Raw genomic sequence first — 55,536 nt, forward strand, 5'->3', positions numbered from 1 at the left:
AAAGCCGGCGGGCGAGCCGAGTTCCTGCTGGCCGTAGTGGTAGGCAGGCGGCAACGCGCTGGCGCCTGCCAGTGCCTGCAGCGCCAGCTCGGCTTCACGCATGCCCGAGGTGCTGGTGCCCAGCACCACCGCCACGCGGGCGGGGCCGACGCGGGCGATGGCAGCGTCCACGGCCGGGCGCACCTGGGCCAGCGCGTCAAGCAGCAGGGCGTTGTTGCGGCTGCGATGGCGCGGATCGGCATGCGCGGGCACGGCATCGTCGGCAAGGTCGCTGACCGTGCCGAGCAGCAGCGGACGGCCCGGGCTGTAGCGGTCGGTGACTTCGCCGGCCGCCGGTGCGCCGGCTTGCCACATGGCTGCGCGCACCGCGTCCTGGCCGCGCCCGAGCGCGCAGCGGATGCCGACGGTATTCAGGTATGCCGTCATCCCGCACCGCCTGCGTTCACGTTCGCCTCGGCGGGCAAGTTGCGGATGGTCAGCCGGTAGCCGTCGCGGTGCTGCACGAACAGCGTGGTGGCGGCATCCGGGAAGCGGATCTCCGCCACGGTTTCGCTGCCCTGGCGCAACTGGCGCAGCGTGGGCGTCGCGTCGAAGCTCCAGCCCGCGGGCAGGGCGGCGCGGATCGCCGCGGCCGGCCACAGCGCCAGCTGCAGGTCGCTCAGGATGCGTTCGGGCTGCAGCTCGGCCGGCGCCCAGGGCGCGCGCGATACCTGCAGCGTGGTGCCGTCCCAGTCCAGCCGCGCCAGCACCTGCCCGCCGCCGACGGCTGCCAGGCGCGTGTGCGCGGCATCGGCTTCGAGCAGCGCCAGCAGTTCGTGGCGCTCGGTGCGGCCCAGCACGGTGAACTCGACAGTGAGGTGCTGCTGCAGCTTCAGCTCGCGCTGCAGCGATGCCGGCGGCAGGCGCAGCAGCGCGGTGGCGCCGGCGCCCGGCACCGTGCGTTCGGGAACGGAGCCGGGCGAGGCACAGCCCGCTGCCAGGGCAGCAGCCAATGCCAGTGCGGACAAGGTGGCGCGGGTCATCTGACGTTGCAGAATTCTTCCAGCACCGCCAGCCGGTGGCGCGGTTCGGCGACGAAGGGATTGTCGCGGTCCCACGCGTAGCCGGCCAGGATCGCCGAGATCATGTTGCGGATTTCCGGCGTGGCGTTGGGATGGAAGATCAGCTGCTGGAAGCGGCCTTCATACCAGGCTTCGACAAAGACGCGGAAGCAGTCCACGCCGGCCTTGAGCGGCCGCGCGAAGTCCTGCTCCCAGTCCACGGCCTCGCCGGCGAGCTGGCGCACCAGGCATTGCGCGGCCAGGCTGGCGGACTTGAAGGCGATGGTCACGCCGGACGAGAACACCGGGTCCAGGAATTCGCCGGCGTTGCCGAGCAGCGCGTAGCCGTTGCCCCACAGCGATTTCACGTTGGCCGAATAGCCCGCGATCTGGCGCGCGGGGGTGTCCCACTGCGCGTTGGCCAGCAGCTTCGCCAGGCCAGGCTCTTCGGCCACCAGCGCCTGCAGCCGCTCGGTCTCTGTGCCGGTGTAGCGGTCCAGGAACGCCTTCTCTGCCACTACGCCCTGCGAGCAACGGCCGTCGGAGAACGGGATGGTCCAGTACCAGACATCCTGGTGCTGCGGATGCACGCTGATCAGGATCTTGTTGCGGTCGAAGGTGCCGGTGGGGATGCGGTCTTCCACGTGCGTGAAGATCGCGCTGCGCACCGGAAAGCCCGACGGCGTTTCCAGCTGCAGCAGGCGCGGCAGGATGCGGCCGAAGCCTGAGGCATCGAGCAGGAACCTGGCGCGCACCTTGTACTGGCTGCCGTCGGGCGCGCGCACGGTGACTTCCGGCTTCGCACCGCTGACGTCGACGTCTTCCACCAGGTGCGAGAAGCGCACCTCGGCACCCTGGCGCGCGGCCTCGCGGATCAGCACGTCGTCAAAGCGCGCGCGTTGCACCTGGTAGGTGGTGCCCCAACCGGGCGAGAACTTCTCGCGGAAGTCGAAGGCGGTCTGCTGCGTGCCGCGCGAGAAGGCGGCGCCGTTCTTGTACTGGAAGCCCGCTTCCACCACCGCGCGCAGCATGCCAGCTTCTTCGATATAGGCCATGCTCTGCGGCAATAGGCTTTCCCCGATCGAGAAGCGCGGGAAGGTCTCTTTTTCGATCACCAGCACCGGAATCCCGTGCTTGCGCAGCAAGCCGGCAGCGACCGAGCCCGCTGGCCCTGCGCCGATGATGACGACGTCCGTGATTTCCGTTTTCATATGATTCAAGCTCCGATTCTTGGGATTGCAGGTTTGGGGCGCGAATCCTTGCGGTCAGTGCCTGTCGTGCGCATCGCCCGCCGGTGCCGGCGGGCGGAACCACGGCGACAGCATCCAGACCGCGCCGACGCCAGCCAGCATGGTGACGCCGAACGCATGCAGCGCCGGCGTGGACGACAGCGCCAGCAGGCCGAATGCCAGCAGGGTGCTGGCCGCGCCCAGCACGATCGCGGTCCACGATACGCCATCGCCGGGGTGTTCCAGAAGGAAGATGCCATAGTCGACGCCGACGCCCAGCAGCAGCGCCAGGGCCAGCACCGGGAACAACTGCAGCGGCACCTGCATCCAGCCCAGCAGCGCCACGCTGAACAGCGCCGCGAGCAAGGTCGGCACCAGCGCGCGCCACGCGGCGCGGCCATAGCGCCACGCCAGCAGCACGCTGACGGCGCCGGCGCCGGCCAGCAGCAGCCACGTCATCAGCACGCGGTAATGGTGCAGCAAGCCCGACAGGTCCGCCACCCGGTCGACCCATTCGACTCCCGCCACGCCGGCCACGGCCGCCTGCACCTTCGGCATGGTCTTCGGGGCGTCCAGGCCGCGCAGCAGCATCACGCTGGCGTAGTTGCCGTCCTTGCCGCCCTTGTCCTGGCCCAGCCAGAGGTGGCGCAAGGCATCCGAGACAGGATGCGCGAGCCACGCCTGTAGGGTCAGTACATCTTGCGCCCCTGCCATGCCGGGCGTTGCAGGGGTGCCAGATGACCCCGTCATCTGCGCGATGCGCTCACGCACCTGTGCCTCCAGAGGCGCAGCCAGTGCCGCATCGGCCCGCTGGCGTGCCGCCGAGGGCACCCAGTCCGACAGCGCGACAAAGCCACCCAGTTTACCCTGCGCCACGATGCCCGCCAGTGCCGCCTTGGCGGCTTCCTCGCGCTGCAGCACCTGGTCGGCGGAGGCGCCGCGCACCAGCAGGAACTGCGCGGGGCTGGGGCTGCCGAGCAGGCGGCCGGCGGTGCGTTGCGCCTCGATCAGCGCGGGCGGCGAGCTTTGCAGCTGGCGCACGTCGTCGACCACCTTCACCTGCAACAGGCCAGGCACGATAAAGGCTGCCAGCACCGCCGCCAGCAGCACCGTGCGGCGGTCGGCGCGCACGCGCGGCCAGCGTGCCAGGCTGTCGGCCAGCCACGCCGACAGCCGCGTGGGCCGCAGGCTGCCGCGGTCGAGCAGCGGAAACCACAGCACCACGGTCAGGAATGCGGCCAGCAGGCCCACGGCGGAGAACAGCGCCATCTGCCGCAGACCCGGGAACGGCGCGATGCCAAGCGCCAGGTAGGCGACTACGCTGGTGGAAAGCGCCAGCGTCATGCCGGGCAGCAGCAGGCGCATCACGCCTGCCGGCGTGCGCCGGCCATCGGCCTGGCGGGTCACGAAGTAGTGGATGCCGTAGTCCTCGGCCACGCCTACCAGGCTGGCACCGAATACCAGTGTGATCAGGTGCACGCGCTCGAACACGACGCCGGTCACGGAGATCGCCGCGGCGGTGCCGATCAGGAGCGACAGCGCCACCAGCACGATCGGGCGCAGCGAGCGGAAGGCCAGCCATACCAGCAGCAGCACCGCGGCCAGCGAGCCCAGGCCAATCACGTTCATCTCGAAGCTGGCCTGCGCCGCGGCGGCTTCCGCATGCAGCGGGATGCCTGCCATCACCACGCGAACCGCGTCCTGCGCGGCGCGCGCGCTGGTGTCTGCGCGCGCCAGCAGGTCGCCATAATCGGTATCGCCGCTGACCGAGAAGGCGGGCTTGTTGATGCGGTAGGTCAGCAGCACCCAGTGCAGGCCTTCGGCGGAGAAGGCCGGCAAGCCGTCGCGCTCGCGCACGCGGGTCAGGTCGGCGCGCGACAGCCACCAGTCCTGCCACAGCCCGAGCGGGTCGGCGGACCAGCCCGACAGGCTGGTGCCGGCAGTGAACTGGTAGAGCCGCGCCAGCGCCTGCTGCGCCAGCGTATCCGCATCAGCCTGGCCAAGCAGGGCGCGCTGGCTGTCGGTCAGCAGGTGGTCGCGCCACGGCCGGTAGAACGCCAGCGCGGCATCGAAGTCGAACGCGGCGATCCTGTCGACCGGGCGCAGCAGCTCGGGATGCGCGCCGGTGGCGTGGCCGAAGCGCTGCGCGGCCGTCTTGGCCTGCTGCCAGTCGGGCGCGCCGACCAGCACGATGATCTCGCGTGAGACCCCGTCGGCCAGCTGGCGCAGCACGCGGTCGGCGGTGGCGGTTCGCTCGCTGCCGGGCAACAGCGCCATCACATCGGTATCGATGCGCGCGCTGCGCCAGAAGCTGGTCTGGTGCAGCGCCAGCCCGACAACGATCACCAGCCAGGCAAACGCCAGCACGCGCGCAAGCGGCGCCATGCCCGCGGCGGCGCGGGCCCCGTTGGCTGCGCGGTTGGCCGAATCACTCAAAGCGCTGGGCCTCCGCCGCGGAAAGGCGCGGCGCTGCCGCCGGCTCGATCAGGCGGATCCGGGTAGCATCGCCGCCGGCCTCTTCCAGCCGGATGCTGCGCACATAGCGGTCGCCGGCGAGTTCGATGCGCGCAAAGGCGCGGCGGATGCTGCTGTCGGTCGGCGTCAGCGTCAGCGCCCAGCCGTCCTTGCCCGCCAGCCGCGCGTCGATCGCAAAGCGCGCCGACAGCGCCGACAGGTCGCCCCGCAGCACCGCGATCATCGATTCGCCGACCACGCGCATGGCCGGCTGCGCGTCGGCCGCTAGGCGCTGCTGCACCTGGCCATCGGCGCCGCGCACCACCAGCTGCGTGGGCGTGACCAGCAGGCTGGACACGATCGGCTCGCGCGTGGTCCAGGCGAGGCCGCCTTCGCGCGCCAGCACGAAGTCGCCGCGCGACACCAGTGGATTGGTAAAGCCGGCCAGCTGGCGCTGCTGTTCGAAGCGGCCGCGGATCACCGGCGCATCAGCCAGCCGCGCCGCGATTGCGCCCAGCGTATCGGCGCCTTGTGCCGGCAGCGCCGGCAGGCAGGCGACCACCGCAATGGCGCCCAGCAAGGTGCGGCGCTTCACGGCTGCACCCCCAGCCGCTCCCACAGCACTGGCGGACACTCGTAGCACATCTCGCCGTTGCGCATGTCCACTGCCACCTGCACCGAATAGCCCTTGGACAGGCGCTCGCCGGTCGCAGCATCGCGCAGCATGTAGTCGATCTTGAGCCGGTTCTCCCACTCGACGATGGTCGCGCGCACGGTCACGGCCTGGCCGTAGATCAGCGGGCGCACATAGCGCAGGCGCAGGTCGACCACCGGCCAGGCATAGCCGGAATCGCGCATGGCGGGATAGTCGTAGCCAAAGCGCGCCAGCAGCGCGCAGCGCGCCTGCTCCAGGTAGCGCACATAGTTGCCGTGCCACACCACGTCCATCGGGTCGAGGTCGTGGAAGGCGGGGCTCAGGGTGATCTCGTGGCTGAGGTCTGGGGTCATGGCATGGTGGATTGCAGTCGATGGCACGGCACTACGCGGCTCAAGGCGCGCGCCCGGCGGTGGCGTCGGGGTCGGCCCAGAAATCGTAGAAGTTGAACCAGTCATAGGGCGATAGCACCAGCAGTTCGGCCAGCCAGTCAGCATAGGCGCAGGCGTAGCCGGCCAGCGCCTCGGCGCGGCCGGCGCGCGGCAGGCGCACGGTGCGCGCCAGTTCGGTAAAGCGCAGCAGGTGGCCGTCGCCGTGGCGGATGCAGCCCATCGCGAACAGCGGGCAGTCCATCAGCGCGGCCAGCACGTACGGGCCTACAGGGAAGCGCGCCGGCGCGCCCAGGAACGGGATGCTGACGGCGCGTCCGCCATGGGCGGGGGCGCGGTCGCCGGCAATGGCGACAAACTCGCCGGCGCGGACCTTGTCGGCCAGCTCCTGCGCAGTGGCCGGCGAGATCTCGTCGACCTGGTACAGCTGCAGCGTGGCGCCGGGATCGATGCGGGACAGGATGCGGTTGAAGCGCTGCGCATGCGCGGTATGCACCAGCACCGTCAGGCGCAGGCCGCTGCGATGGCGCGCCAGCACGCGGCACAGCTCCAGGCAGCCCATATGGGCGGTGACGATGATGCCGCCCTGGCCGCTTTCGATCTGGCGCAGCATCACCTCCGCGCCTTCGCGCGTGACGTTGCCGAAGGCATAGCGCCCGCCGATCGCCAGCAGCTTGTCGAGCAGCGTGTCGGCGAACGCATACAGGTGGCGTAGCGTATTGCGCGCGCCGGGCCCGGCGCCAGCCGCTCCGGTCACGCGGTATACGCGGCGCAGGTAGTCGAGCGAGGCCCGGCGTGCGGCGCTGTGCGTCAGCCAGTAGTAGGTGACCACGGGGTACAGCACTGCGCGGAACGCCAGGCGGCCGAACAGGCGATGGATCGCGTACAGGCACCAGACCCCCCACACGCAGGTGGCTTCGCCGATGCGGCTCCAGTGGCGCGCGGCAGTGGTGGTGGCCGGCGCCGCGCCGGGTGCGGTCATGCTCATGCCAGCTTGCGTCCTATCAGCGCCGGCAGGCGGCGCAGCATGCCGAAGAACAGGCGCGTGTGCATCCAGGAAATGCGCAGGTTGTCGCGCCAGACCCGGAAGTGCGAGACGCCATCGCTAGGGTAGGTCACGGGCGTGGGGATATTGATGATGCGTACCCCGCGCCAGACCAGCCGCACCAGGATCTCGATATCGAATTCCATGCGCGGGCCGATCCGCGCCGCGCGCGTCAGCGGCACCACGTCGGCCAGCGGGTAGACCCGCAGCCCGCACATCGAATCGCGCACCGCGAACGACAGCGTGTGGACCCAGACCCATACATGGGTCAGATAGCGCCCGATCAGGCGCCCGCGCGGCACCGAGGCGTCATAGACCGGGTTGCCGCACACCATGGCCGCCGGGTGCCGTTGCGCCATGTCGAGAAAGGCGGGGATGCAGCCGGCATCATGCTGGCCGTCCGCGTCGATCTGCAGCGCGTGGGTGTAGCCGGCGCGCCAGGCGGCCTCGAAACCGGCGGTCACGGCCGCGCCTTTGCCCTGGTTGTGTTCGAGCCTGACCAGCGTGACGCGGCCCTCGGTGCGGCCATCGTGGCGCGCGGCGAGCTCGCGCAGCACGGCGGCGCATGCGGCGTTGCTGCCGTCGTCGACGAGCAGGCACGGCACCGGATGGGTCAGGATCGCATCGACCATGGCGCCGATGGCGCGCTCGTGATTGTAGACCGGCACCAACACCACGGGCCGGAAGGCGTCAACCATGCTCGCTCCTGAAGACGATGCGGCCGCTGGCGTGCGGGCCCGATGCCGAGGTCAGGCGGAATGCCAGCGCCAGTCTGGCCGGCTGCCATTCCAGGTCCAGCCGCACCTGGCTCCCGGGCCGGATGATGCCCTGGAACTTGAGCACGTCCAGGCGCAGGAAACGCTCGCGCGGCGGCACCGGCAGTCGTTGCGGCGCCAGCGCCATGGCCCAGTCGACCTGCGCCACGCCGGGCACGATCGGCGTGCCGGGAAAATGTCCGTCGAAGACAGCCAGGTGCTCGCCGATATCGAGCATGGCCGCGGCGGCGTGCTCGCTGCTTTCGATCCACTTCGCGCGCGGCAGGGTCTGGCGGAACAGGTCGCGCAACAGGACCTCGGTGGTCTTGCCCTGCGCGTTGCACGGCAGCGCCTCGGTCGCCAGGTGCCAGCGCCGCGGGAGGGCCAGCGGATCCACGGAATCGGCCAGCATGGCGGCGCCGCCCTCGTTCAGCACCACGGCAGCGGCCACGCGCGTGCCGACATCCAGGTCCACCAGCACCACGCGCGCGTCCTGCACCAGTGGTGATACTGCCAGCGCCTGCTCGATGCGGGTCAGCGAGACGCGCTTTTCTTCAATCTTGGCCACGCGGTCGGCGCGGCTGGCCAGCACGAAGCCGTCATCACCGTCGGCCAGCGCCCGGTCCGCGCAGAGATGCCAGCCATCGTCGGGCAGGTGCGCGGAACGTACCGCCAAGAAGCCGTCCTGCAGGCGCACGGCCACGCCGGGCAGGGGCGTCCAGCGCTCCTGCTGGTGCGCGCGCTGGCGCCAGGCGATGCCGCCGGTTTCGGAGCTGCCGAATACCTCGATGGGCGATTGCCCGAGGTGGCGCAACGCGTCCTCGGCCGCAGCCTGCGGCAACGGCCCACCCGAAGAGAACAGCGCGCACACTGCGGCCCGCGCCGCAGACCAGTCCACTGATTCAGGCATGCGGCGCAGGTGTGCCGGGCTGCTGACCAGTACTATGGGAGTATCGCCGCAGGCCGCAACGACTTCCTCATGGAAGGCAAGCCGCGCGTGCGGCAGGGCGCGGCCGGCTGTCAGCGGCCAAAGCACGCAGAACAGCAGGCCGTAGATGTGCTGGTGCGAGACCGTGGTCAGCAGCCGGACATGGCGCGGCAGCTGCGCGCCGAATGCCGCCTGCAACGCGCGGGTTTCGGCATCGAGCTGTGCCAGCCGCTTGTGGATGGCCTCGGGCGTGCCGGTCGAGCCAGACGTGAACAGCGTGATGGCGGTGGCGGGTGGCAGCAGCGGCCAGTCGCCGTCGCCGGCCTCGCCTGCGTCGCCGTCTTGCCGCGGCTGCAATCCTTGCGGCAATGCGCCGGCCCAGCCGTCGGTATGCGCGCGTAGCGCCTGTAGCGTGTCGGGCCGCATGTCGCCGGGCAGCACCACGTGCTTGCCCGCATGCCAGGCGCCGAGCAGCGCGGCAGCAAAGTCCCGGGTCGATTCGAGGTAGATTGCCCAGCGCTCGCCGGGTGCCGCGGCAAAGGCCGCGCGCCATGCGGCCGCGCGCGCCAACAGGCGCGCTGCGTCGGCATCGGCCTTACCGCCCGCGTTGCCGCGGGCGAGCGCGGCCATCGCGCCACGGATTCCCGGCCACTCAGTCATGCCGGCCTCCCGCCATGACCTGCCGGCGCACCAGCCACTCGCCGGCGAACATGGCGCCGGTCAGCACGTAGGCAATGGCGCCGTTGTACAGCGCCCAGACCCGGTCACTGGCAAACAGTGCCGTGCCGATGGCCAGGGTGCCGTTGACGCTGAAGAACAGGCACCATGCGGCGGTGACCTTGCGCGTGTAGGCCACGCCCGACGGCGGCAGCGCGGGCTCGCGCAGCCGCGCGATGCGCTCCACCACGCTGGGCGGACGCCAAAGGCTCCAGCCGAACACGGCCAGCAGCACCGCGTTGACCAGCGCCGGGTACAGCTTGAGCGGCATCGCCTCGCCGGAGGCGAACACCACCAGCGCGAGCGCGGCCGCGGCCAGCACCAGTGGCCGCCAGCCCGCGTGCCGCACGGCGGCCAGGCGCAGTGCCAGCAGCGCGACCAGCAGCAACGCCACCATGCGCGGCGGCCAGTACTGCAGGCCGACGTAGACCGCGACCGGGTAGCACAGCGTCAGCGCGCCCAAGGTCCAGGTGCGCCACGCCATCAGGCAGTCGCAGCGGAATCGGAGTCGATCAGCAGCGCCAGTGCCTGTACCACATCCTGGATGGTGCGCACGGACTTGAACTGCTCGGGCTTGAGGGGTTTGTCCAGCATCGGCTTGAGCTTGACCAGCAGGTCCACCGCGTCGATGCTGTCGATGTCCAGGTCCTCGTAAAGCCGGGCTTCCGGCCGGATGCGGTCCGCTTCGATTTCAAAGGAGTCCTGCAGGACTGCCGAAACGCGCGCAAAAATTTCATCGTGGGTCATGGCCATGCCTACTAGCTTGAAGGGGTCAGGGTACTTGGGGGGCGCCTCAGGCCGCGGCCTGTTCGGCGCGATGCGCGGTCACGAATGCCGCCAGCGCCGCAACGCTGGCAAAGCGTCCGCGCACCACTTCCTTGTCGCCGCTCATGGAGACGCCGAAGCGCTTCTGCAGTGCCAGGCCGAGCTCGAGCGCATCGATCGAATCCAGGCCCAGGCCCTCGACGAACAACGGCGCATCGGTTTCGATATCGTCGGGCGCCACTTCCTCAAGCGACAGCGACGAGACGATCAGTTCTTTGATTTCTTGTTCAAGCGCCTTCACGGCGTATCTCCCTGGAAAAATAGTTGGTCAACGCCAGCGTGACTGCGCGTACAGCCATGGCGTCGTTGGTACCAGCCATGCTGGATCCAGCCAGCTGCCGGGTGTCGAGGTCTTCGCGCACCTCGATGACGTAGCGCGTCCGGCGTACCGGCACGCGGTACCACTTGTCGCCCTTGCGCAGCATGGGCGGCTCGCAGCGGATGATCACCGGTGTCAACGCAAAGCCGCCGCGCACCGCGATGTTGGCGGCGCCGCGCTGCAGCCGCAAGCTGCCATCGGCTGGCGTGCGCGTGCCCTCCGGAAAAATCACCAGGTTGTTGCCCGCGCGCAGCGAAGTGATGCAGCCCTGCACCATCGCCGCGCCGGAATCGTTCTGCACATAGCCGGTGGCCAGCACCGGCCCGCGCGTGAACGGGTTACGCGCCAGGCTGGCCTTGACCACGCAGTCGGCGCGGCGCGTCAGCGCGATCAGGAAGATCACGTCGATCAGCGACGGATGGTTGGCGACGATCAGCAGCCCCTGGCGCCGCAGCCGCTGCGCGTCCCGCACCTCGTAGCGGATCACGCCCACGGTACACATCAGCCACAGGAAAAGCCGGAACGCGTAGTGAATCACATCCTTGCAGACGCGCTGGCGCCGCACCGCACTCCAGGGCGCCAGCGTCAGCACCGGAAACACCAGCACGCGCAACACCAGCCCGCCCAGCCCGAACCCGGAAAAGCACAGGCCGGTGGCGCAGACGCGCCAGGCGCGATCGAGGCGCTCAACCATGGCGCTGCCACTGCCAGGTTGCGCTCTCGCCCCGATGGCGCAGCTGGGCGTCGCCAGCCAGCACGAAGCGCAGCACTTCGAGGCCGTGGGGCAACTGTGGCGTCGGTGCAGCGGCGGGCTCGTCCGCCAGTGTAAGCGTGTACCAGGGTTCGCCCGCGCGGGGGGCGCCGATGCGCCAGCACCAGCTGTACAGGGAGGTGGGCTCGTCCTCGAACGCGGCATAGGGCGTTGCCACCGGCGCGTCGTAGTTGACCAGCATGACTTCGGGCGCACCGTCGGCCAGCAAGCTGCACGCTTCCAGCACGGCCGTCTCCACGGTGTCCCGTCCGGCGGACAGCGCCTGCAGGTTGCCCGTATCGGCCAGGTCTATCGAGCGCACTGCGCCAATAGCGTTGTGCACGGCCAAACCGAACGCGGTCGGCGACAGCGGCTCGCCGGCTGCCAGTTCCGTGAGCATCGTCACCAGCCGGCCGGTATCTCCGTGGCGCGAGGCAAAGACCGCGGGTACCCTGGTATCCCCGGCATAGCCTGGCGCGCAGGCATAGGCCGACGCCAACGCCACGCGACCGAGCAGGGGCAGGCGGCGGCGCAGCATCGCGGCCATTTCCGGCAAGGCCGGGGCCTCCGCCTGTGGCGCTGGCAGGTGCGGGGTGGCGCTCCACGTGCGCCAGTCAGCCTGCGTCTGCAGGCCGTCGGCCCAGGCCGACCAGGCACGAATGCCAAAGGCCAGCGCCGCGCTGCCGTTGTCCCCGGCGATGCCCGCCTTCACGCGCGCCCGCCTTTGGCGCAAACCGGGCGCCCGAGCGCCGCCGACGCGCCGCGCTGGCGGTCGGGGGCGGAAAGGCAGGTATGGCGATTCATGATTCTGGCGGGAAAAATCAATGGTGAAAGGGTGGGATTTTTGCGGGCGTCATTTTACTCAGTTCGCTGCCGGCGGAATGTCAAAAATATTGCTGTTGTGGCGAAAATGCTTATTTTCCCTTCCCTGTCCCTCAAATGGGCGACTCGCCTTGGCACATCTGAAATGTCTTAGTCATTTTGGTAAAAATTCCTTGCTATGCTTGCCCAGTACCGGTCCCAGGCACTGCAGCGAACGGAATAAGGACAGGTGTTCGAAATTCCCCTGTCCGCATATATCCCAATCCCTTCTGCCGATTCTTAATGCAGCTGGCCGGCAATAAAGCGGGGAGTATCGGCGATTTCCCCCGGCTGTTCTCTGGCGGCGCCAGCATGCCGGACCCGGAAGCGGCAGAATGTGGGATTGTGATCACAGCTGGCCAGTCCGTTCAGTCCGGCCTGGCCACCCCGACGCCATCCCACCCCATCCAAAGGAGCCACCATGCCTGCCACCACCATGCCCTACCGCCGCCTCGGCGCCAGCAACCTGCGCGTTTCGGCACTTTGCCTGGGTACCATGATGTTCGCCGACCAGACCGATGAGGCCGAAGCCGCCCGCATCGTCGCCAGCGCGCGCGACCACGGCGTGAACTTCATCGACACCGCCGACGTGTACACCAAGGGCGCGTCGGAGCAGATGGTCGGGCGCCTGCTGACCGCCAACCGCCACGACTGGGTGCTTGCCACCAAGCTGGGCAACGCGATGCAGGCGGCGCCCAACCACGGGCACTATTCGCGGGTCTGGATCCTGCGCGCGGTGGAGGACAGCCTGCACCGGCTGGCGACGGACTACATCGACATTCTCTACCTGCACCGCGACTATCCCGGCACGAACCTGGAAGAAGCGGTGCGGGCAATGGGCGACCTGGTGCGCAGCGGCAAGATCCGCTACTGGGCGGTGTCGAACTTCCGCGGCTGGCGCATTGCGGAAATCGCGCGCCTGTGCGGCGAGCTGGGCGTGCCGCGCCCGGTGGCGTGCCAGCCCTACTACAACCTGCTGAACCGGATGCCGGAGGTGGAGATCCTGCCGGCATGCGAGCACTACGGGCTGGGCGTGGTGCCCTACAGCCCGGTGGCGCGCGGCGTGCTGACCGGCAAATACGCGCCCGGGCAGGCACCGGGCGAGGGTACGCGCGCCGGCCGCGCCGACCGCCGCATGATGGAAACCGAGTTCCGTGAAGAATCGCTGGTGATTGCACAGCAGCTCAGGGTCCATGCCGAAGGGCGCGGGCTGACGCCGGGCCAGTTCGCCACGGCGTGGGTGCTGGCCAACCCGATCATCTCGTCGGTCATTGCCGGCCCGCGCACGCTGGCGCAATTCGAGGACTATCTGGGCGCGCCCGGTGCCGTCATCACGCCCGAGGAAGAATCGATGGTCGATGCGCTGGTGTCGCCGGGCCATGCCTCGACGCACGGCTACAACGACCCGGGCTATCCGTTCGGGGGGCGGCCCGTGACTCGCGTGCAGCCAGCCTGATGACCCTTTCGGGCAGGGGCGCAATGTGGCGCAGGCGCTGCCTGGAGTGGCGCCTGTGTGCAACGGCACGATGCCCGTACGTGCGTTTGCTGCAGGCTGCCCTTACTCCTAGTAATATCAAGACAGGCGGCGCGCGGAGTGCGCGCGCCGCGAGAACATTGCGCTTCGAGCCGGTGCACGACAGCCCCTGCGCGCTGCATCGGCCCAATAGGGAAGCCCAAACGTGTCGCGTCGTGGCTGGATCTTCGCTGGCTTGGCGGTCGCCCTCACGGGGGGCGCCTATGTCGTGTACAGCTTTGTCGCAAGCGAAGTGCGCAACTCGCACTGGCAGGCGCGGCTGATCGGCAGCCTGGGGCAGCGGCTGACGTTCGAGATCCAGCCGGGCGCCAGCGACAGCATCCGTTTCCCGCATTCCGGACCCTACGACGCCCGCATGGGCTACGGGCAGCTGCCGCGCTTCGCGCAGCGGTTGGAGCAGCGCGGCTACGTGCCCGCCGAACAGGCGCGCATGTCGCCCGACATGGTGCGGCTGATCGACGAAGGCTTGTTCACGCCCTACCGGGAAAAGAACCAGGCAGGCCTGCTGCTGCGCGACTGCAACGGTCTGACGCTGGCGTTCGAGCGCTATCCGCAGCGCCAGTACCCGGACTTCGGCGCGGTGCCGCCGCTGCTGGTGAGCGCCTTGCTCTATGTCGAGAACCAGGGCCTGCTCAACCCGGAATACCCCAATATGAACCCGGCGCTGGACTGGCGCCGGCTGTCGCGCGCGGTGCTTGACCAGGTGATCCGGCTTGCCGACAAGTCGCATGACGCGCCTGGCGGCAGCACGCTGGCCACGCAGATCGAGAAATACCGGCACTCGCCCGAAGGCCGCACCGCATCGATCCCCGAAAAATTACGCCAGATGGCGTCGGCGTCGCTGCGTGCCTACCTGGACGGCCCCGACACCCAGCGCGCGCGCGAGCGCATCGTGGTCGACTACCTGAACACGGTGCCGCTGTCGGCGCGCGCCGGCTTCGGCGAGATCAACGGCATCGGCGATGGGCTCTGGGTCTGGTATGGCGAGGACTTCGGCGAGGTCAACCGGCTGCTCAAGGAACTGGACCAGCGCGCGCCCGAGCCGCGCCAGGCGCAGGCCTTCAAGCGCGCGCTGTCGCTGATCATCTCGCAGCGCCGCCCGTCCTACCACCTGCGCCGCGACGACACCAACCTGGATGCGCTGACCGGCAGCTACCTGCGCCTGCTGGCGGCCAACAACGTCATCACCGCCGAGCTGCGCGACGCGGCGCTGGCGCAGCCGCTGGACAAGGCCGCGCCACCCGAGCGCCCGCCGCAGGAGCCCTTTGTCACGCGCAAGGCCGTCAACCGGGCGCGCGCCGATATCACCCGGCTGACCGGGGTGGAGAGCCGCTACGACATGGATCGGCTCGACCTGACCGTGGACAGCACCGTCAACCGCGAGGCACAGCGCATCGTCACCGAGACGCTGCAGCGCGTGAACAACAAGGCCGATGCGCGCGCCATGGGCCTGTACGGCCACAACCTGCTGCGCGACCACGACGATCCGTCGAAACTGATGACCAGCTTCACGTTGTACGAGCGCGTGGGCAATGCCAGCGTGGTGCGCGTGCAGGCCGACAATATCGACCAGCCCTTCGATATCAACAGCGGCGCGCGCCTGAACCTGGGCTCCACGGCCAAGCTGCGCACGCTGGTGACCTACCTGGAGATCATCAGCGAACTGCACGCGCGCTACGCCGGCATGAGCCGCGACGAGCTGGCCGCCGTGCGCCTGGCGCGCCAGGATGCGCTCAGCCGCTGGGCGGTGGACTACCTGATGAAGGCGCGCAAGCCGGACGAGCGCGAGCTGATGCCGATGCTGGAGGCGGCGATGGAGCGCAAGTACTCCGGCAGTGCCGGCGAAGGCTTCTACACCGGCGGGGGCCTGCAGAGCTTCACCAACTTCGAGCGCTGGGAGGGTGAGCGCATCATGACCGTGCGCGTGGGCTTCCAGCACTCGGTCAACCTGGTGTTCATCCGCATGATGCGCGACATCGTGCGCTACGAGATGTTCCATGCCAAGCCTGACATGGGCGATCTGTTCGAGGACCGCTACGCGCCCGGCCGGCGCGAGTACCTGGAGCGCTTCGCCGACCAGGAAGGCAGCGCCTACATGGCCGGCTTCTACCAGCGCTACCGCGGCAAGGATTCGGCGCAGCGCCTGGACACGCTGCTGGGCCGAGTGCGCATGACCATACCGCACCTGAATGCGGTGCGCATGTCGGTGACGCTGCTGAGTGCGCGGCCGTACCTGGATGAGGAAAGCTATGTCCGCATCATGCGCGCGCGCCTGGGCGACAAGCAGCTGGCCAAGGAAGACCTGCCGGCGCTGTACCGCAAGTACGGCAAGGACAAGTTCAACCTGAACGACCGCGGCTACCTTTCGCGGGTACATCCGCTGGAACTGTGGATGGTGGAGTACCTGGACCAGCACCCCGGCGCCACACTGTCGGAGATCCTGCGCGCCAGTACCGCCGAGCGCCAGGAGGTGTACAAGTGGCTGTTCCGCACGCGCAGCAAGGCGGGCCAGGACAACCGCATCCGCACGCTGCTGGAGCAGGACGCCTTCGCGCGCATTGCCCGGCGCTGGCAGCGGCTGGGCTATCCGTTCGACTCGCTGACGCCGTCCTATGCCAGCGCCATCGGCGCCGCGGGCGACCGCCCGGCCGCACTGGCTGAGTTGGCGGGCATCCTGCTGTCAGGCGGGATGGCCACGCAGAACACCGCGGTGCACAGCCTGGCCTTTGCCGATGGCACGCCCTACGCCACGCGCTACGTGCTGCAGCCGGCGCCGGGCAAGCGCCTGCTGCCGGAAGAAGTGACCGCGGTGGTGCGGCGCTCGATGATCGATGTGGTGGAAGGCGGCACCGCCAGGTCGATCCGGGGTGCCTTCACCATGCCGGGCCGCGATGGCGCCACGCTGACGGTGGCGGGCAAGACCGGCACCGGCGACCAGCGCTTCCAGGTCTACGGGCCGGGCGGGCGGCTGATTTCATCGCGCTCGGTCAACCGCTCGGCGACCTTCGTGTTTACGCTCGGCGACCGCTTCTTCGGCACCGTGGTGGTCAATGCCAGGGAACCCTACGCGGCGCGCTACAGCTATACCAGCGCGCTGGCGGTCAGGGTGCTGCGCGCGATCGCGCCGCAGATCTCGGCGATGGCGCCAGGCGGCGACCGCGCACTGCTGCGTTGCCGCGATACGTCGCCAGGGCTGCGCGCCCCGCGCACGCCGACACTGGCCGAGGCCGTACCCGGCGCGCCGCTGGCCCAGGCACAGGTTGCGCCCAAGGTGTCGCCCGCGCCGGCCAACCCTGTCGGCCCCGCGCGCGCGCCGGACACGCCGGCGCTGGCCGACGCGCAGGACGCCGCCGGCGTGCGCCGCGCCAGTCAGCCCTTGCGCCGGACCATGCCGTAGATCACCAGCAGCACGATCGCGCCAATCACCGCCGCAATCCAGCCGGCCGGCTGGCCCGGCAGGTACCAGCCCATGGCGCGGCCGACGTAGCCGGCAGCCAGTGAGCCCAGCACGCCCAGCACGATGGTCATGATCCAGCCCATCTTGTCGTCGCCGGGTTTGACCGCCCTGGCGATCAGGCCGACGATAAGGCCAACGAACACGGTGCCAATGAATGCCATCATGATGCGCTCTCCCGGTAGTGGTCTGAGTCCATGCCGGCCGCATGGAGCGGCCGGCTGCGCTTCATGATACACGCAGCAGTCTGGTGCGTATGACGCTCAAGTGACAAACGGCGGCGCTGCCGTCAGGCCTGCGCCAGCTGGAACTGCCCGACCGCGTGATGCAGCGCATCCGCCTGATCTTCCAGCGAGGCGGCGGCGGCCGCGGCTTCTTCCACCAGTGCGGCGTTCTGCTGCGCCATCTGGTCCATCTGCGACACCGCCTGGTTGACCTGCTCGATGCCGCCGGTCTGCTCCTCGGTGGCCGCGCGCATCTCGGCCATCAGGTCGGTCACGCGCTTGACCGCGCCGACGATCTCGTCCATCGCCTTGCCCGCGCTTTCAACCAGCACCGCGCCGTCGTCCACGCGCTGCGCCGAGTTGCCGATCAGCGCCTTGATCTCCTTCGCCGCGGTGGCGCTGCGCTGCGCCAGCGTGCGCACCTCGCCGGCCACTACCGCGAAGCCGCGGCCCTGGTCGCCGGCACGCGCCGCTTCCACGGCCGCATTGAGCGCGAGGATGTTGGTCTGGAAGGCAATGCCCTCGATCACGCCGATGATGTCGACCACCTTGGCCGAGGCGTTCTTGATCTCGCCCATGGTGTCCACCACCTGGCTGACGATGGTGCCGCCGCGCACCGCAATGTCCGACGCGCCTTCGGCCAGATGGCTGGCCTGGCGCGCGTTCTCGGCGCTCTGGCGCACGGTGCTGGTGAGCTGCTCCATGCTGGCGGCGGTTTCCTGCAGCGACGCGGCCTGTTCTTCGCTGCGGCGCGACAGGTCGGCGTTGCCCGCGGCGATCTGCTTGGCCGCGCCCGCGATCGAATCGGCCGAGCCGCGGATGCTGCCGATCGCGCCGGTCAGGCGCGCCTGCATGCGCTGCATCGCATAGAGGACGCTGTGCTCGTCGCCGGGGCGCACCTCGACCTGGCTGCCGAGGTCGCCTTCGGCAATGCGCCCGGCGATGTGCGCCGTGATGGCGGGCTCGCCGCCCAGCTGGCGCTGCAGGCTGGCCGCCACGCGCACCATCACCAGCGACATCAGCAAGCCAACCCCCAGCAGGATGCCGAACGCCTTCATCAGCTCGGCGCGGAACGCCGCCTCGATGTCGTCCAGGTACAGGCCCGCGATGAAGTTCCAGTCCCACGGGCGGAAGTTGGCCACATAGCTCAGCTTGGGCTGCGGCGCATCGGCGCCGGGCTTGGGCCACAGGTATTCGACAAAGCCCTTGCCAGGCCCTTTGCCGATCTCGGCGATTTCGCGGAAGAGATAGACGCCGTTGGGGTCCTTGGTGCCTTCCATGGCCTTGCCGTTCATCTCCGGCTTGAACGGGTGCATCAGCACCACGGTGTCCGAGCGCATCAGCGTGAAATAGCCATCGCTGCCGAAGCGCATCGCGCGCACGCGCTCGATGGCCTGATTCCTTGCCTCGTCCTGCGTCAGCTTGCCGGCCTTGGCCAGCGCCTCGTACTCGGCCACCACCGAGAATGCGGTGTCGGTGACGTGGGCCAGGTCCAGGCGCCGCTCTTCCATGCGTAGCGTGCGGATCTGCCACGCGTCCCACAGCGTGATGCCGAGCAGGCAGATCCAGCTCAGCACCAGCGGCAATAACAGCTTCTTTTTCAGGCTCAGGTTGTCCAACATTGCGTTTACTCCTCCCTCGTCCGCGCTCTGCGCGTTTTTCATCGGCGACACGCGTGGCGGCGTCATGCATCGGTGACGCCTGTCGCATGCGTGCAGGTCATCGCCTTAACGGCGGAGGAGGCATCTAACTTGATTGGGGTAATTTCACCCCTTCGAGTCATGTGGTTGATTGGTTTACATCGTGCCGTCGTGCTTGTGCATTGCACATCTCTTCCAGCGAATCGGATCGCCGACGACAAGTGATCCGTCCCGCGGCTTTACGTTGTAATGCGCTGTAATCCAGCGCCATCCCCGGATCGTTTGCGATTTCAAATGCGAACGATTATCCTTCTCTCTTCCGCCAGTTATTGTGCAGACAATGGCACACCTGAGCGCCCGTGTGATGCGCACAAGGGGCGCTCCAGCTATCCGTACACAGGACAAGATCGGGCCGCCACTGGGCTGCGCCCGCCGACCAACCGCAATGACCGAAACCCAGCCGGCCTCCGGCCAGCAGCGCCGTGCCTTCTGGCTCAAGCATCTCCACCAGTGGCACTGGATCAGTTCCGCGATCTGCCTGATCGGGATGCTGCTGTTTGCCGTCACCGGCTTCACGCTCAACCACGCCGCCCAGATCGAGGCCAGGCCCGCGGTCGAGACGCGCCACGCCACCATGCCCGCGCGCGTGCTCGACCAGGTGCGGGCCGAAGCGCCGGCAGGCGATGCCCAGGCGCGTGAAAAGAAGGCGCCGGTGCCGGCGGTGCTGGCCGACTGGCTGGCGCAGGCGCTGGACATCGACGCCAGCGGGCGCGATGCCGAATGGTCCGCCGACGAGATTTACGTGGCGCTGCCGCGCCCGGGCGGCGACGCCTGGGTCAGCCTGGAACTCGACAGCGGCGAAGCCCAGTACGAGAAAACCACGCGCGGCGCCATCTCTTACCTGAACGACCTGCACAAGGGCCGCAACACCGGCGCTGCGTGGAGCCTGTTCCTGGATGTGTTCGCGCTGGCGTGCCTGGTCTTCAGCGTGACCGGCCTGTTCCTGCTCAAGCTGCATGCGGCCGGGCGCGTGGCGACGTGGCCGCTGGTGGGGCTGGGGCTGGTGGTCCCGGTGCTGCTGGCGATCCTGTTTATCCATTGAGTCAACCGTTCCAACCGTTTTCCTTCCTGCATCTCACTGACGAGGTTTCTCCGATATGCGCCGAATGCTCTCCGTCACCCTGACCGGCATGGCCGCGGTTCCCCTGGCCGGCCCCGCGCTGGCCGCGGACCTGAACGTCAAGGTCGAAATCCCGCGCCTGACCGTGGCCGAGTACCACCGCCCCTATGTGGCGATGTGGGTCGAGCGCGCCGACCAGAGCCCGGTGCAGACCCTGGCGGTCTGGTACGACGGCAAGCTCAAGGACGGCGAAGGCACCAAGTGGCTCAAGGACATGCGCCAGTGGTGGCGCAAGGCTGGCCGCGACCTGCACATGCCGGCCGACGGCATCTCCGGCGCCACGCGCGCGCCGGGCGAGCACAGCGTGAGCTTCAGCGACGGCAAGGCGCCGCTGGGCAAGCTGCCCGCGGGCAACTACCAGCTGGTGGTGGAAGCCGCGCGTGAAGTGGGCGGGCGCGAGCTGCTGCGCGTGCCGTTCACGTGGCCGCCGCAAGCCGCACAGACCGCCCGCGCCAAGGGCGAACACGAACTCGGCGGCGTGACCGTCGAACTGAAGCCGTAATTCTTCCGGAGCCAGACGATGAAACCTTCCCTAATGTCCGCCGCATCTTCCCGCATGGCCACACGCGTGGCTGTGCTCGCCCTGGCCGCTCTGGCCCCGCTGGCCGCGCACGCGCACCGCCAGTGGCTGCTGCCGTCGGCCACCGTGCTGTCCGGCAGCGATCCGTGGGTGACCGTGGATGCCGCTGTCTCCAACGACCTGTTCTATTTCGAGCACGTGCCGATGCGGCTCGACAACCTGCAGGTGACCGCGCCCGACGGCAGCGCCGTCAAGGCCGAGAACGCGGCCACCGGCAAGTACCGCAGCACCTTCGACCTGCACCTGGCCCAGCCCGGCACGTACCGCGTGGCGGTGGTTAACAACGGCCTGTTCGCCAGCTACAAGGTCGACGGCCAGGCCAAGCGCTGGCGCGGCACCGCCGAGAACTTCGCCAAGGAAGTCCCGGCCAATGCGCAGGACCTGCAGGTCACCCAGGCCGAAGGCCGCATCGAATCCTTCGTCACTGCCGGCAAGCCCAGCGACAAGGGCCTGCGCACCGTCGGCCGCGGCCTGGAACTGGCGCCGATCACGCACCCGAACGACCTGGTCGCGGGCGACACCGCCAGCTTCCGCCTGCTGCTCGACGGCAAGCCCGCCAGCAACCTGAAGGTCTCGGTGGTGCCGGGCGGCATCCGCTACCGCGACCAGCTGCAGGAGTTCAGCGCCACCACCGACGCCGACGGCAAGTTCAGCGTCAAGTGGCCGGCCGCCGGCATGTACTGGATGGAAGCGGAGGTGAAGGACGACAAGACCACCTTCAAGCAGGCCAGGTCGCGCCGCGCCGTCTACGCGGTGACGGTGGAAGTGCTGCCGCAATAAGCGGGTTGCCGGGTTTGAACCGCGTCCTGGTCCCCGTTGCGCTGTCCGCGCCGCCGCAGCCGCCCGCCGCCGACACGCGGCTGCAGCGCTGGGGCGGCGCGACCATGGGCACGACCTGGTCGGTGGCGGCGCTGCTGCCGCCCGCGGCGGATGCCCACGGCATCGCAGCCGGCATCCAGGCCGTACTCGATGGCGTGATCGCGCAGATGAGCAACTGGGAAGCGGATTCTGACCTGAGTCGCTTCAACCGCGCGGCGCCCGGCAACTGGCACGCGCTGCCGAACGATTGCTTCGCGGTGCTGCAATGCGCGCTGCAGGTGGCGCGCGACAGCGGTGGCGCCTATGACCCGAGCGCCGGCCCGCTGGTAGACCTGTGGGGCTTCGGCCCCGCCCCGGCGCGCACCGCGCCGCCGTCGCCAGACGCGGTGCAGGCCACGCGCAGCCGCTGCGGCTGGGCGCGCATCGAAGTCGATGCCGCGGGCCGGCGCGCCCGGCAGCCAGGCGGCGTGTCGCTGGACTTCTGCGCCATCGCCAAGGGCTTTGCCGTCGACGCGGTGGCGCGCTACCTGTGTGAACAGGGCCTTGAGCACCACCTGACCGAGATCGGCGGTGAACTGCGCGGCCATGGCGTCAAGCCCGACGGCATGCCGTGGTGGGTCGCGCTGGAATCACCACCCGGCCTGGGCAGCGATGCCGCGGGGCAGACGCTGGTGGCGCTGCACGGCCTGTCCGTCGCCACCTCCGGCGACTATCGCCGCTATTTCGACAGTGACGGTCGCCGCTACGCCCATACCATCGATCCGCGCACCGGCTATCCGGCGAGCCACGCGCTGGCCTCGGTCACGGTCATCCATGGGCAGTGCATGCTGGCCGATGCGCTGTCCACCGCGCTGACCGTGCTGGGCCCGGAGGCCGGCATGGCGCATGCACGCCGCCACGGCATTGCCGCGCGCTTCCTGGTGCGCACGCCGCACGGCTTCGGCGAACATCTTTCGCCGGCCTTTGCCGCGATGCTGGCATGAGCGCGAAGGCCATACCGTCCGCCATCGCCGGCGCGAGCTGGCTCGCCGTTGCCGGCGGCCTGGCGCTGTCCGTGCTGGGGCCGTCGCGGGTGGCCATGGCGGCCGGCGTGGTGGCAGCCTATGCGGGCTTCTGCAGCGCGATGGTTGCCCACTATCGCCAGCGGCGGGCGCGCGTGGCGGCGCTGGCGGGCACGGAAGCGGGCGCGACGCTGGTTGCCTATGCCTCCCAGACCGGGTTTGCCGAACAGCTGGCGCTGCAGACCGCCACCGCGCTGCAAGGCGCGGGCGTGCCGGTGCAACTGCTCTCGCTGGCCGATGTCGATGCGCGGCGCCTGCAGGCATGCCGCCAGGCGCTGTTCCTGGTCAGCACCACCGGCGAGGGCGACGCCCCCGACAGCGCGTCCGGTTTTGCGCGCCGCTTGCTGGCCGGCGCGAATGGCCTGCAGTCTTTGCGCTACGGCATCCTCGCGCTCGGCGACAGCAGCTACGCGCGCTTCTGCGCTTTCGGCCATACGCTCGACGGCTGGCTGCAGCGCCACCGTGCGCAGCCGCTCTTTGACCTGGTCGAAGTCGACAACGGCGACGCCGGCGCCCTGCGCCACTGGCAGAACCACTTGTCGGCCTTGAGCGGCGGCGCGGAGATTGCCGACTGGGAACGCCCGCGTTATGCCAGCTGGCGGCTCGCGCAACGCCACCATTTGAACCCCGGCAGCCAGGGCGCGCCGGCGTTCCACCTGTCGCTGGGGCCGCAGGGCGATGCGGCAATGGACTGGCAAGCCGGCGACATCGCCGAGATCGGCCCGTGCCACGCGCCGGCCGACGTTGAACGGCTGCTGGCGCGGCTTGGCCTGGACGGCGCCACGCCCTTGCGCTGCGATGGCCGCGACACCACCCTGGTCGAGGCCATGGCCACGCGCATGCCATTGCCCGAACCGCACTTCGCGGCGATGCAGGGCCTGCCGCCGCAGCAACTGGTGGACACGCTGCCGCCGCTGCCGCACCGCGAGTATTCGATCGCCTCGCTGCCGCAGGACGGGCAACTCGAACTGCTGGTGCGGCAGACCCGCTACGACGACGGCCGCCTCGGCCTGGCCTCCGGCTGGCTGACCGAGCACGCGGCCGTGGGCACCCGCATCGCGCTGCGCATCCGTACCAACCGCAGCTTCCACCCGCCGGCCGATGACCGGCCCCTGATCCTGGTCGGCAACGGCACCGGGCTGGCCGGCCTGCGCGCCCAGCTCAAGGCCCGCGCCGCGGCCGGGCAGCGCCGCAACTGGCTGCTGTTCGGCGAGCGCTCGGCGCAGCATGACGCGTTCTTTGCCGGGGAACTGGCCGCATGGCAGGCCGACGGCACGCTGCAGCGCGTTGACCATGCCTGGTCGCGTGATGGCGGCGCGCCGCGCTACGTGCAGGACGCCCTGCGCGCGCACGGCGATACGGTGCGCCAATGGGTGGCGGACGGCGCGGCCGTTTACGTCTGCGGCAGCCTGCAGGGCATGGCCGGCGGCGTCCATGACGCACTGGCCGGGATCCTCGGCGAAGACGCGCTGCGCCGGCTTGCCGACGACGGCCGCTACCGGCGCGACGTCTACTGAGCGAATCCGCAGCGACACGCGCCGTGCGGAGATCGGCCGCACGGCTCGCGCGCTGGCCGGGGATGCACTATCTTCCGTGTGAACTGCAAGACATCTGCAGCCAATCACAACACCGAGGAGACCTGATGTTACGCACCCCCCGCCGCCTGGCCGCTGCGCTGGCCCTGCTCGCCACCACCATCCCGGCCGCCATGGCCGAAGCCCCCGCCCGCAACAACATGCTTGCCGTGCCCGGCCTGGAGAAGCCCGCCAGCGTGCTGGTCGACCGCTGGGGCGTGCCGCATATCTATGCCGGCACGCTCTACGACGCCTTCTTCGTGCAGGGCTTCATGGCCGCGCGCGACCGCCTGTGGCAGATCGACCTGTGGCGCAAGCGCGGACTCGGCGAGATGGCCAGGGACTTTGGCCCGGCCTATGCCGACGGCGACCGCATGGCGCGCGCGGTGCTGTTCCGCGGCGACATGTATCGCGAATGGCTGGCCTATGGCTCCGACGCCAAGCGCGTGGCCGAGGCCTTCGTGGCCGGGGTGAACGCCTATGTGGCGCTGACCGAGCAGAAGCCCGAGCTACTGCCGCCGGAATTCCGCAAGCTCAACTACAAGCCTGCGCGCTGGCGCGCCGACGATATCGTGCGCATCCGCCACCACGGCCTGACGCTCAACTTTACCGGCGAGGTCGAACGCGCCCAGCTCTATTGCCAGGCCAGGCAGGACGCCCCGCGTGCCGACTGGCTGCGCCGCGAACTCGATCCGCAGATCGAGCCCAAGCTCAACCCCGGCGTCGATCCCTGCACGGTGCCAGCAGCGGAACTGCGCCGCGCCTATGAGCTGGCCACTGCCGCCGCGCGCTTCCCGAAGGAGGCGTGGGCCGCGGCGCAGGCCGGCAGCATCCCGCTCGACCAGCTCTACGCACTGGTGGACCCCAACAGCGACACCGGCCGCAGCCTCGGGTCGAACAACTGGGTCATCGGCGGCAAGCGCACCACCACCGGCCGCCCGATCCTGGCCAACGACCCGCACCGCTCGCACGGCGCGCCCAGCCTGCGCTACATCAGCCATTTGAACGCGCCGGGGATGTCGGTGATCGGCGCGGGCGAACCGTTCCTGCCCGGCATCTCGATCGGGCATAACGGCACCATCGCTTTCGGCCTGACGCGCTTCTACATGGACCAGGAAGACCTCTACGGCTACGAGCTGAATCCGGCCAACCCGCACGAGTACAAATACAAGGGCCGCTGGGAACCGATGGAGACCATCACCGAAGAGATCGTGGTCAAGGGCGAGTCCACGCCGCGCAAGGTCACCATCGACTTCACCCGCCACGGCCCGGTGTTGGTCGCCGATGCCGGCCGCGCGCAAGCCTGGGCGCTGCGCGCCGCGTGGCTCGACTACGGCATGGCGCCGTACTTCGGCTCGATGGACTATATGCGCGCGCGCAATTGGGACCAGTTCCGCGCCGCCATGAACCGCTGGGGCGCGCCCGGCGAAAACCAGGTCTATGCCGACACCAGCGGCAATATCGGCTGGATCCCGGGCGGGCTGACCGTCAAGCGGCCCAACTGGGACGGCCTGACGCCGGTGGCGGGCGATGGCCGCTATGAGTGGGCCGGCTACCGCAACATGGACGAGCTGCCGTGGGCCTACAACCCCGCGCCGGGCTATATCGTCACCGCCAACGAGAACAACATCCCGCCCGAGCACCCGGCCGCCAAGCTGGGCGTGGGCTACGAATGGAGCGACAGCTCGCGCGCGCGCCGGCTCAAGGCCTTGGTGGGCGCCAATCCGCGCAGCTCGGTGCAGGATTCGATGGCGTGGCAGAACGACACCGTGTCGCTGCCGGCGCAGCACGTGGTGGCGCTACTGAAGGACGTGCGCAGCGACGACCCGCAACTGGCCCGCGGCCTGGACCTGTTGCGCGGCTGGGACGGCAACGAGCGCGCCGACAGCGCCGCCGCGGCCCTGTTCGAAGTCTGGTTCAGCAAACACCTGCGCCAGGCCGTGGTGCGCGCCGCGCTGCCGCCCGAAGCCGCCCGCCTGGTCGGCGCGGGCGATGCCGCGCGCGTGGTGGCAGTGCTGCAGCAGCCCGGGCCGTGGATGCCGGTGGAGCGGCGCAATGCAGTGATGCTCGAATCGCTGAAGGCCGCCATGGCGGAAGTGGAAGGCAAGCTCGGCCCCGACCCGCGCGCATGGCAATGGGGCAAGCTCCACACCGCCGTGTTCACGCATCCGATGGACCCGATCCTGAGCGACGCGGAACGCCAGCAGTTCAACATCAACGCCGGCCCGATCGGCGGCTCCGCCTTTACGCCGATGAACACCAGCTACCGCAATACCGACTTCCGGCTGACCGCCGGCGCGTCGTTCCGCATGGTGCTGGATGTGGGCAACTGGGATGCCTCGCGCGTGGTCAATACGCCGGGGCAGTCGGGCAATCCCGCCAGCCCGCACTACCGCGACCTGGCGCCGCTGTGGGCGAAGGGGGAGTATTTCCCGCTGGTGTATACGCGCAAGGCGGTGGAGAAGGCTAGTCGGGAGCGGTTGGAGTTGGTGCCGCAATGAGGGTGGGCGACTCGTGCGTTTGAAGTAGCCATGAAGCCTGGCGTACGCTCCCCTCTCCCGCAAGCGGGCGAGGGGAGGCAAACCGGCGGGAATTGAAAGCGGCAGCGGACGAGGCGCTTGCCGCTTCCTCTTACTTCAACATCTTCAACAACGCCTCCGCCGCCGCATCAGACGATGCCGGATTCTGCCCCGTCACCAGTCGCCCCGCCACCACGACATGGCTGGCCCAGTCCTCGCCACGCGTGAACCGTCCGCCGTTGGCCTTGAGCATGTCCTCCACCAGGAACGGCACCACCTTGGTCAGTTGCACGGCTTCTTCCTCGCTGTTGGTGAAGCCGGTCACCTCCTTGCCCTTGACCAGCGGTTCCCCGTCCGCGCCCTTGGTATGGCGGAACACCGCCGGTGCGTGGCATACCGCTCCCACCGGCTTGCCGGCGCGGTCGAACTGCTCGATCAGCGCGACCGAGCGCTTGTCTTCGGCCAGGTCCCACAGCGGGCCGTGGCCGCCCGGATAGAAGATGGCGTCAAAGTCTTCGGCCTTTACCTGGTCCAGCGTCAGCGTGCTGGCCAGCGCGGCCTTGGCGGCCGGGTCACCCTGGAAGCGCCGGGTGGCGTCGGTCTGGGCGCCGGGATCGTCGCTTTTCGGGTCGATCGGCGGTTGGCCGCCCTTGGGCGAGGCCAGGGTGATGTCGGCGCCGGCGTCCTTGAAGACGTAGTAGGGCGCGGCGAACTCCTCCAGCCAGAAGCCGGTCTTGTGGCCGGTATTGCCCAACTGGTCGTGCGATGTCAGCACCATCAGGATTTTCATTGTTCCGCTCCATGTCGGTTCACAGGCAGCCGGGCTGAAATGCCGCGGCACTGGCAACATCCTAGGCAGCGGACTATGATTCGAAAACTTCTATTATTCGATCTCTGCTATCCAAAAAATGAATATCGGCAGCAAGGACCTTAACCTGCTGTACGTGTTTCACGTGCTGTACCAGGAGGGCAATGCCTCGCGCGCGGCCGCGCGCATGGCGCTGAGCCAGCCGGCGCTGAGCCATAAGCTCAACCGCCTGCGCGACGAGCTGGGCGATCCGCTGTTCGTGCGTGCGCCGCGCGGGCTGACGCCGACGCCGCGCGCGCATGCGCTGGCGCCGCAGGTGCAGCGGCTGGTCGGGGACCTCGATGCGTTCTATGACGCCTGTGCCGGGCACGACTACCTGGCGCGCAGCGAGCACCTGCATATCTACACCACCGACTACATGGAGCAGCTGCTGCTGCCCGCCCTGCTGCCGCGGTTGCGCAGCCAGGCGCCGGGCGTGGTGCTGGTCACGCACAACACGCGCGGCGAGTTGCCGCGCGAGGAACTGGAGAAGGGCACCTGCGACCTGGCGATCGCGGGCTTCTATGAGAACCTGCCCGATACCTTCCACCAGCAGCGGCTATGCAGCGAGGACTTCGTGGTGCTGGCTTCGCGCGCCAATCCGCGGATTGCCGATGGCCTGGATCTCGACGCCTTCCTGGCGTGCGAACACCTGCTGACCACGCTGACCGGCGACCTCAACGGTGTGGTCGACCGCGCTCTGGCCCGGCAGGGGCACAAGCGCAGGGTGGTGGCGGGGCTGTCGAGCTTCCTTGCCCCGAGCCGGCTGGTGCGCGGCACGGAACTGCTGCTGACCTGCCTGCGCTCGGTCGCGGAAGAGGCCGTGGCGCGCGACCCTGAACTGGTGCTGCTGCCGGTCCCATTCGCGCTGCCCCAGGTCGACATGATGCAGATCTGGCACGCGCGCACCGATGCCGACCGGCTGCGGCGCTGGCTGCGCCAGCAGATTCAGGAGGTGGCCAGCGCCATCAGCGCAGCCGAACCGGTCGCGCGCAAGCCCCGCGTCAGGCGCGGTTGACCACTGGCAGCAGCGCGCCCTGCACGGCGCGCGCCGCATCCGAGGCCAGGAACAGGATCACGTCGGCCAGCGCATCCAGGCTGACCCAGCGCGTGGCATCGGCGTCAGGCATGGCCTGGCGGTTTTCCGGCGTGTCGAGGACGCTGGGCAGTACCGCGTTGACGCGGATGCCCTGGTCGCGCAGTTCGGCCGACATCGATTCGGTCACGCGCGCCAGCGCGTCCTTCGAGGCGCAATAGGCGCTCATCTGCGCCTGCCCGCGCGCTGCCGAGTTGGCGCCCACGTTGACGATGGCGCCGCCGCCGGCGGCCAGCATGTGCGGCACCACCGCGCGCGCCATGTTAAGTACCGTGCCCACATTCATGTCGAACAGGTGCTGCCAGGCGCCGGCGTCGGTCTCATGCACGGCGGGGCCCATGGCGAAGCCGCCGGCCAGGTTGCACACCACGTCGATGCGGCCGCATGCCTGAACCGCTTGCGCGACGGCCTCGCTCAGCTGGGCGGCATCGAGCAGGTCCGCCTGCAGCGCCAGGTGGCCCGTGCCCACTTCGGGCAGCGGCGCCACATCCCGGTCCAGCAGCACCACGCGCGCGCCTGCCTGTGCAAAGGCCTGCGCCACGGCGCGGCCCAGGTTGCCGCGCGCGCCGGTGATCAATACGTTCTTGCCGTTGAAGTTCATCTGTGTGCTCCTGCGCCATCGTGGCGCGCATGGTCGGGGTCAGCCATCGCCCGGGGCCGGCTTTCACCATCGTGGGCCGGGGCGAAAAACGCAAGCCAGTCTACGCACCGCCCCCCAACATTTGCTTGCGAAATTGCCTCGGGCTAACCCTTGAACGGCACAGGAAGTTGCGCGGCGGGCCGGCGTTATTGCCGATTGCGCCGTGGCTTGCGTGCTGGCGCGGTGTCCGCGGGGGCAGCCGCCGCTTCCGCTGCCGCGGTCTGTTCAAGGGAGGCCACCAACAGCCGCGCCGCCGGCGACAGCAGTCCCAGGTCGCGGAAGCAGATCGCAAAGCGCCGCCGCGCCCAGTCGTTGCGCAGTGGGATCACGCGCAGGCCGAAGGTGGGAGCGATCGGCGCGGCGATCTCGGCCGGGATGATGGTGATGCCCAGGTTGGCACGCACACAGCGCAGCGCGGCGTCGAAGGTCGAGACCACCGCGCGGTAGGCAATGCCGCGCCCGAGGATGGCCGCATAGCGCGTCAGCATGGTCTGCACCGCGGTCTGGGCGGGCATGCCGATATGGTCGTAGTCCAGCGTGTCCTCGAAGCGGCAGTCGGCGGCCTGCGCCAGCGGATGCGAGGTGTGGACCACCGCCGCCAGGTGGTCGGTGCGGTAGGGCCGGGTCTGGAAGCCTTCCAGGTCGGCCGCGTCCCAGCAGATGCCCAGCGGCGCCGAGCCCTCGCGCAGCGCGCGCACCACGTCGCTGCTCAGGCTTTCCTCGATGGTCACGCGCACGTCGCGGTTGGCCGGCTGCTGCAGGAAGGCGGCGATATCGTCCGGCAGCGATTCCGCCATTGAGGACACCGTGGCCAGCAGCCGCACCTGCCCGCGGATGCCGGCGCCGTAGTCGGCCATGTCGCGCGCGACGCGGTCCGCCGCCGCCAGCATGGCGCGCGCATGCGCCAGCACCATTTCACCCGCGGGCGTCGGGATCACGCCGCGGCGGCGCCGCTCCAGCAGGGTTGCGCCGACGGTCTCTTCCAGTTGCGCCAGCCGCTTGCTGATGGCGGATGCCACGATGTGCTCCTGCTCGCCCGCGCGCGCCATGTTGCGGGTTTCGCAGACGGCGACGAACAGGCGCAGGGTGGTGAGGTCGAGGTCTCGCATGGCTGTGAGGGACTGCGGGTTTCCGGAATGGAATGGTAAGCCTCTTTGGTTGCCGGTAATCATGCATCCGGGAATTCCTGGATGTCGCTGTGCGGCGCCAGGCAGACATTCCGGTTCGGAAGGTTATCGTGCGTAAATCACCGCTTCAGCTCTTGCGCAGAAACTCATAGAGTTCTTCCGTCGCCCCCGCCGCGGGGCGCAAACCGGAAGCCCCTGAATCATGTCTGTTCCCTTTCCCCGCCATGCTGTCATCCGCGAAGTCGGATTGCGCGATGGCCTGCAGAGCATCCGCACCATCCTGCCGACGGCCAGCAAGGAAGCGTGGATTCGCGGCGCGTACGCGGCCGGTCTGCGTGAGCTGGAAGTCGGCTCGTTCGTGCCCGCGCACCTGCTGCCGCAACTGGCCGATACCACGCAGCTGGTCGCGTTCGCGCGCACGCTGCCGGGCCTGTTCGTCTCGGTGCTGGTGCCCAACCTGCGTGGCGCGCAGGATGCGCTGGCCAGCGGTGCGGACCTTATGCTCGTGCCACTGTCGGCCAGCCATGCGCACAGCCTGGCCAACCTGCGCAAGACGCCGGACGAGGTGGTGGCGGAAGTGGCCCGCATCCGTGCCGCGCGCGATGCCAGCGGCGCGAAGACGCTGATTGAGGGCGGTGTCGGCACCGCGTTCGGTTGCACGCTGCAGGGCCATGTCGATCCCGATGAAGTGCTGCGCCTGATGCAGGCGCTGCTCGATGCCGGCGCCGACCGCGTCAGCCTGGCCGATACCGTCGGCTATGCCGATCCGCGCATGGTGCGCGAGCTGTTTGCGCGTGCGCTCGATATAGCCGGCGATCGCTTCTGGTGCGGCCATTTCCACGATACCCGCGGGCTTGGCCTGGCCAACGTCCACGCGGCCCTGGAAACCGGCGTGACCCGCTTTGACGCCTGCCTGGCCGGCATCGGCGGCTGCCCGCACGCGCCTGGCGCCAGCGGCAATGTCACCACCGAAGACCTGGCCTACATGCTCGGCAGCATGGGCATCGACACCGGCATCGATATCGGCCGCCTGCTGGCGCTGCGTGAAGACGTGGCCGGCTGGCTCAAGGACGAAACCCTGCACGGCACGCTGTGGCGCGCCGGCCTGCCCAAGACTTTCCCGGCCCAGCCTGCTGGCGCCGCTGCCTGAGACGCAAGATGACCCAAGACAACAGCAACTCCCTGCCGCTGGCCGGCATCCGCGTGGTCGAATTCACGCATATGGTGATGGGCCCCACCTGCGGCATGATCCTGGCCGACCTGGGCGCCGAAGTGATCAAGGTAGAGCCGCCCGGCGGCGACAAGACGCGCAACCTGCCGGGCCTGGGCATCGGCTTCTTCCGCGCCTTCAACCGCAACAAGAAGAGCGTGGTGCTGGACATCACCACCGAGGAAGGGCGTGCCGCCGCCGCCGAGCTGGCGGGGCAGAGCGACGTGCTGCTGGAGAACTTCCGGCCCGGCCTGATGCAGAAGCTGGGTCTGGACTACGCCACGCTGTCGCGCGCCTATCCGCATCTGATCTACGTCTCGCACAAGGGCTTCCTGCCCGGCCCGTACGAGAACCGGCTGGCGCTGGACGAGGTGGTGCAGATGATGGGCGGGCTGTCCTACATGACCGGTCCCAGCGGACGGCCGCTGCGCGCCGGCACCTCGGTCAACGACATCATGGGCGGCATGTTCGGCGCCATCGGCGTGCTGGCCGCGCTGCGCGAGCGCGACCGCACCGGGCGCGGCCAGGAGATCCAGAGCGCGCTGTTCGAGAACTGCGTATTCCTGGCCTCGCAGCATATGCAGCAGTTCGCCATGACCGGCGAGGCACCGCCGCCGATGCCGTCGCGCGTGTCGGCATGGAGCGTGTATGACGTCTTTACGCTGGCCGGCGACGAGCAGCTGTTTATCGGCGCGGTCAGCGACAAGCAGTTCGTGACGTTGTGCCAGGTGCTGGAGCATCCGGAGCTTCTCGACAAGCCCGAGTACGCCAGCAATGCCTCGCGCGTGGCGGTGCGTCCGCAACTGCTCGATGAGTTGGGCGCGATCCTGCGCCACCACCGCAGCGCCGAACTGGCGCCCAAACTCGAAGCCGCCGGCATCCCCTATGCGCCGATCGTGCGCCCTGACCAGTTGCTCGACGATCCGCACCTGCTTGCCAGCGGCGGGCTGGTGCCGATGCAGGCCGACGACGGCTCGACCACGCCCACGGTGCTGCTGCCGCTACTGATGGGCGGGCGCCGCCCGGGCGTGCGCCGGCCGCTGCCCAGGGCCGGCGAGCACAACGAAGAGATCCTGTCGCAGCTCGGCCAGGGCCGCACCGGCTGACCGGTACCACGACGGGCATGCCGCGGCACAGCGGCAGCCCGCAAAGATCCTACGATAACGATACGGAGACAACCCCATGCACCCCCGTCGCATCCTTCTCAAGTCAGGGCTGGCGCTGGCTGCCACCATGGCCGCCGCGCTGGCCGCGCCCGGCATCGGCGCGCTCGCGCAGGGCAGCACCGGCAAGCCGGTGCGCCTGATCCTGCCGATCAGCGCCGGTTCCGGCGTGGATACCATCGCGCGCGCGGCCGGCCCGGCGCTGGGCAAGGCCTTTGGCCAGCCGGTGGTGATCGAGAACCTGCCCGGCGCCGGCGGCATCACCGGTGCCGCGGCCGTGGTCAAGGCGCAGCCGGACGGCAGCACGCTCGGGCTGGTCTCGAACAACCATGTCATCAACCCGAGCGTGTTCCGCACAATGCCGTTCGATGCCATCAAGGACATCACCCCGATCAGCGTGATCGGCACCACGCCGCTGGTGCTTGTGGTGAATCCCAAGGTGCCGGCGAAGAACGTGAAGGAACTGGTGGCGCTGCTCAAGGCCAAGCCCGACGGCTACAACTACGGGTCGTCCGGCAATGGCACCATCATCCACCTGGCCGGGGAGATGTTCCTGGACGAGGCCGGCGTGAGCGCGCGCCACGTGCCGTACAAGGGCACCGGGCCGATGATGAACGACCTGATCGCCGGACAGGTGGAGCTGGGCGTGGTCGCGCTCAACGCGGTGGCGCCGCACCTGAAGGCCGGCACACTGCGCGCGATCGGCGTGTGCGGCGACAAGCGCTCGGCCGCCGCGCCGGATATTCCCACCATCGCCGAACAAGGCTTGCCCCACTACAACGTTGCCGGCTGGTTTGCCGTGGTCGGCCCCGCCGGCATGCCGCCGGCAGAGGTAAAGCGCGTGCATGACGCATTTGCCAGGGCCTTCACCTCGCCCGAAGTGCTGGAAGCCATGAAGAAGCAGGCCACCGTGATCGCACCCGGCACACCCGAGGCGGCCGCCAGCTTCTTCCGCAGCGAGGCCACGCGCTATGCCGCACTGGTGAAGAAGGCCAACGTCAAGGTCGAATAGCGGCCAGCAGGGCTGAATCGTCGGGCACGGCCTGCAGGCCGCGCAGCGAAGGCCTAGAATGCAGCATCGCCCCCGTGACGATGCCCTGCAGGAGGACGCGCCATGACCGACAAGCCAGTCAGGATCCCCGGCCCCGACCACCCGATCACCATCACGCCGACGGCCGGCAGGGTCGTGGTCAGGGTGGCGGGCATTGCCATTGCAGACAGCGACGCGGCGCTGACCCTGCAAGAGGCGACCTACCCGCCGGTGCAGTACATCCCGCGCGAGCATGTCGACATGACGCAGCTGGAGCGTACCGCGCACACGACGTACTGCCCATACAAGGGCGATTGCAGCTACTTCTCCGTCTCCGCCGGCGGCGAGCGCGCGCGCAATGCGGTGTGGAGCTATGAGGCGCCTTACGCCGCGGTCGCGGCGATCGCCTCGCACCTGGCCTTCTATCCGGACCGCGTCGACAGCATCGAGATCCTCGGCGCCTGAGCGCGCGCCGCCCGGCATGGCGGCATATCCATCTGCGAAACCATTCGTTCCCTGCCGGGGCGCGCACCGCTATCGTCTGCCCATCCAGACTTCAGTGAGCGCTTCCATGTCCTTCCGTTCCTTCCTGCTGCGCGGCGCCATCGTCGCCGGCGTTGCAGTCATGGCCTCTGGTACCGCGCTGGCGGATCGCCTCGACGATATCCGCAAGGCCGGCGTGCTGCGCGTGGGCGTGTTCGATGCCAACCCGCCGTTCGGCTTTGTCGATCCGAAGACGCATGCGCCGGCTGGCCTGGATGTCGACTATGCCAATGAGATTGCCAGCCGCCTTGGCGTCAAGGCGGAGTTCCGCGCCACCAACCCTGCCAACCGCATTCCGCTGCTGGCCTCACAGAAGGTGGATATCGTCGCGGCCAACTTCACCATCACCGATGAACGGCGCCAGCAGATCGGCTTCTCCACGCCCTACTTTGCCAGCGGGCTGCAGTTCATCGCAAAGAAGGGGGCGCTGCGCCAGCCCGATGACCTGAAGGCCTGGCGCCTGGGCGTGGACAAGGGCACCACGCAGGAAACCACGCTGCGCCAGCGCTACCCCGAAGCGCGCGTGATCGCCTATGACGATTCGCCGCTGGCGCTGCAGGCGCTGCGCACCGGCGCGATCCAGGCCTTTGCGCAGGACGGCGCCAAGCTCGGCGCGCTGCTGGCCACGCTGCCCAACCGCGACCAGTTCGAGATCTCGCCCTTCACGCTGACGCGCGAGTACATGGGCGTGGGCGTGCCCAAGGGCGAGGAGCGCCTGCAGGCCGCCATCGACCAGATCCTGCTGGACCTGGAAAAGAACGGCACGGCCGCGCGCATCTACGACAAGTACTTCGGGCCGAGGAGCCAGGCGCCGCTGGCGCGCGACTTCACCATCGGCAGCACGGTCAAGTAAGCACGCCACAGCCTGATCGCCCCTGACGCATGGTTTCCATACTCTGGCAGTTGTTGCCGGCCAAATACCTGCACTGGCTGCTCGGCGGCTTTGCCATGACGGTGGCGCTGTCGCTGGCGGTGTTCGTGCTCGGCTGCGCGCTGGCCGCGGCTGCGAGCGGTGCCGGTGCTGATGCTGATGCTGATCTTCTGGACTTACTTCCTGCTGCCCATGCTGGCCGGCGTGCAGGTCAGCGAAGTGCTGACCGTGGTGCTGGCGCTGGGCATGTCGCGCACGCAGGCACTCTGGCATGTGGTGCTGCCGCAGGCGCTTCGCGCCATGCTGCCGTCCCTGGCCAACACCTGGGTGGCGCTGACCAAGGATACGTCGCTGGCCTATATCGTCGGCGTCAGCGAGTTGTCGACGCTGGCCACGCAGGTCAATGGCCGCAGCATGGGCTATGCCGCGGAAGTGTTCGCAGCGGTTGCGCTGCTCTACTTCGTGCTGTGCGTGGTGATCGAGGCAGGCGCCGCTGCGTCGCCTGCAGGGATCGCACGGACGCGGCCGGGCCGAGGTCGCGGTTGCGCGCCAGGCCATGGCGCAGTCTGCAAGGGCCGGTGCCCCGATGCTCTGACATCGGCAAAGGCAGGTGCCCCGCGGCTGCCGCCATCCTTGCAATCCCCGCAAGCTTCGCCTTACATGAAGGCTTGCTGTTGCGGCCCGCCCCCCGCGCAACTCGCTTTGTCTTGCGCGCCGCCACGCCTGTCCAGATCCATTGCGGCACCCACCCGGCTGGAGGCACCATAATGCTCGGACTTACGCAGCTTGGCATCATCCATACCTTGATCAGTCTGGCGGCACTGGCCTGCGGCCTGGTGGCGCTCTCGCGCACCGGCATGGTGCGCCTGCATACCCGGCTTGGACTGGCCTATGTCATCGGCACCGTGCTGAGCTGCCTGACCGGGTTTGGCATCTTCCAGCACGGCGGATTCGGCAAGCCCCATGTGCTGGGCATTGTCACGCTGCTGGTGCTGGCCGTCGCGGTCTACGCGGCACGCGGTGCGTTCGGGCGCATGAGCCGCTACGTGGAGGTGGTGTCGCTGTCGCTGACGGTGTTCTTCCACTTCATCCCGGGCCTGACCGAGACCGGCACGCGCCTGCCGGTGGGCAATCCGGTATTTGCCAATGCGGAAGCGCCGGAACTGAAGGCGATCGTCGGCGTGCTGTTCCTGGTATTCCTGGCGGGGGCGGTGCTGCAGGTGCGCTATCTGCGACGCCAGCCAGGAGCAGGCGCAGGATCGTTCCCGGGCCGAATAGCGTGACTGTCGGGCGCCCTAGGGGCCGAGTGCCGCGTCGATCATGGCCACGGCCAGCCCGACCAGCAGCGCAACCGCCGACGCGATGAACCATCGCACGGTCTTGCGGTACTCATCCACCGCATCGTCCTCGATGCGTAGCGCGCGGTAGAGCGCCACGATCTGCAGCGACACCGCGGCCAGCAGCGATACCGCGGCGAACAGCGCGCGCAGGTTCCAGTGGCCGGGACTCTCGAAGCCCCAGAACCGCCAGAACGCCAGCGAGAAGCCGAGCAGCACTGTGATCGCGGTGATGATGCCCTGGCGGTAGCCGTTGGGCACCAGTTGCGGCGCAGGCTTGGGCGCAGCCGCTGGCTCGGGAGCATTCATCAGGCGCCTCCGTGATAGTGTTGCGGGGCCGCAGTCCGAGCCGCAGCCCTGCCGGTACGTCGCGGGCTCAGCTTCGGTTCTCCGGCAATTGCACTACGGCCAGCGTGGCATCGGTACTACCGATGACCCTGCTGACATGCCCCTTGCCCGTGGTGTCGTCCAGCAACAGCGCACTGCCCGCCGACAGCGGTCGCCGCTCGCCATCGCTGGCTTCGAACTCCATCGCACCAGCCAGCAGGAAGATCCACATGCGCAGCGGCGACGGGTGCAGTGCGCCGACCCAGCCGGCCGGCACCAGCAGGAAGCCCTGGCGCGCGGCTTCGTCCAGCGGCGACACCCAGAAGGCGCGCGCGGGCGGCGCGAACAGGCGCTCGGTGATGGCAACGGAAAGGGGGGCGAAGTGGGATTCGCCGGCGGCATCCGCGTAAAGTCGTTCGAAGGCCAGCGGTGCACGGGCGGTTGTGACGGGTTCGGCAGTGACAGCCATGGCGCACCTCCCTGCGGCGCATTGCGCGCGGCATTGTTATCCAGCCAGTCTAGGCTGCCGGACGCGGAGTGCAATGCCGGCCATGAGGCGCGCGCTGGCGCCCCCGGCACCGTGCTTCAACCCTTGCTGAAGATGCTGTAGAAGTCCGGGGCGCCGCTGTCGGGCACGCTCAGGTCGAGCGAAGCTTCGATGTGTTCCAGGTGTTCCGCCATCAGCGCGCTGGCGCGCGCGGCGTCGCGCTGCTCGATGGCGTCGATCAGCTGGCGGTGCTCATGCTCGGCGCAGGCCGGCGCGCCGGGGCGGTCGTACAGCGTGATGATGAGGCAGGTCAGCGACACCATCTCGCGGATCAGCTTTTCGAGGATGGCATTGCCGGCCATCTCGGCCAGCAGGATATGGAATTCCCCCGACAGGCGGATCATCGCGGCGCGGTCGCCGCGTGCGCGCGCGTTGTCTTCTTCCATCGCATGACGGCGCAGGCTGCGGACTTTGGCCGGTGTGGCACGCTGGGCCAGTTCGGCCGCCAGCGCGGGCTCGACCACGCGGCGCGCCTGGAACACCTCGCGCGCCTCGTCCACCGTGGGGCTGGAGACAAAGGCGCCGCGGTTGGGTACCAGCGTGACCAGCTTCTCATGCGCCAGGCGCGCGAAGACCTGGCGGATGCGGGCCCGGCTGGCGCCGGTCACCTCGCACAGCCGTTCCTCGACCAGCTTGGTGCCGGCCAGCAGGCGGTGCTCCATGATCGCGGTCAGCAGGCTGAGGTAGATGGCCTCGGTGGCGGAAGCCTCGCTGGCGGCGGCCTCCGGGCCGGCACTTTCCTCCGCTGCAGCATTGGCGGCGGACTTTGGTGCCGTTTTCAGTGTTGCCTTGGACGCGGGCCGGCGCGGCGTTTTTGCTGCCGCGCCGGGCGCCGCCTTCTTCGATGTGGTTGCCATATCAGGGGACGGACATTCAGCCTGTCGCCGGAAATGGCGACGAAAGACGGCTATATCGTACACAAATATGGCGACACGGACGGCATTTGTCAGGCCGGCGCGGTTTCCTCGCGCATCGTGCCCACGGCTGCGGCGCCACCGGCGGCTTCGAACGGGTGCACCTGCGCCCAATGCCGGGCGATGTCGACGCGGCGGCAGATCCACACCTTGTCGTGTCCCTGCACATAGTCAAGGAAGCGCTGCAGCGCGCGGAAGCGGCCCGGGCGGCCGAGCAGGCGGCAGTGCATGCCGATCGACAGCATCTTGGGGCGGTCCTGTCCGCTCGGGTCGCCTTCCTCGTACAGCACGTCGAACGCGTCCTTCAGGTACTGGAAGAACTGTTCGCCGGTATTGAAGCCCTGCGGCGTGGCAAAGCGCATGTCGTTGGAGTCGAGCGTGTACGGCACCACCAGGTGCGGCTTCTTCTCGCCGCCGGTGACTTCCACCTCGGTCCAGAAGGGCAGGTCGTCGCCGTAGTAGTCGGAGTCGTACAGGAGGCCGCCGTGCTCCACCACCAGGCGGCGCGTGTTGGGGCTGTCGCGGCCGGTGTACCAGCCCAGCGGCAGCTCGCCGGTCAGGTCCTTGATGATCTGCATGCCGATGCGCATGTGCTCGCGCTCGGTGGCTTCATCGATGCCCTGGTAGTGGATCCAGCGCCAGCCGTGGCAGGCGATCTCGTGGCCCAGTTCGACAAAGGCGCGGGTCAGTTCCGGATGGCGTTGCAGCGCCATCGATACGCCGAAGATGGTCAGCGGCAGGCCGCGCTTTTCGAACTCGCGCAGCAGGCGCCAGACGCCGGCGCGCGAGCCGTATTCATAGATGCCCTCCATGCTCATGTGGCGGTCGGGGTAGGCCGCGGCGCCGACGATCTCGGAGAGGAACTGCTCGGATGCGGCGTCGCCGTGCAGCACGCAGTTTTCGCCGCCTTCTTCGTAGTTGAGCACGAACTGCAGCGCAACGCGCGCGCCACCCGGCCAGCGGGCGTGCGGCGGCCGGGCGCCGTAACCGGTGAGATCGCGTGGATAGCGGGACTGGAGCATGGTGATGGAGTCGGAAATGGATCGGGAAGTCATACGGTTCAGTTCAACGCATAAGGGGCCAGCATGCCCGCATACGCCTTGGGCAGCGGCCGCGCCCAGTCGCCGCGCTTGCTGGTGCCCAGGCGCACCGAGACCAGCGCCTCGGCCATCTTGACCGCGCACACCACGCCGTCGATCACCGGCGCGCCGATGGCGTCGGCGATCTCGTCGCACAAGTCGGTCATGCCGGCGCAGCCCAGCACGATGCATTCGCTGCGGTCTTCAACCAGCGCCTGGCGGCAGGCCTCGGTGATGATGCGGCGCGCGTCCGAGCCCGGGCGCTCCAGTTCCAGCACCGGCAGGTCGCAGGCGCGCACGTTGTTGCAGAAGCGCTTCATGCCGTAGCGCTCGGCCAGGTGCCAGGCGATATTGCAGGTGCGCGCCAGCGTGGTCACCACGCTGAAGCTGCTGCCGACCACGCTGGCCATATGCATGGCGGCCTCGGCAATGCCGATCACCGGTCCGCGCGCCACCTCGCGGGCGGCGTACAGGCCGGGGTCACCGAAGCAGGCAATGACGTAGCCGTCCACGCCTTCCTGCTCGCCGGCCAGGATCTCGTCGAGGATGCCGGGCACGGACAGGGCCTCGTCATAGTGGCTTTCAATGGAAGCCGGGCCCATGCGCGGGCTTACCGCGCTGATGCGCGTGCCCGGTGCCGCCACGGCGACGGCGCACTGCCCGATCTTGTCGGTCATGCTCTGGGTGGTATTGGGGTTGATGATCTTCAGCTTCATGGACGCGGCTCTGCTAAGTGCGGTCGAAATCGTGCAGTCGAAAGAATGGTTCCGGGGATCAGGCCTGGCTGGCGGCGTGGCTGCCGAAGTGGCCGGGCATCATGCGCGGCGCCAGTTGCCGGTACAGCACCAGCGCAATGCCCATGCCGATAAACCAGCTGTAGTTGGCCGCGGGCTGCCAGGCCGGCACCACCACGCACAGGATCGGGATGATGGCCGCCGGGATCATGGTGGTCACGGCCGCCGGGTTGAAGCCGTTGCGGTACCAGTAGCGGCCGCGCGGGTTCAGCGTGTACAGGTCGTCGACATCGACATGCTGGCGGCGCACCAGGTAGAAGTCGGCAATCAGGATGCCGAACAGCGGGCCGATGAAGGCGCCCAGTATGTCCAGCGTGTAGTGGATCACCGCCGGGTTGTTGTACAGGTTCCACGGCGTGATGAAGATCGATGCCACGGCCGCGATCATGCCGCCGGTGCGCCAGCTGATGTGCTTGGGCGAGACGTTGGAGAAGTCGAATGCCGGCGAGACAAAGTTGGCGACGATATTGATGCCGATGGTGGCGGTCATGAAGGTGAACGCGCCCAGCAGCATGGCGAAGGTGCTGTCGATATGGCTGACGGTCTCCACCGGGTCGGTGATCAGCTTGCCGAACACCGGCAGCGTGGCCGAGGTGGTGATCACGGTCAGCAGCGAGAAGCCCAGGAAGTTGACCGGCAGGCCCCAGAAGTTGCCGCGCTTGACCGACTTGAAGTCCTTGGCGTAGCGAGAGAAGTCGCCGAAGTTCAGCATCGGGCCGGAGAAATACGACACCACCAGCGCGATCGCGCTCAGCATCACCGGCACCGCTTCCCAGCCGGTGTATTTGACGAAGCTCAGCGTGAAATTGACGTTCTCCCAGCTGGCCTTTTTCACCAGCCAGATCGCCAGCGCGATCATCACCACGTACACCGCCGGGCCGGCCCAGTCGATGAACTTGCGGATGGTCTCCATGCCGGTCCAGAACACCAGCGCCTGCAGCACCCACAGCACCATGAATGCGCCCCAGCCCAGCGTGGAGAGCCCGGCAAAACCGTGCAGCTTCACGTCGGCATACGGCGCCAGCGCGGGGAAGAAGTGCAGCGCCAGCAGCAGGAAGGCGCTGGAAGCCAGGTAGGTCTGGATGCCGTACCACGCCACTGCGATCAGCCCGCGGATCACCGCCGGGATATTGGCGCCGAGCACGCCGAACGAGGCCCGGCAGATCACCGGATAGGGCGTGCCGGTCACCTGGCTGGGCTTGGCCACCAGGTTGCAGAAGAATTGCACGATCAGGATGCCGACCAGCAGCGACACCAGCACCTGCCAGCTGGTCAGCCCCAGCGCGAACAGGCTGCCGGCGGTGATGTAGCCGCCCACGCTGTGCACGTCCGACATCCAGAAGGCAAAGATGTTGTAGGTGCCCCAGGTCTGCTTGCGCAGCGGCGCCAGGTCCTCATTGGTCAGGCGTTCGTCATAGCCCGGCTTGATCAGGGCGTTGCCGTGTGCGGCATGCCCCGCCTGCGCCTGCGATGCGTCGGTGGGCGTTGCGGTCGTTTGCATCATCTGAGTCTCCTGGCAGATGTGTGTCTTGACGATAGGCGACGTGCGGCCGTTGGGCTCTTTGGTGTGCGCCGATGGAAAGCTGGTTTTTACTGTCTACTAAATTGTCTACAAAATTGACTAAGTGTGTAGACGATGTTGTAGATCACGGGTTCGTGATTGTCAACATTCGTTTTCCCTGAAGTCTTCTCGCCCAATCACGGATCTGCTCACGGGTTTACCCCCGGCTTGTTTCGTGCGGATCCTGAATATAGGATGTCCAACATCCCATCTGTAGATGGGCTGGCAAAGAGACAAAATTGGAGACAACTGTGGGGCATGGTCCGCTTTCCCGATTCACCGTACTCGACCTCACGCGCGTGCGCTCCGGTCCGGCCGCCGTCCGCCAGTTTGCCGACTGGGGTGCGACCGTCATCAAGATCGAAGAGCCGGGCCAGGCGCCCGATGACAAGCCGGGCGGTTCGGCGCAGTTTGCCGACTACCAGAACACTCATCGCAACAAGCGGAGCATTACGCTCAACCTCAAGCATCCGGAGGGGCGCGCGCTGTTCCTGGAGCTGGTGCGCAAGGCCGATGTGGTGGTGGAGAACTACCGGCCCAACGTGAAGTTCAAGCTGGGCATCGACTATGAGTCGCTGCGCAAGGTCAATCCGCGCATCGTCTATGGCAGCGTATCGGGGTTCGGGCAGGATGGTCCGTACCACGAGCGCCCGGGCCTGGACCAGATCGCGCAAGGGATCTCCGGCATGATGTCGGTCACGGGCGAACCCGGGCGCGGACCGATGCGGGCGGGGATTCCCGTTGCGGACCTGACCGCCGGCCTGTTCTGCGCGATCGGCCTGATGGTGGCGCTGCTGGAACGCGAAGTGTCTGGCCAGGGCCAGTGGGTGCAGACCTCCCTGCTGCAATCGCAACTCTGGATGATGGACTTCCAGGCCATGCGCTGGCTGATGAACGGCGAGGTGCCGGGCCAGAGCGGTAACGATCATCCCACCAGCAGCCCGACCGGCGTGTTCCCGACGCAGGATGGCTACATGAATATCGCCGCCATGGGCAACGACATCTTCGCGCGGCTGTGCAAGGTGCTTGAGGTGCCTGAACTCATCGCGGACGAGCGCTTCCTGACGGTGCCGTTGCGTGCCCGCAATCGGCCGGCGCTGAACGCCGCGATCGCCGAGCGCACACGCACCCGCACCACCGAGGAGTGGATCAGCCGCATGAATCGCGAAGGGGTGCCGTGCGGCCCCATCCTCAGCATGAACGAGGCCTTCGCCGATCCGCAGGTCGAACATCTGCGCATGCGCCAGCCCATCGAGCACCCCAGGCTGGGCACGATCTCCGTCGTCGGCCAGCCGGTGATCCTGAGCCGGACCTCGCTGGGGGAACTGGCACCGGCACCGGAGAGCGGTGAGCATAACCACGACGTGTACCGCTCGCTGCTCGGCCTGGATCCGGCCCGGATCGAAGCGCTTGTGGCGCAGGGGGTCATCTGATTGGGCGCTACCATATCCGCCATGATTGCCCCGCTTCCGGGGCCACAGACATGACGGAGATTCTGATGAAGGCCCAACTTGGCATGGAGATTCGCGGATTCACGAGCCTGCGCCGGCCGGACAACCTGCCCGACGAGATCGCGCACCAGATCCGCCAGCGCATCCTGGACGGCACCCTGGCCCACGGGCAGCAACTGCCCACGGAGAACGAGCTGGCCACCGCGTTCGACGTGAGCCGCAATGTCGTGCGCGAGGCCATCGCGCGCCTGAAGCTGGCCGGCTACGTTGAAACCCGGCGCGGCACCGGCACGTTCGTGGCGCAGGGCATCGGGCAGCGCAACTTCGAGATCGTCACCGACGAACTGTTGCATGAGGATGCGCTGGAGCATGTCTTCCAGCTGCGTCTCGAGATCGAATCGGGCGCCGCCGCGCTGGCGGCGCGGTTCCGCACGCCTGAGCAGCTGGAGGCGCTGCGACTGGCGCTGGCGAAGGTCGATGAAGCGGGCGGAGACTGGGAAAAGGGCGCGGACACCGCACTCGATTTCCACCTCGCGGTGGGCAACGCAACCAACAACCCGTACTTCATTCGCTTGATGGCGCATCTGAGCCATGTTCTCCACGACTCCGTGCGCACGCTGCGTTCCACCTCGACCGGGACCAAGCGCATCGCGGAGATCGAACAGGAGCACCACGCGATCTTCGATGCCATTGCCGCGGGGAACGCCGACCGCGCGCGCGCCGCCATGCGCTACCACTTGACCAACGGCATTGAAAGACATAAGGCCCGAGCGCCTGGAAAGACAACATGACCACGACACGCATACTGCAAGGCGAGATTACCGATACCCTGCTGGTGGAAAAACGCGGCCGCACCGGCTGGATTACCTTCAACGACCCTGGCCGCCACAACGCCGTCTCGTTCGACATGTGGGCGGCACTGCCCAAGGCGCTCGCAGCGTTCGAGCAGGACGACGAAGTGCGCTCGGTAGTGCTGACCGGCGCCGGAGAGCGCGCCTTCGTGAGCGGGGCGAATATCGCGCAGTTCGACAACCTGCGCTCCGGCGAGGAGGCCGTTGCGGCCTACGAACAAGTGGCCGAGGCCGCCCAGCTGGCCCTCTACGACTACGCCAAGCCGACCCTTGCCAGGATCAAGGGCTATTGCATCGGCGGCGGCCTGAATATCGCCCTGTGCTGCGACATCCGGATCGCGTCGTCCGACAGCACCTTTGCCATCCCGGCTGGCAAGCTCGGCCTGGGTTACCGGCTCACCGCGATCCGGAATCTGGTCAGCACGGTCGGCGCCGCCAATGCGCTCGAAATCTTCCTTACGGCCAACCGCTATTCGGCGGCCGACGCCAAGACCCTTGGCCTGGTCCATCACGCGACCGATGCGGCTGACCTCGACGCGGCGCTGCAGACGCGCCTGGACCAGATTGCCGCCAACGCGCCCCTCACGCTGCGCGCCGGCAAACGCATGATTCGTCAATTGCAGCAGCTGGGCCCGGAGGTCGATATCGCGGGCATGCAGCAGCTCGTCATGCAGTGCTTCGCCAGCGACGATTACTGCGAGGGCAAGCGCGCCTTCGCCGAGAAGCGCAGCCCCGCCTTCAAGGGCCAATAAGCGTTGCATCCCGGAGATCCGGGAATACCGGCAATACCGCCACGCATGACGTGGGGACACATACAAAAGAGAGGAGACATGGCATGAACACGAAGCAGAGGCTTGTCCTGGCGATGGCCGTGGCCGGCCTGGGCCTGGCAGGGCACGCGGCGGCCCAATATCCGCAACAGCCCATCCGTATCGTGGTGGGCTATGCGGCCGGGGGCACCACCGACATCCTGGCGCGGGCGCTGGCCGAACAGCTGGCCAGCGAGCTGAAGCAGTCGGTGATCATCGAGAACAAGCCCGGCGCGGCCGGCAACTCGGCCGCCGCCTATGTGCAGCAGTCGGCCCCGGATGGCTATACGCTGTTCATGGCAACCGTGTCGAGCCACGGCATCAACCCAGCCCTGTACAAGAAAACGCTGGGCTACGAGCCGGTCAGCGGCTTTGCGCCCGTCAGCATGGTCGCCTCGATCCCGCTCGTGCTGATCACGACCCCGAACCTGCCCGCCAGGAACGTGCCTGACCTGGTGGCGCTGGCCCGGAAGAAGTCGGGAGAGCTGAACTACGCATCCAGCGGCAACGGTTCGCCGGTCCACCTGGCCGGCGCGATGTTTGCCCAGAGCGCCAATGCCAAGCTGGTGCATGTGCCGTATCGGGGCGGCGCGCTTGCCAATACTTCGGTGATCGCCGGCGAGACGCAACTGAGCTTCGCCACGCTACCTGGCGCCCTGCCGCAGGTGAAGGCCGGCAGGCTGCGCGCCATCGCCGTGACCACCAGGGAGCGGTCGCCGCAACTGCCGGATGTTCCCGCCATGCGTGAGGTGCCGGGCTTCGGCAGCTTCGAGATCAATACCTGGAATGCATTGCTGGCACCGAAGAATACGCCCCAGCCGGTGATCGATGCGCTGAACAGGGCCGTCGCCAAGTCACTGGCGTCGCCGAAGCTTATTCAGCGCTTCAACGGGGAAGGGGCGACGCCGGCCAGCAGCACCCCGGCTGAGCTCAGCCGCTTCGTCAACGCCGAGCTGGCCAAATGGGCTGGCGTCGTGAAAGACCTGAACGTCAAGGTTGACTGAAGGCAGGCGGCCTTGCGGTCCGGTCAATCTCAATAAGCAATCTTCGCCGTCAGGCTCACGCTGCGCGGATCGGCCGGCTGGATGTAGTTCTCGTACTGGAAGCCCCAGTAGCGCTTGTTGGTCACGTTGTTCAGCGCGGCGCGCAGCGTCAGGTCCTTGCCGGCGACGCGGGTGTTGTAGCTCGCGCCGAGATTGAACACCGTGTAGCCGCCGGCCTCCAGCGTATTGCCCGCGTTCAGCTTGGTATTGCCGGTGTACTTGCCATCGACACCAAGGCGCAGGCCCGGCACGAACGGCACGCGGTAGCTGATGCGTCCCGCCAGCACCAGGTCAGGCGCACCGGCGACGCGCTTGCCGTTGTTGGCCATGCCCTTGTCGTAGTACGAGTCCAGGTACATCGCGCTCGCGCCGAATTCCCACTGCGAGCCCAGCCGGTACACGCCGGCCAGCTCCAGCCCCTGGTAGATCGAGGTGCCGTCCTGCTGGCGCGTCGGCACGCCGCCGTTGATGCTGTCGTACTCGGCGCCGCGCTCGATGCGGAAGGCGGCGGCGGTGGCGCTCCAGGCGGCCTGGTCGGCCTTGACGCCGATCTCATACTGCTTGCTGCGGATCGGGCTGAGCAGCTGGCGCGCGTTGGTGTAGCCATCCGGCACGATCGAGCCGGGCTCCAGCGCTTCCACGTAGCTGGCGTAGACCGTGGCCGTGGGCACCGGCTTGAACATCAGCGCCAGCGTGGGCGTGACCACGCCGTTCTTGCTGTAGCTGGACGTCACCGGCACATAGCCGTTCTGCTCGAAGTTGGTCACGCGCAGGCCGGCCAGCACCGACCAGCGCTCGCTCAGCTGCACGGTGTCGCTGGCGAACACCGACTTCTGCGTAATGTCGCTGTTGCGCACCTTGTTGAAGGCGGTCGAGCTGTAGTACGTGTTGGTGTTGGGCTCGAAGATGTTGCCGGTGCCGATGACGGCGCCGAAGCCGTTGTTGTCATAGCGGTCGATCTGCTTCTGCCACGACAGGCCCGCCACCAGCTGGTGGCCGAACGGCCCGGTGCGGAACTTGCCTTCGAGCATCGCCTGCCATTGCCCCACCTGCTGGTTCTGCGCGGTGTCGTAGCGCTGGTCGTTGTAGTCGCCGGCCTGGTTCAGCAGGTTGTAGGTGCTTTCGTTGCGGCTGCGGTTGACCTTGGTGAAGCTGTAGTTGGTGCTGACTGCCCAGTCCGGATTGATCTGGTAGCGCAGGCCGGTGCTGTACAGCTGCAGGTTGGTGTTCAGGTGCTGGTCGGCACCGGCGAAGTTGCGGATGCGGCCGGACACCGCGGCCGGCAGGGCCGTGTCGCCGTAGCTCCACAGGCTGAACGACGGCATCTGGCCAGTGGCGCGGCGGTCCTGGTAGATCGAGTCGAAGGTCCAGGTCAGGTCCTTGGTCAGGCGCGCATCCAGGCCCAGCGAGACGCTGTCGCGCTTGATATTGCGCGCGTTGTAGGGCGTGCCTTCCTCGTGCGTCACGTTCAGGCGGTAGCCGAACATATTGTTCGGGCCGGCGCGCCCGCCCAGGTCGGCGTGCTCGCTCCAGACATTGGCGGCGCGGTAACCCAGTTCGAATGAGGCGGTGAAGGTGTCGGTCGGCTTCTTGGTGACATAGTTGACGATGCCGCCCGGAGTGGCGAAGCCGTACATGAAGCCCGGCAGCCCCTTGAGCAGTTCCACCTGCTCCATATGCTCGTACGGCAGCGTGATGCCGTAGGCGATGAACGGCAGCCCGTTGATCTTGAAGCCGTTCTGCCAGTCGATCTGCAGGCCGCGCACGCTCAGGTAGCTGGACCAGCTGTTGTAGCCGTTGCCGTTGTCGCTGACCGACGCATCCATCGCAAACACATCGCCCAGCTTGGCCACCTGGCGGTCGGCCAGGTCTTCGCCGGTGACGATGGTGGTGGAGTACGGGGTGTCGAGCTGCGTGCGCGAGCCCAGCGCGCCGGTGCTGGCCTTTTTCTCAAGCTGCAGGCCGGAATCGTCGACGGCCGAGGCGCTGACGGTCACCGCGGGCAGCGACTGCCCATCCGCTAGCGCCGCGGCTTGCTGCGCCAGCGCGGCGGTTGCCGGAAAGCCGGCCAGGACGGCCAGTTGCGCCAGCACGGCGAGATGGCGGGGTTTGGGTGCGCGCAGGCGCGCGGCGCGAATGACTTGGCGGCTCATGAGGGGACAGCAGGAGACAGGCGGGCCTGTATGTAAATTTAGATACAAATGCGAATTATTCGCATTTAGGAAAAGGCCGAATGATGCTAGCGTTGGGATAGGGCGTCAAGGCACCACATGAGCTTTGTGGTTGAAAACAACGAGGAGGCGCCATCGAACTGGCGCTGTAGCTCATTTGAGCTACACTGTGAATACGTCTGGGACGGACAAATCTCAAACTGTCCGAGATCTCCAGTTATCCGTTCTCCACTTCGCTATTGTTTGCAGGAGCCTGTCATGTCCGCTTCGACTTTTGTCCGCGCCCGTATCGACGCTGAAATCAAGGAAGAGGCCGCGATCGTTCTGGAAGCAATGGGGCTGACGGTTTCAGACGCCGTGCGCATGCTTTTGACGCGCGTGGCACGTGAAAAGGCATTGCCTGTGGAACTGATGACTCCCAATCCAGCAACCATTGCGGCGCTAAGAGAGGCGCGGGCCGGTGGCCTCCGCAAGTTCGGGTCGGTGAGCGACCTGATGGCGGATCTCAACGATGAGGACGATTGAACGGACGACCCAATTCAAGCGCGATTACAAGCGCGAACTCAGAGGGCCGTTCAAGGCACTGCTGCAAAGCCCGGCTGGTGACTGGTTTGCAATCCTGACTGCCTTGGCGAGTGACGTATCGCTGCCGGACAAGTTTCGCGACCATGCGCTTGGCGGCCAGTGGAAGGATTTCCGGGATTGCCATGTTCGGCCAGACCTTTTGCTGATCTATCGGAAGCCAGACCCTTGGACACTGCAACTTGTCCGGCTTGGGTCGCACAGCGAGCTGGCCTTGTAGCCAGCAGTCCAGGCCGCCAGCAAAAGAAAAGCGCGCGGCACAAGCAGTGCCGCGCGCTTTTTTGCATTTATGTACTGCTGGTTGTGAAGCGCCCGGGAATGGCGCTTATTCACCGGTTGCCGGTACGGCGGCGCGCGCCGGGGCGGCATCGCTTCTGGCCGGCAGGGCGGGGAATTCCATGTCGGCATAGGACACGAAGCGCGTCTTGCGCGCAATGCGGTAGCCCAGCCAGATCAGGAGGAAGATCGGGATGCCGATATAGGTGGCGGCCACGCTGACCCAGTCGATCTTTCCGCTGGTGAAGGCCTGGTAGTTCTGGCCCAGCGTGACGATCAGGCACAGCGCAAAGGCGAAGATCGGCCCGTAGGGGAAGAACGGCGAGCGGTAAGGTAGCCGGTCCAGGTCCAGCCCCTGCGCGACAAAGCCCTTGCGGAAGCGGTAATGGCTGACCGCAATGCACAGCCAGGCGATAAATCCGGTCATGCCGGACAGGTTCAGCAGCCACAGGTAGACCGACCTGCTTTCGAACAGCGAGGTGAGGAAGCACAGCGCGCCCACCGCGGTGGTGGCCAGCAGCGCCATTAGCGGCACGCCGTTGCGCGTCAGCTGCGCAAAGATGCGCGGCGCGCGGCCTTCGGTGGCCAGGTTGTACAGCATGCGGGTAGAGGCATACATGCCCGAGTTGCCAGCCGACAGCACCGCGGTCAGGATCACCGCGTTCATCACGCCTGCCGCAAAGGCCAGGCCCGCATGGCGGAACACCAGCGTGAACGGGCTTACGCCCACGGTCTGCACGTCGTTCTTGAGCAGGTTCGGGTCGGTGTAAGGGATCAGGATGCCGATGATCAGGATCGCCAGCACATAGAACAGCAGGATGCGCCAGAACACCTGGCGCACCGCGCGCGGGATGTTCTTGGCGGGATCGGCCGATTCGCCGGCGGCGACGCCGATCAGCTCGGTGCCCTGGAACGAGAAGCCGGCGATCATGGCCACGCCGATCAGCGCCGGCAGGCCGCCGACGAAGGGCGCATCGCCGGTGGTCAGGTTGGCCAGCCCGTGCGCGGCCGATACATCGCCGCGCAGGATGCCGAAGATCATCAGCGTGCCGATGCCGATAAAGGCGATTACCGTCACCACCTTGACCAGCGCGCACCAGTACTCGGCTTCGCCGAAGCCGCGCACCGAGATCGCGTTGAGCAGGAACATCAGGCCCAGGAACAGCGCGCTCCACAGCACGCCGGGCGTGTCGGGGAACCAGTACTGCATCACCAGCTGGGCCGCGGCCAGCTCCACCGCGATGGTCACCGCCCAGTTGTACCAGTAGTTCCAGCCGAGCGCGAAGCCGAAGCCTTCATCGACATAGCGCGCGCCATAGGTGGCGAACGAGCCCGACACCGGCATATAGGCCGCCAGCTCGCCCAGGCTGGTCATCAGGAAATAGACCATTGCCCCGATCAGGATATAGGCGGCCAGCGCGCCGCCGGGGCCGGCCTGCGCGATGGTGGCGCCCGAGGCCACGAACAGTCCCGTGCCGATCGAGCCGCCGATGGCGATCATGGTGAGATGGCGTGCCCGCAGGGTGCGGCGCAGCGTCGGCGCGGGGGCGCCGGAAGAGGTGGGTTGGGAAGGTTGGCTTGACATCAGGATCCGGTCTGGGCGCGCGCCAGGCAAAAAAGGCGCGAAGGCGCGCAACTATGCCGGCATCGCCGAGAGGCGGCAAGCCGCGCCGAAGCGCCAGCCGCATGGGTCCCGGCGGCCCGCCGCCAGTGCCGCCTCCCGGTTCTACCGGCCCGTATATTGGGCGGCATCATAAGAGAAATCGCTGTGCAGGGAAAGCCGCTGCGCGGGCTGTGCGCCGCCCGGTGTGCCGCATCCGCCGCGTGGCGCATTGCTTGTGCGTGAGGTGTAGGACAAACACCCGGCGTGGAACAGGAATGGCACCGCTGCCGCGGCCACGGCGCGCGGTATATCGTGCGAAGTAGCAGGCGCTGCATGCCGGCCGGCGCGCGGAGCCAGCCCCATCCCATCCCGCCGCAGGGGGACCTCACGGATGTTCCAGACGCTCTGCCATGTCCCGTTCGATACCCGGCCACGCGGTGCCGCGGGGCATGCGGGCGCCAGCCGCTGCCGGGGCCTGCGCCGGCTGACGGCGGTGATGCTGGGGTCCGCGCTGGCGGCCGGGGTGCTGGCAGGGTGCGCCAGCCTGCCGGCCTCGGCGCAGCGCACCCCCTCGAGCGCCCCGGCCAGTACCGCCGATACCCCGCTGGGCAAGGTGCTGGCGCCGCGCCTGGCGCAGCGCCCCGGCGAGTCGCTGTTCTATCCGCTGTCGTCCGGGCCCGATGCCCTCGCTGCGCGGCTGGCGATGGCGCGTGCGGCGCAGCGCAGCCTGGACCTGCAGACCTATATCTTCGAGACCACCGGCACCGGCGCCGCCGTGCTGGGCGACATCATCGACGCGGCCGACCGCGGCGTGCGCGTGCGCATGCTGCTCGACGACTTGCATACCGGCGGCATGGACCAGATCCTGTCGGCCATCGATTCGCATCCCAATATCGAGGTGCGCCTGTTCAATCCCTTTGCCAACCGCAGCGTGCGCTGGCTGGAAATGCTGGCCGGCTTCAAGCGGCTGGACCGGCGCATGCACAACAAGTCGATGACGGTGGACAACCAGATGTCGCTGGTGGGCGGGCGCAATGTCGGCGATGCCTACTTCTCCGCGCGCACCGACATGGACTTCAGCGACCTCGATGTGCTGATTGCCGGACCGGCGGTGCCGCAGGTGTCGGCCGTATTCGATGAATACTGGAACGACCAGTCCTCATACCCGGTGGTGGCGCTGATCCCAGCAGGCAAGGAAGCGCCGGTTGAGATGCGCAGCCTGCGCAAGGGTCTGGAAGCACGCGGCGACCAGGCGGTCGCCAGCCCCTACGTGAAGGAATTGCTGGAGTCGGGCCTGGCCAAGGGCATCGAGAGCGGCCATATGCCTGCTTTCAGCGGCAAGGCTGTCGTGGTCTCCGACAAGGCGGCCAAGATCACGCACCAGACCGACGACGATCCCGGGCGCGCCACGGCCCGGCTCGAGCAAATGATCAACGGCGCGCAGAAGGAAGTGCTGCTGATCTCGCCGTACTTTGTGCCGGACGACGACGGCGAGGCCTGGCTGATCGCCCTGGCAAAGCGCGGCATCCGCGTGCGCATCCTGACCAACTCGTTTGCCGCCACCGATGTCAGCCCGGTGCATGCCGGCTATGCCCCGCACCGGCTGGCGCTGGTGGCCGCGGGCGTTGAGCTGTATGAGCTCAAGCCCAGCGCCTACGCCGAACTGGCAAGCAGCGGCAAGGCCGCGCGCGGTTCGCGCTCGCGCTCATGGCTGTCGTCCAGCCGCGCCAGCCTGCATGCCAAGAACTACATCGTCGACCGGCGCCTGGTATTCATCGGCTCGCTCAACATGGATCCGCGCTCGGCCAAGCTCAATACCGAGATGGGCATCGTGCTGGACAGCCCGGCGCTGGCCGAGCGCATGATCAAGTCCACCGAGAACGGGCTGCTCGACATGGCCTACCGCGTCGGGATGCAGACCGATGGCGACGGCGGCAACCGGCGCCTGACCTGGACCACGCGCGAGAAAGGGCAGCTCATGGTCTATGACAGCGAACCCGGCATGGGCCCGCTGCAGCATCTGGGCATCGGCGTGCTGCGCGTGCTCCCGATCAAGGAAGAGCTGTAAACCTGGCTGCGGTGCTGCACCGCGCCTTTCCTGAACCCGGGTTTGGGCGTATGGTTTTCCGCTTCGTTGCTGCCGCAAAGGAGCTTCTTGACGTCCTCCCCTGCCTAAAGGCAGGGGATTCCCACACCTGGCGATGCACGTCCGCATCGGAGAATGTTTAACGCAGCATTGGTATCACGGTCATGCACGACACCACATCTACTGCAGGTCCACTCTCTTATTCGCAGTCCTGCGATACCTTTCGGCCGCGTCGCGCTGTCCTTCGAACCGCACGCCGAACAGGACTGGGTAGAACCGCTTTCGTTCACTTCCTCAAACGTGGCTCCGTGCGCAATCGCTTTGTAGCGGAGCTTGTCCCGGAAGGACGACCAGGATGCGTCGTAGACGCTCTTCGCCATCTTGGTTTTGGCGAGTTTCAAAGCCGACACGTTGCCGACCGCGATGTAATCGAAGCGCCGGACGAGCTCGAACGCAAGCTTGTGCTGGAAGTCGGCGCGGGCATTCGCCACCTTGGCATGCAGCTTGGCAATATGCCGCTTGTGCTTTCGCGCACGCTGCGCCTTCGCCAGTCTTTCGGCGGCATGCCGGCCAAAGCGGTCATTGGGGAGCTTCTCGCCGGTCGAGAGCGTCGCGAAGTCCTTCAAACCAAGATCGATGCCGACGCCAGTTTGAATCGGGCGTGCCGGCATATCAGCAACCTCTATCACGATGTTGAGAAACCAGTTCCCGCGCGAATCCTGCGCAAAGTTGCTGCCGTCCCTGACCTTGCCTTCGGGCAACAGGCGACTATTGAACACGCGGAAGGTATGCCCGGCAAAGCGAAACGCCTCGCCCTCTCGTTTCAAATCGCGGCCCTTCATGGGCACCCATCCAAGGCTCTTCCTACCGCGGTATCGCAAGTAAGGACGGCGATGCTGGCTGCGCGATTTCGCGTACTGCTCGCATGTCGCGTTGACCGTGCCGGAATGGATGCCGAGTTCCTTTCTGCTGCCCGTGGTCAGCACGTTCAGATCGAACCCGCTCGGCCACTTCTTCCCCCATTTGAGCGCGTGCCTCTGCGTGTCATTGCAGAAGTTCCAGACGTAGTTCACCGCGCGGCTCTGCTTGTTGAGCAGGCCGTTGAGCGACTTCACCCGGTAGCGGTAGACACGAATCATGCCGCTCATTCTAACGTGGGAATGCCGCCTCTCGGCGGCGCTCCTTTCACTCCCCGCCATGAATGGCGAGGTTTCTCGGAGCAAATCTGATGAAAGCCGCTGTCCTGCATCAACCCAAGACCCCGCTGGTGATCGAAGACGTTGCCATCGGCAAGCCCGGCCCGCGCGAGGTGCTGGTGCGCACCGCCGCCGTGGGCGTGTGCCACTCGGACCTGCATTTCCTGGACGGTGCCTACCCGTACCCGATGCCGGCGATCCTGGGCCACGAGGCCGCGGGCGTGGTCGAGCAGGTCGGCGCCGAAGTGCGCACGGTCAAGCCCGGCGACCACGTGATCACCTGCCTGTCGGCGTACTGCGGCCACTGCGAGCACTGCCTGACCGGCCACCTGTCGCTGTGCACCGAGCCCGATACCCGCCGCCGCGAAGGCGAGGAGCCGCGCCTGATGGCCCGCCAGGGCGGGCCGATGAACCAGTTCCTGAACCTGTCGGCGTTCGCCGAGCAGATGCTGATCCATGAGCACGCGCTGGTGGCAATACGGCGCGACATGCCGCTGGACCGCGCCGCGCTGATCGGCTGCGCGGTCACCACCGGCATGGGCGCGGTGATCCATACCGCGAAGGTGCAGCCGGGCGAGACCGTTGCCGTGATCGGCTGCGGCGGCATCGGGCTGGCCACGGTCAACAGCGCTGCCATTGCCGGCGCCGGGCGCATCATCGCCATCGACCGCGTGCCGGCCAAGCTGGAGCTGGCGCGCAAGTTCGGCGCGACCGACGTGATCGACGCCGGCAATGCCGATGTGCCGGACGCCGTGCGCACCCTCACCGGCGGCGGCGTGCACCATGCCTTCGAGGCCATCGGCCTGAAGCAGACCACCGAGCAGGCCTTTGCCATGCTGCGCCGGGGCGGCACCGCCACGGTCATCGGCATGATCGCGCCGGGCGTCAAGATCGAACTGAAGGGCAGCGATTTCCTGGGCGAGAAGCGCATCCAGGGATCGCTGATGGGTTCCAACCGCTTCCCGGTGGACATGCCGCGCATGGTGGACTTCTACATGGCCGGCCGCCTGCACCTGGACGAACTGATCGCGCAGCGCCTGCCGCTGGAGCGCATCAACGATGCCTTCGACGAACTGCGCCGCGGCGAGCTGGCGCGCTCGGTGATCCTGTTCGATTAAGGGCCACTGCCCACAGCGCCATTGTTCGCGCTGTGGGACAATCGCGGCGCACCGCAATGACGAGGCGCCGCATGAAGACAATCGAATGGAAGGACTGGGAGATTTTTTGCCGCGTGGTGGAAGGCGGCGGCTTCACCCAGGGGGCCGAGCTGGCAGAGGTACCCAAATCTTCCGCCAGTGCCGCGGTGGCGCGGCTGGAAAGCCAGCTTGGCATCCGTCTGTTCGAGCGCACCACGCGCCGCGTGCGCGTGACCGAACGCGGCCAGCGCCTGTATGAGCGCGTGGCGCCGCTGTTCGCCGAACTGCATGAAATCAGTGCCGAGGCCACCTCGGACAGCGCCGAAGTCAGCGGCCTGCTGCGCATCTCCACCCCCTATGAAGTCGGCTCCCAGCATCTGTCTGAAAGCCTGACGCGCGTGCTGCGCGCCCACCCCGGCCTGCGCGTGCAGGTCGATGTCAGCTGGGACCAGCCCGACCTGATCCGCCAGGGCTACGACCTCGCGTTCGTGATGACCGACACCGCGCTGCACGACACCTCGTTCGCCAGCAAGCGCGTGGTGCTGATTGAACGCGCTTTCTATGCCGCGCCGGCACTGATCAAAGCGCGCGGGCTGCCGCGCACGCCGCAGGACCTGCAGGGGTGGCCCACGCTGGGCAACGCCGACGACCGGCACTGGGAGTTCCTGCGCGACGGCGTGGAGATTGCACGCC

Annotated in this window: 52 protein-coding genes and 1 pseudogene (2 of these 53 cut by a window edge); 25 read left to right on the forward strand and 28 right to left on the reverse strand. The window is 67.8% G+C overall.

From position 1 onward, the window contains the following. The 14 genes in view from ACW4E8_RS18915 to ACW4E8_RS18980 are tightly spaced (at most 54 nt apart) and all read right to left on the reverse strand, a layout consistent with a single transcriptional unit that may run on beyond the window. Positions 1–426, reverse strand: partial view of a beta-ketoacyl-ACP synthase gene (locus ACW4E8_RS18915; protein WP_456805920.1) — the beginning only. 762 nt of this gene lie to the left of the window's left edge; only the first 426 of its 1,188 coding nucleotides appear in the window; the start codon lies at positions 424–426; its stop codon lies off the left edge, out of view. Then, positions 423–1,022, reverse strand: a complete 600-nt coding sequence (locus ACW4E8_RS18920) for a DUF3261 domain-containing protein (protein WP_456805921.1) — start codon at positions 1,020–1,022, stop codon at positions 423–425. The genes ACW4E8_RS18915 and ACW4E8_RS18920 overlap by 4 nt, the downstream gene beginning before the upstream one ends. Beyond that, positions 1,019–2,251 carry an NAD(P)/FAD-dependent oxidoreductase gene (locus ACW4E8_RS18925; RefSeq protein ID WP_456805922.1) on the reverse strand — a complete coding sequence of 411 codons (1,233 nt, stop codon included), beginning with the start codon at positions 2,249–2,251 and terminating at the stop codon, positions 1,019–1,021. Before ACW4E8_RS18925 ends, ACW4E8_RS18920 begins: the two co-directional genes overlap by 4 nt. A gap of 54 nt (positions 2,252–2,305) precedes the next feature. Further along, positions 2,306–4,705, reverse strand: a complete 2,400-nt coding sequence (locus tag ACW4E8_RS18930) for an MMPL family transporter (RefSeq protein WP_456805923.1) — start codon at positions 4,703–4,705, stop codon at positions 2,306–2,308. Further along, the gene (locus ACW4E8_RS18935) at positions 4,698–5,318 is read right to left on the reverse strand and encodes a LolA family protein (protein WP_456805924.1); all 621 of its coding nucleotides are present in this window, start codon (positions 5,316–5,318) and stop codon (positions 4,698–4,700) included. Before ACW4E8_RS18935 ends, ACW4E8_RS18930 begins: the two co-directional genes overlap by 8 nt. Beyond that, entirely contained in the window at positions 5,315–5,731 is a 417-nt protein-coding gene (locus ACW4E8_RS18940; protein WP_456805925.1) for an acyl-CoA thioesterase, read from the reverse strand. The genes ACW4E8_RS18935 and ACW4E8_RS18940 overlap by 4 nt, the downstream gene beginning before the upstream one ends. A gap of 40 nt (positions 5,732–5,771) precedes the next feature. Further along, positions 5,772–6,755, reverse strand: a complete 984-nt coding sequence (locus ACW4E8_RS18945; RefSeq protein ID WP_456805926.1) for an LpxL/LpxP family acyltransferase — start codon at positions 6,753–6,755, stop codon at positions 5,772–5,774. After that, a complete protein-coding gene (locus ACW4E8_RS18950) occupies positions 6,752–7,510 on the reverse strand; it encodes a glycosyltransferase family 2 protein (RefSeq protein WP_456805927.1) in 759 nt (252 codons plus the stop codon). The genes ACW4E8_RS18945 and ACW4E8_RS18950 overlap by 4 nt, the downstream gene beginning before the upstream one ends. Then, complete coding sequence (locus ACW4E8_RS18955; protein ID WP_456805928.1) at positions 7,503–9,155, reverse strand: AMP-binding protein; 1,653 nt, start codon at positions 9,153–9,155, stop codon at positions 7,503–7,505. Before ACW4E8_RS18955 ends, ACW4E8_RS18950 begins: the two co-directional genes overlap by 8 nt. Beyond that, positions 9,148–9,696, reverse strand: a complete 549-nt coding sequence (locus ACW4E8_RS18960; protein ID WP_456805929.1) for a hypothetical protein — start codon at positions 9,694–9,696, stop codon at positions 9,148–9,150. Before ACW4E8_RS18960 ends, ACW4E8_RS18955 begins: the two co-directional genes overlap by 8 nt. Then, positions 9,696–9,959, reverse strand: a complete 264-nt coding sequence (locus ACW4E8_RS18965; RefSeq protein WP_037024754.1) for an acyl carrier protein — start codon at positions 9,957–9,959, stop codon at positions 9,696–9,698. Before ACW4E8_RS18965 ends, ACW4E8_RS18960 begins: the two co-directional genes overlap by 1 nt. 46 nt (positions 9,960–10,005) lie before the next feature. After that, positions 10,006–10,278 carry a phosphopantetheine-binding protein gene (locus tag ACW4E8_RS18970; protein WP_456805930.1) on the reverse strand — a complete coding sequence of 91 codons (273 nt, stop codon included), beginning with the start codon at positions 10,276–10,278 and terminating at the stop codon, positions 10,006–10,008. Next, complete coding sequence (locus ACW4E8_RS18975) at positions 10,265–11,050, reverse strand: lysophospholipid acyltransferase family protein (protein ID WP_456805931.1); 786 nt, start codon at positions 11,048–11,050, stop codon at positions 10,265–10,267. The genes ACW4E8_RS18970 and ACW4E8_RS18975 overlap by 14 nt, the downstream gene beginning before the upstream one ends. Beyond that, positions 11,043–11,819 (reverse strand): beta-ketoacyl synthase chain length factor, encoded by a 777-nt coding sequence (locus ACW4E8_RS18980; protein ID WP_456805932.1) that lies wholly within the window; start codon positions 11,817–11,819, stop codon positions 11,043–11,045. Before ACW4E8_RS18980 ends, ACW4E8_RS18975 begins: the two co-directional genes overlap by 8 nt. 570 nt (positions 11,820–12,389) lie before the next feature. Between ACW4E8_RS18980 and ACW4E8_RS18985 the strand changes: the two genes are divergently transcribed. Both ACW4E8_RS18985 and ACW4E8_RS18990 read left to right on the forward strand, forming a co-directional pair. Then, a complete protein-coding gene (locus tag ACW4E8_RS18985) occupies positions 12,390–13,424 on the forward strand; it encodes an aldo/keto reductase (RefSeq protein ID WP_456805933.1) in 1,035 nt (344 codons plus the stop codon). Between the two features lie 223 nt (positions 13,425–13,647). Further along, positions 13,648–16,899, forward strand: coding sequence for a transglycosylase domain-containing protein (locus ACW4E8_RS18990; protein WP_456805934.1), 3,252 nt, complete (start codon positions 13,648–13,650; stop codon positions 16,897–16,899). Here ACW4E8_RS18990 and ACW4E8_RS18995 read toward each other — a convergent pair. Continuing rightward, on the reverse strand, positions 16,872–17,123 hold the full coding sequence (locus ACW4E8_RS18995) for a GlsB/YeaQ/YmgE family stress response membrane protein (RefSeq protein WP_456805935.1): 252 nt from the start codon (positions 17,121–17,123) through the stop codon (positions 16,872–16,874). The two genes, ACW4E8_RS18990 and ACW4E8_RS18995, sit on opposite strands and share 28 nt — an antisense overlap. Positions 17,124–17,245: 122 nt before the next feature. After that, positions 17,246–18,802 (reverse strand): methyl-accepting chemotaxis protein, encoded by a 1,557-nt coding sequence (locus ACW4E8_RS19000; RefSeq protein WP_456805936.1) that lies wholly within the window; start codon positions 18,800–18,802, stop codon positions 17,246–17,248. Positions 18,803–19,265: 463 nt separating this feature from the next. On the opposite strand from ACW4E8_RS19000, the gene ACW4E8_RS19005 reads away from it, so the two are divergent. The 6 genes from ACW4E8_RS19005 (at position 19,266) to ACW4E8_RS19030 (ending at position 26,535) form a co-directional block, all read left to right on the forward strand. Then, positions 19,266–19,922 carry a PepSY-associated TM helix domain-containing protein gene (locus tag ACW4E8_RS19005; protein ID WP_456805937.1) on the forward strand — a complete coding sequence of 219 codons (657 nt, stop codon included), beginning with the start codon at positions 19,266–19,268 and terminating at the stop codon, positions 19,920–19,922. A gap of 55 nt (positions 19,923–19,977) precedes the next feature. Next, complete coding sequence (locus ACW4E8_RS19010; RefSeq protein WP_456805938.1) at positions 19,978–20,502, forward strand: DUF2271 domain-containing protein; 525 nt, start codon at positions 19,978–19,980, stop codon at positions 20,500–20,502. Between the two features lie 18 nt (positions 20,503–20,520). Continuing rightward, entirely contained in the window at positions 20,521–21,360 is an 840-nt protein-coding gene (locus tag ACW4E8_RS19015) for a DUF4198 domain-containing protein (protein WP_456805939.1), read from the forward strand. Between the two features lie 14 nt (positions 21,361–21,374). Beyond that, the gene (locus ACW4E8_RS19020; RefSeq protein WP_456805940.1) at positions 21,375–22,382 is read left to right on the forward strand and encodes an FAD:protein FMN transferase; all 1,008 of its coding nucleotides are present in this window, start codon (positions 21,375–21,377) and stop codon (positions 22,380–22,382) included. Further along, a complete protein-coding gene (locus ACW4E8_RS19025) occupies positions 22,379–23,977 on the forward strand; it encodes a sulfite reductase subunit alpha (RefSeq protein WP_456805941.1) in 1,599 nt (532 codons plus the stop codon). The genes ACW4E8_RS19020 and ACW4E8_RS19025 overlap by 4 nt, the downstream gene beginning before the upstream one ends. 125 nt (positions 23,978–24,102) lie before the next feature. Next, positions 24,103–26,535: a penicillin acylase family protein gene (locus tag ACW4E8_RS19030; RefSeq protein WP_456805942.1), complete on the forward strand. Its 2,433-nt coding sequence runs from the start codon at positions 24,103–24,105 to the stop codon at positions 26,533–26,535. Positions 26,536–26,665: 130 nt separating this feature from the next. On the opposite strand, the gene ACW4E8_RS19035 is transcribed toward ACW4E8_RS19030, so the two are convergent. Beyond that, positions 26,666–27,343, reverse strand: a complete 678-nt coding sequence (locus ACW4E8_RS19035; protein ID WP_456805943.1) for a type 1 glutamine amidotransferase domain-containing protein — start codon at positions 27,341–27,343, stop codon at positions 26,666–26,668. 118 nt (positions 27,344–27,461) lie between these two features. On the opposite strand from ACW4E8_RS19035, the gene ACW4E8_RS19040 reads away from it, so the two are divergent. After that, positions 27,462–28,418: a LysR family transcriptional regulator gene (locus ACW4E8_RS19040; RefSeq protein ID WP_456805944.1), complete on the forward strand. Its 957-nt coding sequence runs from the start codon at positions 27,462–27,464 to the stop codon at positions 28,416–28,418. Here the strand turns inward: ACW4E8_RS19040 and ACW4E8_RS19045 are convergent. Beyond that, positions 28,405–29,097 (reverse strand): SDR family NAD(P)-dependent oxidoreductase, encoded by a 693-nt coding sequence (locus tag ACW4E8_RS19045; protein WP_456805945.1) that lies wholly within the window; start codon positions 29,095–29,097, stop codon positions 28,405–28,407. The two genes, ACW4E8_RS19040 and ACW4E8_RS19045, sit on opposite strands and share 14 nt — an antisense overlap. Positions 29,098–29,282: 185 nt before the next feature. After that, the gene (locus ACW4E8_RS19050) at positions 29,283–30,245 is read right to left on the reverse strand and encodes a LysR family transcriptional regulator (protein WP_456805946.1); all 963 of its coding nucleotides are present in this window, start codon (positions 30,243–30,245) and stop codon (positions 29,283–29,285) included. Between the two features lie 220 nt (positions 30,246–30,465). On the opposite strand from ACW4E8_RS19050, the gene ACW4E8_RS19055 reads away from it, so the two are divergent. The 7 genes and pseudogenes from ACW4E8_RS19055 to ACW4E8_RS19085 all read left to right on the forward strand — a co-directional run bounded on the left by ACW4E8_RS19055 (position 30,466) and on the right by ACW4E8_RS19085 (position 36,363). Further along, positions 30,466–31,413 (forward strand): hydroxymethylglutaryl-CoA lyase, encoded by a 948-nt coding sequence (locus ACW4E8_RS19055; RefSeq protein ID WP_456805947.1) that lies wholly within the window; start codon positions 30,466–30,468, stop codon positions 31,411–31,413. 8 nt (positions 31,414–31,421) lie between these two features. Next, positions 31,422–32,579 (forward strand): CaiB/BaiF CoA transferase family protein, encoded by a 1,158-nt coding sequence (locus tag ACW4E8_RS19060; RefSeq protein ID WP_456805948.1) that lies wholly within the window; start codon positions 31,422–31,424, stop codon positions 32,577–32,579. Between the two features lie 76 nt (positions 32,580–32,655). Next, positions 32,656–33,648 (forward strand): tripartite tricarboxylate transporter substrate binding protein, encoded by a 993-nt coding sequence (locus ACW4E8_RS19065; RefSeq protein ID WP_456805949.1) that lies wholly within the window; start codon positions 32,656–32,658, stop codon positions 33,646–33,648. Between the two features lie 102 nt (positions 33,649–33,750). After that, positions 33,751–34,131: a DUF427 domain-containing protein gene (locus ACW4E8_RS19070; RefSeq protein WP_456805950.1), complete on the forward strand. Its 381-nt coding sequence runs from the start codon at positions 33,751–33,753 to the stop codon at positions 34,129–34,131. 106 nt (positions 34,132–34,237) lie between these two features. Beyond that, positions 34,238–35,062, forward strand: a complete 825-nt coding sequence (locus ACW4E8_RS19075; protein ID WP_456805951.1) for an ABC transporter substrate-binding protein — start codon at positions 34,238–34,240, stop codon at positions 35,060–35,062. A 150-nt stretch (positions 35,063–35,212) separates the two neighbouring features. Then, positions 35,213–35,566 (forward strand): annotated as a pseudogene (locus tag ACW4E8_RS19080) (ABC transporter permease subunit); the annotation flags it as partial. 281 nt (positions 35,567–35,847) lie between these two features. Further along, positions 35,848–36,363 (forward strand): hypothetical protein, encoded by a 516-nt coding sequence (locus ACW4E8_RS19085; protein WP_456805952.1) that lies wholly within the window; start codon positions 35,848–35,850, stop codon positions 36,361–36,363. A gap of 12 nt (positions 36,364–36,375) precedes the next feature. Here ACW4E8_RS19085 and ACW4E8_RS19090 read toward each other — a convergent pair whose 3' ends face one another. The 6 genes from ACW4E8_RS19090 to ACW4E8_RS19115 form a co-directional block, all read right to left on the reverse strand. Continuing rightward, positions 36,376–36,726, reverse strand: a complete 351-nt coding sequence (locus tag ACW4E8_RS19090) for a hypothetical protein (RefSeq protein ID WP_013954006.1) — start codon at positions 36,724–36,726, stop codon at positions 36,376–36,378. Between the two features lie 67 nt (positions 36,727–36,793). Then, positions 36,794–37,213, reverse strand: coding sequence for a cupin domain-containing protein (locus ACW4E8_RS19095; protein ID WP_456805953.1), 420 nt, complete (start codon positions 37,211–37,213; stop codon positions 36,794–36,796). 116 nt (positions 37,214–37,329) lie between these two features. Then, positions 37,330–38,148, reverse strand: a complete 819-nt coding sequence (locus tag ACW4E8_RS19100) for a GntR family transcriptional regulator (RefSeq protein ID WP_456805954.1) — start codon at positions 38,146–38,148, stop codon at positions 37,330–37,332. Between the two features lie 89 nt (positions 38,149–38,237). After that, a complete protein-coding gene (gene puuE, locus ACW4E8_RS19105) occupies positions 38,238–39,227 on the reverse strand; it encodes an allantoinase PuuE (RefSeq protein WP_456805993.1) in 990 nt (329 codons plus the stop codon). Between the two features lie 38 nt (positions 39,228–39,265). Next, entirely contained in the window at positions 39,266–40,000 is a 735-nt protein-coding gene (locus ACW4E8_RS19110) for an aspartate/glutamate racemase family protein (protein ID WP_010810757.1), read from the reverse strand. Between the two features lie 58 nt (positions 40,001–40,058). Next, positions 40,059–41,582 carry an NCS1 family nucleobase:cation symporter-1 gene (locus ACW4E8_RS19115; RefSeq protein ID WP_456805955.1) on the reverse strand — a complete coding sequence of 508 codons (1,524 nt, stop codon included), beginning with the start codon at positions 41,580–41,582 and terminating at the stop codon, positions 40,059–40,061. Between the two features lie 308 nt (positions 41,583–41,890). Between ACW4E8_RS19115 and ACW4E8_RS19120 the strand changes: the two genes are divergently transcribed. The 4 genes from ACW4E8_RS19120 to ACW4E8_RS19135 all read left to right on the forward strand — a co-directional run bounded on the left by ACW4E8_RS19120 (position 41,891) and on the right by ACW4E8_RS19135 (position 45,754). Further along, positions 41,891–43,072 (forward strand): CaiB/BaiF CoA transferase family protein, encoded by a 1,182-nt coding sequence (locus tag ACW4E8_RS19120; RefSeq protein ID WP_456805994.1) that lies wholly within the window; start codon positions 41,891–41,893, stop codon positions 43,070–43,072. Positions 43,073–43,137: 65 nt separating this feature from the next. Continuing rightward, the gene (locus ACW4E8_RS19125) at positions 43,138–43,881 is read left to right on the forward strand and encodes a FadR/GntR family transcriptional regulator (protein ID WP_456805956.1); all 744 of its coding nucleotides are present in this window, start codon (positions 43,138–43,140) and stop codon (positions 43,879–43,881) included. Beyond that, positions 43,878–44,693, forward strand: coding sequence for an enoyl-CoA hydratase (locus ACW4E8_RS19130; protein ID WP_456805957.1), 816 nt, complete (start codon positions 43,878–43,880; stop codon positions 44,691–44,693). The genes ACW4E8_RS19125 and ACW4E8_RS19130 overlap by 4 nt, the downstream gene beginning before the upstream one ends. Before the next feature lie 83 nt (positions 44,694–44,776). Next, positions 44,777–45,754 carry a Bug family tripartite tricarboxylate transporter substrate binding protein gene (locus ACW4E8_RS19135; RefSeq protein ID WP_456805958.1) on the forward strand — a complete coding sequence of 326 codons (978 nt, stop codon included), beginning with the start codon at positions 44,777–44,779 and terminating at the stop codon, positions 45,752–45,754. 29 nt (positions 45,755–45,783) lie between these two features. On the opposite strand, the gene ACW4E8_RS19140 is transcribed toward ACW4E8_RS19135, so the two are convergent. Continuing rightward, entirely contained in the window at positions 45,784–47,946 is a 2,163-nt protein-coding gene (locus ACW4E8_RS19140; protein WP_456805959.1) for a TonB-dependent siderophore receptor, read from the reverse strand. 276 nt (positions 47,947–48,222) lie between these two features. Here ACW4E8_RS19140 and ACW4E8_RS19145 point away from each other — a divergent pair, with 276 nt between their 5' ends. Both ACW4E8_RS19145 and ACW4E8_RS19150 read left to right on the forward strand, forming a co-directional pair. Next, complete coding sequence (locus tag ACW4E8_RS19145; protein WP_456805960.1) at positions 48,223–48,489, forward strand: type II toxin-antitoxin system RelB/DinJ family antitoxin; 267 nt, start codon at positions 48,223–48,225, stop codon at positions 48,487–48,489. Next, entirely contained in the window at positions 48,476–48,766 is a 291-nt protein-coding gene (locus tag ACW4E8_RS19150) for a type II toxin-antitoxin system YafQ family toxin (RefSeq protein WP_456805961.1), read from the forward strand. Before ACW4E8_RS19145 ends, ACW4E8_RS19150 begins: the two co-directional genes overlap by 14 nt. A gap of 105 nt (positions 48,767–48,871) precedes the next feature. Here the strand turns inward: ACW4E8_RS19150 and ACW4E8_RS19155 are convergent, their stop codons facing one another. Then, entirely contained in the window at positions 48,872–50,407 is a 1,536-nt protein-coding gene (locus ACW4E8_RS19155; protein ID WP_456805962.1) for an amino acid permease, read from the reverse strand. Positions 50,408–50,816: 409 nt separating this feature from the next. Here ACW4E8_RS19155 and ACW4E8_RS19160 point away from each other — a divergent pair, with 409 nt between their 5' ends. Continuing rightward, complete coding sequence (locus tag ACW4E8_RS19160) at positions 50,817–52,493, forward strand: phospholipase D family protein (RefSeq protein WP_456805963.1); 1,677 nt, start codon at positions 50,817–50,819, stop codon at positions 52,491–52,493. 104 nt (positions 52,494–52,597) lie between these two features. On the opposite strand, the gene ACW4E8_RS19165 is transcribed toward ACW4E8_RS19160, so the two are convergent. Next, positions 52,598–53,650 carry an RNA-guided endonuclease InsQ/TnpB family protein gene (locus ACW4E8_RS19165; protein WP_456805964.1) on the reverse strand — a complete coding sequence of 351 codons (1,053 nt, stop codon included), beginning with the start codon at positions 53,648–53,650 and terminating at the stop codon, positions 52,598–52,600. 89 nt (positions 53,651–53,739) lie between these two features. Between ACW4E8_RS19165 and ACW4E8_RS19170 the strand changes: the two genes are divergently transcribed. Continuing rightward, the gene (locus ACW4E8_RS19170) at positions 53,740–54,825 is read left to right on the forward strand and encodes a Zn-dependent alcohol dehydrogenase (RefSeq protein WP_456805965.1); all 1,086 of its coding nucleotides are present in this window, start codon (positions 53,740–53,742) and stop codon (positions 54,823–54,825) included. A 71-nt stretch (positions 54,826–54,896) separates the two neighbouring features. Beyond that, positions 54,897–55,536: the 5' portion of a LysR family transcriptional regulator gene (locus tag ACW4E8_RS19175; protein WP_456805966.1), read on the forward strand. 293 nt of this gene lie beyond the right edge of the window; only the first 640 of its 933 coding nucleotides appear in the window; it begins with the start codon at positions 54,897–54,899; its stop codon lies off the right edge, out of view.

Source organism: Cupriavidus sp. CP313, assembly GCF_054072015.1.

Bases quoted from the DNA above. Each gene is read 5' to 3' on its own strand.
- ACW4E8_RS19160 (WP_456805963.1), top strand. From the start codon at position 50,817: ATGTTCCAGACGCTCTGCCATGTCCCGTTCGATACCCGGCCACGCGGT.
- ACW4E8_RS19000 (WP_456805936.1), bottom strand. From the start codon at position 18,802: ATGTTGGACAACCTGAGCCTGAAAAAGAAGCTGTTATTGCCGCTGGTG.
- ACW4E8_RS19050 (WP_456805946.1), bottom strand. From the start codon at position 30,245: ATGCGAGACCTCGACCTCACCACCCTGCGCCTGTTCGTCGCCGTCTGC.
- ACW4E8_RS19005 (WP_456805937.1), top strand. From the start codon at position 19,266: ATGACCGAAACCCAGCCGGCCTCCGGCCAGCAGCGCCGTGCCTTCTGG.
- ACW4E8_RS19095 (WP_456805953.1), bottom strand. From the start codon at position 37,213: ATGGCTGTCACTGCCGAACCCGTCACAACCGCCCGTGCACCGCTGGCC.
- ACW4E8_RS19150 (WP_456805961.1), top strand. From the start codon at position 48,476: ATGAGGACGATTGAACGGACGACCCAATTCAAGCGCGATTACAAGCGC.
- ACW4E8_RS19025 (WP_456805941.1), top strand. From the start codon at position 22,379: ATGAGCGCGAAGGCCATACCGTCCGCCATCGCCGGCGCGAGCTGGCTC.
- ACW4E8_RS18925 (WP_456805922.1), bottom strand. From the start codon at position 2,251: ATGAAAACGGAAATCACGGACGTCGTCATCATCGGCGCAGGGCCAGCG.
- ACW4E8_RS19015 (WP_456805939.1), top strand. From the start codon at position 20,521: ATGAAACCTTCCCTAATGTCCGCCGCATCTTCCCGCATGGCCACACGC.
- puuE (WP_456805993.1), bottom strand. From the start codon at position 39,227: ATGCTCCAGTCCCGCTATCCACGCGATCTCACCGGTTACGGCGCCCGG.
- ACW4E8_RS19110 (WP_010810757.1), bottom strand. From the start codon at position 40,000: ATGAAGCTGAAGATCATCAACCCCAATACCACCCAGAGCATGACCGAC.
- ACW4E8_RS18995 (WP_456805935.1), bottom strand. From the start codon at position 17,123: ATGATGGCATTCATTGGCACCGTGTTCGTTGGCCTTATCGTCGGCCTG.
- ACW4E8_RS19045 (WP_456805945.1), bottom strand. From the start codon at position 29,097: ATGAACTTCAACGGCAAGAACGTATTGATCACCGGCGCGCGCGGCAAC.
- ACW4E8_RS19075 (WP_456805951.1), top strand. From the start codon at position 34,238: ATGTCCTTCCGTTCCTTCCTGCTGCGCGGCGCCATCGTCGCCGGCGTT.
- ACW4E8_RS18975 (WP_456805931.1), bottom strand. From the start codon at position 11,050: ATGGTTGAGCGCCTCGATCGCGCCTGGCGCGTCTGCGCCACCGGCCTG.
- ACW4E8_RS19130 (WP_456805957.1), top strand. From the start codon at position 43,878: ATGACCACGACACGCATACTGCAAGGCGAGATTACCGATACCCTGCTG.
- ACW4E8_RS19040 (WP_456805944.1), top strand. From the start codon at position 27,462: ATGAATATCGGCAGCAAGGACCTTAACCTGCTGTACGTGTTTCACGTG.
- ACW4E8_RS19125 (WP_456805956.1), top strand. From the start codon at position 43,138: ATGAAGGCCCAACTTGGCATGGAGATTCGCGGATTCACGAGCCTGCGC.
- ACW4E8_RS18940 (WP_456805925.1), bottom strand. From the start codon at position 5,731: ATGACCCCAGACCTCAGCCACGAGATCACCCTGAGCCCCGCCTTCCAC.
- ACW4E8_RS18960 (WP_456805929.1), bottom strand. From the start codon at position 9,696: ATGGCGTGGCGCACCTGGACCTTGGGCGCGCTGACGCTGTGCTACCCG.
- ACW4E8_RS19145 (WP_456805960.1), top strand. From the start codon at position 48,223: ATGTCCGCTTCGACTTTTGTCCGCGCCCGTATCGACGCTGAAATCAAG.
- ACW4E8_RS19055 (WP_456805947.1), top strand. From the start codon at position 30,466: ATGTCTGTTCCCTTTCCCCGCCATGCTGTCATCCGCGAAGTCGGATTG.
- ACW4E8_RS18965 (WP_037024754.1), bottom strand. From the start codon at position 9,959: ATGACCCACGATGAAATTTTTGCGCGCGTTTCGGCAGTCCTGCAGGAC.
- ACW4E8_RS19165 (WP_456805964.1), bottom strand. From the start codon at position 53,650: ATGATTCGTGTCTACCGCTACCGGGTGAAGTCGCTCAACGGCCTGCTC.
- ACW4E8_RS19030 (WP_456805942.1), top strand. From the start codon at position 24,103: ATGTTACGCACCCCCCGCCGCCTGGCCGCTGCGCTGGCCCTGCTCGCC.
- ACW4E8_RS19085 (WP_456805952.1), top strand. From the start codon at position 35,848: ATGCTCGGACTTACGCAGCTTGGCATCATCCATACCTTGATCAGTCTG.
- ACW4E8_RS19070 (WP_456805950.1), top strand. From the start codon at position 33,751: ATGACCGACAAGCCAGTCAGGATCCCCGGCCCCGACCACCCGATCACC.
- ACW4E8_RS19170 (WP_456805965.1), top strand. From the start codon at position 53,740: ATGAAAGCCGCTGTCCTGCATCAACCCAAGACCCCGCTGGTGATCGAA.
- ACW4E8_RS19010 (WP_456805938.1), top strand. From the start codon at position 19,978: ATGCGCCGAATGCTCTCCGTCACCCTGACCGGCATGGCCGCGGTTCCC.
- ACW4E8_RS19155 (WP_456805962.1), bottom strand. From the start codon at position 50,407: ATGTCAAGCCAACCTTCCCAACCCACCTCTTCCGGCGCCCCCGCGCCG.
- ACW4E8_RS19060 (WP_456805948.1), top strand. From the start codon at position 31,422: ATGACCCAAGACAACAGCAACTCCCTGCCGCTGGCCGGCATCCGCGTG.
- ACW4E8_RS18920 (WP_456805921.1), bottom strand. From the start codon at position 1,022: ATGACCCGCGCCACCTTGTCCGCACTGGCATTGGCTGCTGCCCTGGCA.
- ACW4E8_RS18950 (WP_456805927.1), bottom strand. From the start codon at position 7,510: ATGGTTGACGCCTTCCGGCCCGTGGTGTTGGTGCCGGTCTACAATCAC.
- ACW4E8_RS18985 (WP_456805933.1), top strand. From the start codon at position 12,390: ATGCCTGCCACCACCATGCCCTACCGCCGCCTCGGCGCCAGCAACCTG.
- ACW4E8_RS19140 (WP_456805959.1), bottom strand. From the start codon at position 47,946: ATGAGCCGCCAAGTCATTCGCGCCGCGCGCCTGCGCGCACCCAAACCC.
- ACW4E8_RS19115 (WP_456805955.1), bottom strand. From the start codon at position 41,582: ATGATGCAAACGACCGCAACGCCCACCGACGCATCGCAGGCGCAGGCG.
- ACW4E8_RS19135 (WP_456805958.1), top strand. From the start codon at position 44,777: ATGAACACGAAGCAGAGGCTTGTCCTGGCGATGGCCGTGGCCGGCCTG.
- ACW4E8_RS19035 (WP_456805943.1), bottom strand. From the start codon at position 27,343: ATGAAAATCCTGATGGTGCTGACATCGCACGACCAGTTGGGCAATACC.
- ACW4E8_RS18955 (WP_456805928.1), bottom strand. From the start codon at position 9,155: ATGACTGAGTGGCCGGGAATCCGTGGCGCGATGGCCGCGCTCGCCCGC.
- ACW4E8_RS19065 (WP_456805949.1), top strand. From the start codon at position 32,656: ATGCACCCCCGTCGCATCCTTCTCAAGTCAGGGCTGGCGCTGGCTGCC.
- ACW4E8_RS18945 (WP_456805926.1), bottom strand. From the start codon at position 6,755: ATGAGCATGACCGCACCCGGCGCGGCGCCGGCCACCACCACTGCCGCG.
- ACW4E8_RS19100 (WP_456805954.1), bottom strand. From the start codon at position 38,148: ATGGCAACCACATCGAAGAAGGCGGCGCCCGGCGCGGCAGCAAAAACG.
- ACW4E8_RS19090 (WP_013954006.1), bottom strand. From the start codon at position 36,726: ATGAATGCTCCCGAGCCAGCGGCTGCGCCCAAGCCTGCGCCGCAACTG.